Here is a 51,370-nt window from a genome sequence, read left to right as displayed (position 1 = left end):
ACAACAGCAATTGCAATGTGCTATAAGTGTATTAAATTCTATTGCTTGAGAATAGGTGGGAATTTTTACGGGCTTACAATTCACCACGAACACGGTTAGCCAGAAACCCATAATAACGCACCATCTTAACGTTCTTTTTCGGGATGTGCTGTATTAATCTGCGGATGAACTCTTCCGTGGTGCAGTGAGCATCCTGATGCTGGTTGGTTTTATGATTTAAAAAATTAAAGGCAACGTATTGCCAATTATAATGACGCAGCCGGCCGTGGCTAATAGGGGGCCTACAGCAGGTAACGCCCCAAATAATTAATGGCCGCTTTGGGATCTTTTGGTGGCTTTGCTACATGAACTATCCAGAGTTTTCCAGGGCGGCGATTAATCCATGTGCTAAAATGGACCAATGAAGGGCAAAGATTTTTTAAGCTTTCAGGCAAAACTAGCATGCTTTCTCTATAGGCTTTCTTTAATAACTGTACTACCCGATAGCGCCACATCTTCATAAGCACTTTCTTTTTGAAGTAAAAGGGAACAAAGCGAGTTCCTTGCTTATTTAATCCTCCTCGGGTGGTGGAGATGTGAATATGGGGATTGAGCTTTAAATCGCGACCAAAGCTATGAAGGGCTGCAAACATCCCCGGTTTTATTGATAGAGCAAATAACAAGAGGAGTGGGAATTTACGGCCTTATCGGCGAGTGATGCTCTAAACCTGCTCTTTTCCTGCCAACGTTAGTTGGCTCTGAGCGTAGCGCCTTGTATTTGAGTATTTTAATTTCAAATTGGTTTTTATTTGAATATCTCAGGCCTTTAATATAAAATAAATGTACTCATGTTACTCATGCACGCTTAGCCTTAATCGATGTTTAAAACATTTGGTTTTATTAAGAATGCACGTACTAGAATATCATTTTTTTAAAATGAACATTGAATCGTTTATAAGATTTTTACTGGGGAGCTAACGCGATGAGCTTATTTAATTTTGACGACGACTTAAACGCTAAACTCAGTAAAGGGTTGAAACAGAAACTGGGTAAAAGTAGAAAAGCGCTATTTTTTAAAAATATTAATAAGATTAATGATAAGAGCGAGTATCAGTCTCAATTTATCACCAAAGTCCAAGAAAAACTTGGTAATGCGGCAACAGACGAGGTAGCTGCCAATTACATCGGCTCGGATTTCCTAAAAGCAAATATGCAGTTTGTTTCGCGCTACATCAAACCACGAGACAAACCCTGTTTTGATGTGGGCTTTTTGATTATGCATGACAAACAAAACCCGGATAAAATAAAATTAGGGCTATTAGTTGGCACTAAATGGTTTGTATCCTTTGAACCATCTGGGTTAGTGGCTTGTGAACAAGAATGGGATGAGGCGGATATTTATTATGAGTCTATTATCACCCTAAGAGACAATGGTGATATTTTATCTTTTCTAAAACGGCTTACTGGCTATGTCTCTGCGTGTAATGGCTCTATGGACTATGACAAAAAAGAGTTTAATGAGGCTCATTTTGTTATGTATTTTTTGGAATATAGCTTTTGGTGGGAAAAGACCCCCGATTTAATTAAAAATTACTTAAATGAGTTCAGTGTTAATCAAAAACTCCCCAACATCATTGAATTATCTGAAAATTTTGGTAAGAAGGTAATTAATCTAACTCAGTTATGTAGTGAATATGGGGTGGAAAAACAAGAACTACCTAGTGAGAACCCTAAATTAATCGACGAGGGTAAAATCGTCTTGAAAGCCGACGATAGCCAAAAACTAGATGCGTTATTTTGTAGGATAATAGAATTATACCCTGGTATCACAACTAATTTTAGAGGCGTTGCGCGGATGACGGAATTAGTCCAATATATGACCATAACAGAGCATGGGCGCTCTGATATTACGACTCCGCGTGGTTTATTCGGCTTTCCTTCTAAAACAGTTAATTGGCCTGAGGCTATTTCAGGATTAATGGTTATTTCGGAAGAATATAAACCGTTCCAAAAACCTTTGAATAAACAAAACACGGAGCTTACTTCGCTCAACGAGGAACTGGCTAATAAATCAACGTACACGAGCAAATACCAACAAAAAAGCAGTTTTTTTGGGCCGTGGGGCAAAGACGTTTCACCTATCCAGGGGTTACTGAATAATGCGGAGAAAAAAGAAGAGGGTGAATACCTGCAATTGAAATTCTCCAATTTATCTGACCTTGAAAAGTTACAGCAGGAATTATCAAATATTGGACGTTTAGCGGCGGATGCGCAATCTGTTATGCATTTATCAGAAAATGGAAAAGACGTTTTTATTATGAAATTGAGTAAAACGGATTATGATGCGATTATGGGAAAAGACAACAAACAATGCTCTATTCAATAAATAAAGCATACATAGAAATAATCATTCAAACGCATTCGGAGAGCTACTTGCGTTGCCGCAGTAGCTGTCCCATTATTGGTAATGGCATCATGGTAATAGGTCACCCCGGCATGAGTTATTGTCAAATCGGGTGTATGGCATTAGGCGGCCTTCCTGTCTGATTGTTCGGCAACCTGTACTCGATCTTCAAATTTAACGTTATTCACAACCAGTGTTAACAGATTAAATCCTCTAATTTTTATCCAGCGCTTCTGAGCCGATTCCATTGGATTCGTTGTTCGAATATGAATCCAGTGTTCTGCAGGAACATCATAGAACGCCAGTAACTCTTCCTTATCTTTGCTCAGGCACTCCATAGCTTTGGGATATCTGGCACTGAACAACTCCACTGTATTGTCGAAGGCTTTATAAGCCTCTTTGCGAGTAGGGGCCATCCAAATCTCATGCAATGCCGCTTTTACTTTAGGCTGAACCGATTTTGGTAGTTTATTCAGTACATTCGCAGTCTTGTGCACCCAGCAACGTTGGTGGCGTGAATCGGGATATACTTTGCTGAGAGCGTTCCAAAATCCCAGTGCACCATCTCCAGCAGACCATTTTGGTGAATGAGTTAGGCCTCTTTGGCGCAAGCTCGTGAGTAATTCTTCCCAGCTTGCCGATGACTCACGATATCCGTCACTCACAGCAACCAGCTTTTTGTGGCCGTGCTCCGTTACGCTGATAATAACCAGAAAACACAAACGTTCATCCATGCGAACATGGCTATAAATGCCATCAGCCCACCAGTAAACGTACCGTTTTTCACTTAAATCCTGATACTGCCAAGCCTGGTGCTCTTCCAACCACTGACTTTTCAATCGACACACTGTATTTGCAGACAAACCCTTATAATCAGACAACATCGCCCCTAACTCCGCTTCAACCGCTTGCCTAATTAAATCTCGAGCCCCATTCCTTAATAACTCAGTTAATGGATCAGTAACTTTTTCGACTGGTATCGTGACCTCTTTCAGATTACAATCTTTCAGCGATTTGCTTTAGAGTTGATTGAAATGAAAGATTAAAGAACCACAATCTAGTAAAGCGCTTGCAGGCTTATCTTACTAGGTGTATGTTGGATCTTGAGGATTCTAAGAGTGAGGGTATTGAAATGGACTCAATGATCGAACTGATAGGATATGTTGCTTCTTTCTTAGTTTTTGCAACGTTTTATGTTAAGAACATTTTAACATTACGTTTAATTGCAATTAGCTCCAATGTTGCATTTATTCTCTATGCTCTTGGTAGTGATTTGCATCCCATTTTTCTTTTGCATTCATTGTTATTGCCATTAAATTTATACCGTATTTTTGAATTGAAAAGGAATACGAGTAGTTTAAATAGCGCGAATGTAGAAGCAGCAAGTTAATTGTCTCGAACGTAGTGAGGGATCTTCTTGAGAGCCCTCACCAGGTCCAGGATATGAAAACATGAAGGGAACGTAGCTTGGATGGAGCAATGCGTAATCGGGGATTGGACTTGAAGCAAGCTTCGATCCCTGTATTACGCTGCGCTATAATACGGGTGGTCAGGTTAAGGAAAACTTCCTTGGTTTTTCCACCCAGCCTACAACCACTAAGAGTCCTACGTGTTTATCGGGCTTGTCGGATCAAGCTTAAGGCTTTTGCAATAAGTAACTGTTTCACCGGTTTCTGGTGCCATGAATTCTTTTGTGGTAAGCCCATGAGCAATCAGGCGGCGGTTTAGATTAATTACTGGGTCATTGATTTTTTCCATAGACAAACGAAAGGTTTGATGATGCGTTGCGATGCTTAAGCTGCTTTGTAAATCAATGCTGGCTAATATGGCTTCTTCAGGATTCATATGATGATCTTGCATAAACCAGCGTGGTTCATAAGCTCCTATCGGCAATATGCTAATGTCCGGAGCACCTAAACGTTCTTGAATCAATTTAAAGTGAGAACCATAGCCAGAATCACCACAGAAATAAACCTTTAAGGCGTTACATTGAATCCAAAAGCCACCCCAAAGCGCGGTGTTAGTATCTTTAAAGGTGCGCATGGACCAATGTTGTGCAGGAACTAAAGTAATTGCATGCATTTTAGTTAATGTTTGGGTTTGCCACCAATCCAGTTCAACTACCTTAGGAAAATATTTTGTTTTTAAGTACTTACGATTACCCAAAGGGACAATAAATAAGGGTTGAAATTTTTGTTGTAATTTCTTGAGTGTAGGTAAATCCATATGGTCGTAATGATTATGACTAATAAGCACTACATCAATTGTTGGTAATTCATTTAATTCAATACCAGCCTTACGAACCCTTTTGGTGCCTAATAACGACATTGGGCCTGCTCTTTTGGAAAAGACAGGATCCGTCAAAATATTCATATTATGCAATTGAATCAGATGGCTTGCATGATTAACATAAGTAATTGATACTTCATCAATTGTTAATTGCTCTGCAAGCTCAGGGGTTGCCTTATTTTCCACAAAACCAGGCCATGGATTTTTGCCTTTGCGTTCTCTAAGCATTTTCCATACATGTCCCCAACTTTTGGTCGCCTTGAGTCCAGGATTGAAAAAAAGGTTACCATTGCAATGATCCGATTTAGGATAAGGCGAAGAAGGGATATTTAGCTTTGGTTTGGCTAGCATGTCATCAGTGCTTGGAGGCATATCATTACGTCCTTGATATTGTTTTTGAAAATTATAGTCCAGGGTTTATTTATATTTCTACTTTAGTGCCAAAATTGCTTTATTTTGTATGGATGCTACTAAAGCAGTGTGGTGGCTTTATCTCGCCTTGAGCAGGCAAGATAAACTGGGTCATACCGCATTCATCGGTTCGGTATAAAGGAATGTTTAAGCTACTCATACTGATTAAGGTTTTGTTGTGAGGGAAGTGAAAACGGTTATCAAGGCCTAGCGAGGCGATTGCATAACGGGGAGCAATTTCCAATAAAAAACGATAGGAGGATGAGGTTTTACTACCATGATGCGGAACGATTAAGACCTCTGATGCCAGTTGAGAACCATAAGTTGTTACCAAATAATCTTCTGCTTCTTTTTCGACATCCCCTGCTAATAATACACGTCCATTGGCGCTGGCTACTTGCAGGATGCAGGAATTATTATTTTTGTTTTTAAAGGGGGTACTAATAGGTAAAAAGCGAAAACGGACTTGATCCCATTGCCATTCAGGGTAGTTATGACATTTTATTCCATGGCGGTAGTAGCGTGGTTCATTGACCAGGAGTTGCTTGACAGGGATTGCTGCTTCGATTGATTGCAGTCCGCCGCGATGGTCTTTGTCTGGATGGCTGATAACAATGACATCGAGGCTTTTAATGTTTAAGGTATCAAGATAAGGCAAGACGACCATTTTTCCCAGGTCGCTGCCTTGAAAAAATCGATCTCCCGTATCATAGAGTAACACATGATTTTGAGTGCGAATGCTCACAGCAAGTCCTTGACCTACGTCTAAAACATCAACCCATGCCTCACCGGGTTGAATGATGGGACGTGAGGGGAACAGAGGAAGTAGTAACCATAACCACGCAAACCAGCGAAAAGGATTGATGGGTAATAAAACCCACATGAGTAAAGCGCCCATTAACGCTAAGGTGAATTCAATGGAGTGCAATGAGTAGCTGATATTAATTGCTGCTAATTGTTCTGTCCAATGTAAGCCTTGTAATAAAAAACTGATGGACCAAGATAAGGGATGTATAATTAATTCTGCCCATGAAGACGAGCTAGTCAGCATGGTTACCAGGGCAAGGGGAACAATAACAACGCCAACTAAAGGAATGGCAAATAAATTCGCTAAGAACCCATTAATTGATCCGTAAGAATACCAATGCAAGGTGAGTGGCATCAAACCGATTAAACAACTTAATTGGATGGCAAGACTACTTTTATAGCTTTTGAGTCGCCAACGTTGTTGGGTTAAAAATAGACAAGATACGGCGAGAAAGGAAAAATAAAATCCTTGCATAAACACTGCATGCGGTTCGATACAAAGCACCAGGAAGAGAGCATAACGCCATATTTGCCAAGGGGTAAAACGTTTTTTGCCCATACTGCAAAGAGTGTAAAAAAAGCAGCCGATTAACGCGCGTTGTACGGGCGGTTCAAATCCAGCTAAAAAAGCATAAAATAAGGCGATGAGCAAACCACAGCTACTGGCAATATAGGGGGCGGGAATGTAGAGGCAGGCTCTGGAGCTGCGCGACCATAACCAGCGGCTAAGCCAATAAATGAGTCCGGATATGAGGGCAATATGCTCACCTGAGATTCCAAATAAATGAGTGGTCCCCGTTCGTCGGAAGAGTTCCCAGGATTCTTGGCTAATGTGTCGTGTCAGATTTAAGGTTAGTGCTTCGATAATTCCTGCCATAGTCTGATCCGGAGCTAATCGAGTTAATTTATCCCCTAGTGAGGCACGTAATTCAACCCAGTCAAAGCCCGCTGTTTTTTCTTTAATTAATTGCGCACCACGCGCACGAATATAACCGGTCCATATAATGTGACGTTTATTAAGCGATGTCACATAGTCAGCGCTACCTGGATTAAGGAAATTGCGTGGCTTTTTTAGTTTTACTGAAAATTGCCAATGTTGCCCAGCTTGTAATACCGGAGTTTTCGTGTACCAGGCTAATTGCACTAAGCCTTGAGCTGGATGTTGATTGAATTGCTCTAATTCAAAGAGGAATTGTGTTTTATGGCGATTTTGCTGTGGGATTGATGCGATTTTTCCCTGAATGCTGGCATGTTGAATCACAGTACTATTGGGAAGCCCTGAGGGCATAATAAACCATTGATGAACCCAGGCGATGCAAAAACCTAAAAGAAAAAAGAGAATGAGGAGGTATCTGGGGCTAAGGTAAAACAACAGTAAGGTTATTGCGGGCAAATATAAATTAAAGGTATAGGTATAAAGTATGCCGAGGAAAAAGCAAAAAATTTCCATTTAAATTTCAGTGTTGGACTATCCAGTATGCATAGTAGGGAATTCGTAAGTACCTGTAAAGGAAATTTTATTTACGGAAGCCAGCAATCATTTTGTACCATCCCATCAGCATCGGTAGCTATTTTTTTATTGTTTTGATCAATTAAAAACTCAGCGCAATGCCGATCTTTTTTTTGGCTTCCTGTTGCTATTGCCCTAAGCGTATATGTCGTTTTGCTTGGTTTTATTAGGTTAAGCAGATAATAGCCTTGAGATGAGCTATGTGCATCGTGAGGGAAGTGGTCGCAGTCTTTAATGTAGGAGTGGTTTTGTGCATAACAGGCTTCAAGTATCAATTGTTCCTGGCTTAAACTGGTCAAGGCATCTATGCGGTGGGTTTTTAACAGAAAAGAGACATAGGAGGGATAGGCCATTACGGCAAAGCTTGCCAGGATGAATAATACGATTAATAGTTCAATTAAAGTAAAGCCAGATGTTTTATGTGAGTCCAAATTACCCCCTTAGGTCAGGGGAAAAACTACGTCATCCAGAGGCATTTGCGACGTAGGCTCTCCTGAATAGGGTATTATACTATTTCATAAAACTTATACCATATCCAGGAGGGCCGCTGTGTTCGGAGATGACGTATCTAGCTTAATCCAAATAGCGTTTAAATAAATGCGTATGGAGAAGAGGGATTCGCCTCGTCTGTTTCCAATTCACTGGGCTGAGTTAATGGGCTAATAAAGTCTATTCGTCCAAGCTTAGTTTTTTTCCGTGCTGGAGCGGTTTGGACAGACTCTTCAGCCGATTGTGGAACTGATCGCTCTTGTTCAGGAAATTGAGGGGCTCGTGTTTTGGGAGCCAGTCTGGACCCAAATAGTAGTAATGACGAATTTTCTAATGTCGTATATGTCGTCGCTTTCCATATTGGCTGTTCAAATTGACCTGCTATACAGGCCGCCTCAGATGGCTCAGTGCCTTCAAATAGTAGCCTTTTTGGTACTTCATGAGATGCAGTAACATCTTCAAATAGTCGCTTTTTTATTATTTCATAAGATGCAGAATCATCTTCAAATGCTAGCGTTTTTGATATTTTACTTTTTTTAGTTGGAGCAAGGGTTCCTTTACTTCTATCCGCGAAGAGGCTCCTACCCTCACTTGAGTAGGACGCTTCTTTAGTTTCAGAGTTTTGATTTTGCAAACTTAATGTTAGCGCGGTATTTTCTGTAAAAGTTTTTAACCATTTTTTAATATCGGCAATCGGGCATAGAAGAGTGTCTATTACTTTACCATTATAACCTTGCTCTTCAATAATTAGGACTTCAGGTAAGCGAAATGGAAGGTGAGCCTCATTGGCAACAAAGATCGCTAAAATCCATTTAATGGAATTTAATGAAGGGCGGAAATCACCACTTTTATTATTAAGTTTGAGTAAAGTGGAATAGTCATCACTAAAAAATAGATTACCTGCAGTTTTACAATAAGCAGCATTTCGCGGAGAGCCCGTCATTTTATAATGAGCAGGAGCGATTGGACCTTTAGTATGAGATTCTCTAGCAAACCATGCTTCGCCATTGAGACCGACCAGGTAGCGTAAATCAGGAACTTCGCCACCTTTTTTCTTTTCTGCTAATAACTCTCCTAAAGTTGCTAGCGAATGAATAGAATACACGCAGTCTTGGGTTATTTTTTTTGGGTTATTTGAGCGAAATCTATCATTTTCGCTTGGTGGTGTGGAGAAAAGTTGCTCTAACTTCGATTGCATAAAAAACGCCTTTTATCAATAAGATATGTTTAAAAAGGCGCGAATTTTACCACAAAAGCCACTTTTTATCCATTATTTGATCGTATTTTTTCCGAATCGTTTTTTTTCTGCCTTTTTCTTGTTTTCGGGTGAGGGCTTTCTATTTTTCGGAGGGCCTTTCCTCAGTTGAGTTGGCAATGAGGAACTAGGAAGATGATGATTGGGTTCAAAGTCATCAATTTCAATACGATCTAACTTGCGTTTAATTAACTTTTCAATTGCTTGTAATTGTCCAATTTCGTCAGCACAAACTAGAGATACGGCTAAACCAGATGCTCCGGCACGAGCTGTACGACCAATACGATGCACGTAGTCTTCTGCAACCTGAGGCAAATCAAAATTGACAACACAAGGCAGTTGGTCAATATCAATTCCACGAGCAGCAATGTCTGTAGCGACCAAGATATGTAACTCACCTGATTTAAAATCTGCTAAGGCTTTAGTTCGTTGCGATTGAGACTTATTGCCATGAATGGCTGCAGCATAGATATGCTCTTCAGACAATTGTTTTACCAGTTTATTAGCACCGTGCTTGGTTTTGGCAAAAACCAAGGTTTGTCCCCATTTATTTTTATGAATTAAATGGCTCAATAAGGCTGCTTTACGGCTTTTATCGACTGGGTGTACGGTTTGTTGGATTTTAATGGCAGTCGTATTTCGTGGTGATACATCGATTTCTACCGGACTGTTTAGTAATCCTTTCGCTAAGGCACGAATACCATCAGAAAAGGTTGCGGAAAATAATAAATTTTGGCGATTTCTTGGTAGCATGCTAATGATACGTTTGATGTCATGGATAAAGCCCATGTCTAACATACGATCTGCTTCGTCTAACACCAGGGTTTTAATTTCATTGAATTGGATGGCTCGTTGCTGATGTAGATCCAATAAGCGTCCTGGAGTTGCTACTAAAATTTCAACACCGCTGCGTAGTTTTATCATTTGCGGATTAATTTTTACGCCACCAAAAACTACGGTTGAACGCAAAGGTGTATAGCAGCCATATTGTTTCACACTCTCATATACTTGAGCCGCGAGTTCGCGTGTTGGGGTGAGAATTAATACTTTAGCATGATTGCTTTGGGCTCGAGGTTGATCGTGGAGTTTTTGTAAAATAGGTAATACGAAACTTGCTGTTTTACCCGTTCCTGTTTGTGCAGAGGCAAGAAGGTCATGACCGCGTAAAATGGCAGGGATGGATTGCGCTTGAATAGGGGATGGCTCAGTGTATCCTGATTCATTAATGGCGCGCAGCAAAGGTTCGATTAAACCTAAGGATGTAAAACTCATGGTATTTCCTTAAATAAAAATGGAGAGATAGTTCAGATCGTGTCTTAACGGGTCAATGTGAACAAAATATGGATAATTGTACCATAGATAGGGATGTTTAGGGTAATTATATTTTATGTGCATCACCTTCTATTGAGTCGCGTAGTCAGGGCTTTAACGCCGTGCAAACACAGTTTTTGAGAGTTCCGAGGTGGGGCTTTAACAGCCCCCAGCCCACGCTTAGTACTCCTAATCATGGCGCTAATCCCACGCAACAAAGGCATCAATATCCTTAGTATTTTTCCCCAGTTTAGGCTGGGGTTGGGAATGAAGCTGGGGCTTGGAACAGTGCATTGATGACTTAAATGTCTTTAAGGCACTTTCCAGGCTGACAAAAGTATAGCCATTTTCTTTATATAACTTAATGATATCCGGTAACACATAGGCATTAAGCAGATTGGCGTGGATTAATAAAATTTGCGCTTGTTGGCCGTTGTGATTCTCTTCTGCGCGCTGGGTTTGTTGCCAAATAAAATCCAAATAAAATGGCTTTAATTCTTCAAGGTACGCGCGTCGATTTAATTCAGGCACAGCGAGCAATCTTTGGTTGAAGACAAAGTCTTTAGAGTCTACGGTGATTGGCGCGACCTGATAATTCTTTTTCGCGAGAAAACAAAGGATCTCGTCTTTCTTTTGTCCAGAACTCATTGATAAATAAGGATAACGGAAATATTTGGGTTCTGTTAATACAGGGGATAGTATCGCATCAGCCTCGCCTATTTCACGAATCGCCTCTTTCGTTCCAAGTCGACCCAGGTTGGCATGTGTTAAGGTATGATTACCTAAGCCAAAACCTGCATCACGAAACTTGCGGAGAATTTCCCAGTTATCTTTACGTACCTCGCTGGCAATAATAAAGCCTGTTGCGGGAACCCGCTGTTTGTTCATGGTTTCAATCATCATATTTAAATGAAAATTTCGATACTCGCCAACAAAGGGTAAATCATCGATGGTAATTGAAATGAGCTTTTTGGTTAAGTGAGGCGCCTTATAACTGCTTAGTTTTTTAGACTCATCAGCTAAGGCTTGCATTGAAGGCAGTGCAAAACTTACTGTGGGTAGGGCTGAAAAAAGCATTAAAGCGGGAATTATGTTTTTAATTATTAATTTAATTTTCATTAGTGCAAGATACAACAATATTAAAGAAAGCGACATTGTAACAAAATTTAAGAACTTAATCTAAAGGGAAGAAATGAACCATAATGGCAAGCAAAATATGAGTAGCCACCAAAACAGCAACTACTCAGAAAACGAACAGCTTATTCGTTATTGTAAGCTTGTAGAGGGTGCATCTAAAGGCAAGCTATCAGTGTGCGCTGTATCTGGGCTTTCTGCTTTTTTACCACCACCAAATAGGCCGACTTTAGCATATGAACCAATCAATGAACTCCAATAACTCGTGCTTGAACTTGCAGGTTGCTCCACTTTTTCACTTTCTTTCATCGCAATGAACATTTGTTTGCATGCGCTGTCACGACTAGAGCAAATCAGTTCAAAGAACAAATTCAGTACCTCATGTAAATTAAATCCCTCAATCTCGGTAAATGGATGGGCTCGATTAATTGTTTTTTGTTCAGGGTTTTTTCTTTCCAGCGTAACATAGCGAATAAAATTATTTGCTGCCTGTAATAACGCTTCATGATCAAATGAAGATATGTTTGCCGCATCAAGTAGCCCGCCCAATGCTTCATGGACTTTAGAGTTATCAGGAGAACGTATAAAGTGAATGATACTGTCCTCGTAGCTTTTTTGAATTTGTCTACGGACCAAATACATTGATCCTGCAAGGATAGCAGTTTTTTCTGTATCTTTTATGGTCAAATCCTCCAATAAATCCCCAAGTTTTTTTAAGAAATTAAGTTGGGTTGCTCGAGACTCTACCTCATTAATGGTCCCTTTCTTTTTGTCGTTTAACTCTTCAATTATTATGGAGTTAAGATTCTTCTTCAGCTCAGCAAAGGATTTAAATCGTTCTGTAGCCGAGTCAGGCGTCTCCATTTCCGCTGTGACTGTGTATCCTGTGAGTTTAATAACACTTTTTCCTTCGGCAACTAAACCACCAACTACAGCCATACGTGCATTTTTTTCAAATTCATAAGCTTTTGTGAGAATTCTTTCCAGGTCGTCCTTCGGTAAGGCGGAAAGCATATGTTCTTCTTTAAAGCCTTTGCGTGCACCAGTACTGGGAAAGAGGTGGGTGTGCATCACTACATTGAATGATACATAGAACGCTTCGTAGTCATTGGCGTTTGGCTGATTCTCAACAGGAGTAAACTTATCTATACCTATAGCCTCAGCGAGAGCAGAGACGAGTTTTTTGGAGCGGTTACGGCCAATTGCACTAATATCTTGTTGAGCAATTAACATGGCTCCATAGTATGCCATTATGTGGCATTGCACTTTTTCGTTAAACTCACCTTCGGCTCGCTGTTTGGCTTTTTCAGCTTCTTCTTTGAGTTTGGTGGGGGTGTATTTTGGTTTTTCGCTATCTTGTTGCTTTGTTTTTTCAGCTTCTTCTTTGAGTTTGGTGGGGGTGTATTTTGATTTTTCGCCATCTTGTTGCTTTGTTTTTTCAATTTCTACTTTTAGCTTCTCGTCTATTCTAGTGATTTTTACGTCTCTATCTTTAGCTAAAATGTTAATTTGTTCTTCTATCTTTAGTAAAACAGCCTCCAGTAGTTTCATGGACGAACGCATTTTTGGTTCTTCGAGTTTATCAAAAGAAAAAGATGAGATCGACTCGTAAGTTAGTACCTGTTCCTTTGTACTGTTGAAATGACCTTTTAATTCCTTCAAAGTTTTTAACTTAAACGTCATGTTTTTCTCCCAAAATCCATTAAAAGTCATGTAAGTTCATCTTACAGCACCCAGTGTAAACTAAACTAAACCGCTCGTCATGTATTTTCATTATACAAATTATATATTTGCAAAAAGCATAGTGCATACAAAAGGTTATCACTTTAAAAAGAGAGTATTTCTCTACATAAAATAGAAAAAAGTATGAAAAAATTTGTATTAATTTTAATAACGGGTAATATTCCCTTTCATTCTTCAGAGGCTCTTTACTTTTCTTCTGGTTTAAGCTAAAGAAAATGCAAACAGCTTTTTAGGGTAAAATTTTTTTGTAGCTCATTTATTTTGACTACTATGCAATATTGAGTGGGGTCAGTTTTGAACATAGAAAACGATAAACTATTGCAAAGGCAATTTTTTAATCATGCATTATTTGTACTGTCTTTCCTTCTAATCTGTCGTGTTATTTCCATGTACTTTATTCCGCTTAACGATGTTTCCGAGGCTCGTTACGCTGAAATTGCACGTAAAATGCTGGAAACTGGAAATTGGGTCACCTTACTCCATGATTATGGAGTACCATTTTGGGCAAAACCCCCGTTGTCTACCTGGCTCTCCGCATTGTCCATGAAATTGTTTGGCGTGAATGAACTTGCAGTACGTTTGCCAGGTTTGTTGCTATCTATAGGAACACTATGGTTGGTTTGGGATTTGGCTAAAAAACATAGCGGTCATACCGTGGCAACGTTCACTGCTTTAATTCTTGCTGGCACCTTGTATTTCTTTTTGGATGCAGGAACCGTAATGACGGATCCCTCTTTAATTTTTTGCACAACCCTGGTTTTGGTTTCCTTTTGGCGAGCGGTTGTTGATGATCATAAAATCTGGTCTTATGCTTTTTTCGTTGGTGTTGGTTTAGGTTTATTAGCAAAAGGGCCTGTCGCTACAGTGTTAGCTGGGATGCCAATTTTTTGTTGGGTTGTATTGAGAAACCAATGGCGTAATTTATGGAATAGATTGCCTTGGATAAAAGGAACTCTTCTCGCATTAGCAATAGCACTTCCTTGGTATATTTTGGCAGAAATGCGTACCCCAGGATTTTTAAAATACTTTATTGTTGGAGAGCATTTTCACCGATTTGTTACACCTGGATGGACAGGCGATAAATACGGATATGCTCATAAAGAGCATTGGGGTATGATTTGGGTTTTTGCGGCCGTAGGTAGTTTCCCCTGGGGATTGCTTGGTGTTACTTGGTTTGTAAGCTATCGCAAAACCTTGCCTTCTTTATTTCGTGATGAAGATGGGTGGTTAGGTTTTCTATTCTTATGTACAGTTGTCCCGTTATTATTTTTTACTTTTTCTAGCAATATTATTTACACCTATGTATTTCCTTCATTACCCGCATTTGCTTTATTTTTTACCGAGTATTGGGTCCGGGCGGGGGCGATGTTAGGTGCTAAGAAGTTAGTACCAGGTTTAGCCCTGAGCTGTGGAATGTTGTTTTTAGCAGCCACCATTGCGTTTAATACAGCTCCTGATGTCGTTTCTAAAACGCAAAAAGCAGTTGTGGCGGCATGGCAAGCGCAAAAACCTGCATCTGACAGCAAACTTATTTATTGGGATTATAAAACCGAATACTCCGCTCAGTTTTATGCTGCCGGTAAGGTCGCTTTTATTTTTAAGCATAAGCAACTTTGCAAGTTACTTGCGAGCAATCAGGAAAATTATATTGCAGTTAGCTCCAAAAAAATATCGCAAATAAAGCCTGATTTATTTGCTCGTATGCAAGAAGTAGATAAAATTGTTAGTAATGGACAGTCTTTAGTGCTGTTGCGTAGTTCTGGGATACACTGTTCGTAATAGGGCGTTGTGAATGAATGGCACTTAACTTAATGAATGATTAAATCTTTTGTGGCTGAAGACACACAGATTCTACCTCACGCGGACAAGCCGTGGGAGGTGTGTACGATGGGGAGTTTGTTTAAGTCTGTGCCATTCGGGGCAGGGCCTTGAACTTGCGGAGCTTCGCTTTGTTACATTAAAGATACCAATTTGATTTGAATTTTGTTATACTATTGCGCAATTTTTAAGCCATAATGTGAGGAGTATTTGTGTCGCATTCTGTAGCAATGGATTCGAGAACTTTTGTACCTCGTGGTGATCTGATGGCTTGGGTTGTATGCCTTTCCGCCGGACTGTTTTTTTTATACGAGTTTTTTCAGCTCAATATTTTTGACGTAATTAATCAGCCCTTACGTAATGATTTCAATATTGATGCGACGCAATTAAGTTGGATGTCTAGTGCTTATTTATGGGCCGACATTTTATTTCTTCTTCCCGCCGGTGTAATCCTGGATCGTTTCTCTGCTCGCACCGTTATTTTATCCGCTATGTTGGTGTGTATTCTTGGCACGATAGGTTTTGCTTTAACGCATTCATTTATTCTGGCTTCATTCTTCCATTTCCTTTCTGGAATAGGTAACGCTTTTTGCTTTTTATCCTGTGTCGTGTTAGTTGCTCGTTGGTTTCCTCCTCGACGACAAGCCTTGGTTGTTGGTTCTTTAGTTACCATGGCGTTTATTGGTGGCATGATGGCGCACACACCTTTTGCATACCTTAATGAGCTATTTGGCTGGCGCCAAGCCCTACTGATTGATGGTGCTGTAGGTGTTGTTTTATGGCTGTGGATTTACTGGATTGTTCAAGATAGACCTCACGATGCTCCTGTGAAAACGCAGGGTAATGAAGGGAATGTTCGTGCATGCTTTATGAATGCCTTATCCAACTCGCAAAATTGGTTGGCAGGGCTATACACATCCTTTTTGAATTTGCCGATTATGGTGTTGTGTGCCTTATGGGGGGCTAGTTATTTGCAAGTGGTCCATCAGTTGCCTGAAATGGCTGCTAGCAATGTAGTCAGTTTAATTTTTATGGGCAGTGTGATTGGTTGCCCCTTAGCTGGTTGGTTGTCTGATTCACAAGGCCGACGTAAACCTTTGATGATTATTGGTGCATTCGCCACCTTGCTGACGGTACTCCCGCTATTTTTAAATATGGCCCTTTCTCAGCTGACATTAAGTATTATCTTTTTTGCCCTAGGTTTTTTTACCAGCACGCAAGTAATTTCATATCCCTTAATTGCAGAAAGTAATTCTGCAGACAATACCGGCGCCTCAACAGGTATCGCTTCAGTAATCATTATGGGTGGTGGCGGCGTAGGACAAGTATTATTTGGCTCGTTAATGGCTCATCATGCAAATGCAGCAACAACGTATACGGTTGCTGATTTTCAATTTGCTATGTGGATGTTTCCCATAACTGCGGCTGCGGCACTAATAGCCGTATTATTAACCCGTGAGACGTATTGCAAGCGCTAATTCTGGAGGAGTAAAAATGCACATGGTGGATGAATTTCAAGGATATGATGACACAAAATCATCACTCTTACCCTGGATGGTATGTTTTGCTGCCACGTTATTCTTTTTTTATGAGTTTATCCAAGGAAACATGTTTGCTTCCCTCGCGGAAACCATCATGCAAGATTACCAAATTCAAGCTGATAAAATGGCTTGGTTATCCAGCATTTATTATGTCTCTAATGTGCTTTTTCTCTTTGTTGCGGGGATGGTGCTAGACCGATTTTCGATTAAAAATACCTTACTTGTCGCGATGTTTTTGTGTGTTGCGAGTACTTTTTTATTAGCGCATTCTCATTCTTTTGCAATTGCATTACTTTCCCGTTTTATCACCGGTATTGGTAGTGCCTTTTGCTTTTTAGGTCCGGTTCGTTTGGCATCCCACTGGTTTCCTCCCAAGCGCATGGCTTTAGTAACGGGAGCTATTGTGACTATAGCAATGGCTGGCGGTATGCTGGCTCAGTATCCTTTAGCCAAATTGGTCAGTTTGGTTGGATGGCGCCAGGCAGTTCAGGATGTGGGTATTTTAGGATTTGCCATGCTGGTGGTAATGTTTTTCTGGGTTAAAGAAAGACCCCAGAAGGCAGTTAAAAAGGTTGTTCCTGCATTTGATGTAATGACCGCAGCCAAGAAAGCTTATTTTAATCCTCAGTATATCCGTGCCGCATTTTATGCAAGCTTAATGAACATGGCGATTGCTGTCTTTGGGGCGATGATGGGCTCTTTGTACTTGCAGCAACGTTTGGAAATTACTGGAGAACAGGCTTCAATTATTAATACAATGCTCTTTTTAGGTGCGATTATTGGTTCTCCTTTAGCTGGATGGGCCTCCGATAAAATAGGATTGCGTGTTTTGCCTATGAAAGTAGGTGTTTTGGTGTCTTTGCTAACGTTATTAGCTATTCTTTACGCACCGGTATCTTTTGGTGCCATGATTTTCTTATTTTTCTTACTGGGATTATTTACCTCAACTCAAGTGATTAGCTATGCTTTAGTGGCAGAAAGCAGCTCACCGGCAATGACAGCAACTGCAGTGAGTGTGGTTTCCATTCTGACCCAAGGTGGCTACATTGTATATCAAAACATTTTTAGCAATTTATTAATCAATCATAGTGGGATGCACTTGGTTAATGGTGCCCCAGTTTATTCATTTGACGCCTATCAACATGCCGCAATTATTTTACCAATTGGTTTATTAATTGCGTTTCTCATACTATTTGGTTTAAAAGAAACACGTTGTCAACAAAGTGAGGAATAAGCATGACTGGACGAGTTTGTATTTTACTCATGGATTCTTTCGGCATTGGTGCAAGCCTTGATGCCGCACGTTATGGTGATGAAGGTGCGAATACCTTTGTGCATATTCATGAAGTATGCGAGCAGGGGGGGGGGCGATAAAACGGGTTTACGCCAAGGCCCATTAACTTTGCCCAATTTAGCTAAATTAGGCCTTTATCATGCAGCACTTGCCAGTTCTGGATTAAGATTTGTTGAATTATCGGCGTTTGCAGACCCAATTGGTTATTATGGTTATGCCGTTGAGCAAAGCTTAGGTAAAGATACCCCAAGTGGACATTGGGAAATCGCGGGTGTTCCTGTAACCTTTGAGTGGGGTTATTTTCCTGACCAACCCTCTTGTTTCCCTAAAAAATTAATTGATGCCTTCATTCAACGAACAGGTCTTCCTGGCGTTTTGGGCGAGAAGCATGCTTCCGGAACCACAATTCTAGATGAACTCGGTGAAGAGCATGTGCTTACGGGCAAACCTGTTGTATATACTTCTGCGGATAGCGTATTTCAAATTGCAGCGCATGAAGAAAGCTTTGGTTTAGAGCGGTTGTATGAGATTTGCGAAATAGCCCGCGAATTAGTTGATGAGTATCAAATTGGTCGTGTTATTGCGCGCCCGTTTATCGGTACTCCCGGTTCCTTTAAGCGTACTGGTAATCGCAAAGATTACGCAACCTTACCTCCTGCAAAAACTTTGCTTGATCATTTAAAAGACGCGGATCATGAAGTTATTGCCATAGGCAAAATCGCAGATATTTATGCACATCAAGGCATAACGCAAACAATTAAGGCAGATGGCAACATGGCTTTATTTGATGCAACTTTAGACGCGATGAAAACAGCACCTCAAGGCAGTTTAGTTTTTACTAATTTCGTTGATTTTGATTCTTCATATGGACATCGCCGTGATGTGATTGGCTATGCGCATGCCCTTGAAGAGTTTGATGCACGCTTGCCAGAATTAGATGCTTTATTACAGCCCGATGACTTAGTTGTTATTGCCGCTGATCATGGCTGTGATCCAACGCGTCCTGGTTCTGATCATACTCGGGAGCATATTCCGGTTCTGGTTTATGGGCCTAGCTTAAAAGGACGTTCTATTGGTCGCCGGGATACTTTTGCAGATATTGGTCAGAGTATTGCCCAGCATTTAGGATTAGATAGCTTATCTCAGGGTCTATCTTTTTTAATTTGATCCCATTGTTTTTTTCTTTTTCATCCCCACTTATGCCTTAAGTATTCTTGTCATTCCCGCATAAGAGGGGATGACATGCCAACGTATAGTTAACCTAAATTCGAGGATTTTATTTTGGAACAGTTTCGTGGGACAACCATTCTTTCAGTAAGGCGTGGGAACCAGGTCGTTATTGGTGGCGATGGTCAGGTTACTTTGGGTAATACCGTGATGAAAGGGAATGCGCGCAAGGTTCGTCGTCTCTATAAAGATCAGGTGATTGCTGGTTTTGCTGGAGGTACTGCGGATGCATTTACTCTTTTTGAGCGTTTTGAAAGTAAGTTGGAAATGCATCAAGGTCATCTAGTACGTGCTGCGGTTGAATTAGCTAAAGATTGGCGAACCGATAGAATCTTACGCCGTCTGGAAGCCGTGCTTGCAGTCGCTGATAGTAAATCTTCTTTGATTATTACGGGTAATGGTGATGTGATTGAGCCTGAAGAAAGTTTGATTGCGATTGGTTCCGGCGGCCCCTTTGCTCAAGCTGCTGCGCGTGCCTTAATGCAAAATACAGAATTATCTGCCGGAGACATAGTTCGTAAAGCACTAACTATTGCCGGTGAGATTTGTATTTATACCAACAACAATTTAACCATAGAAGAGTTAAACAATGTCAGCAAATAACAGCATGGTAATGACTCCACGAGAAATCGTTCAAGAATTAGATAAACACATTATTGGGCAAGATGATGCCAAAAGAGCGGTAGCTATTGCATTACGTAACCGTTGGCGCCGTATGAAAATTCAGGATGCTGCTTTGCGCAATGAGATCATGCCGAAAAACATTTTGATGATTGGTCCTACTGGGGTAGGAAAAACAGAAATTGCACGCCGTTTAGCTAAATTGGCTCATGCACCTTTTATTAAAGTTGAGGCTACTAAGTTTACTGAGGTTGGCTATGTTGGTCGTGATGTCGATTCAATTTTGCGTGATTTGGCGGACATTGCGATTAAGCAAGAACGTGAATTAGCGATGAAAAAAGTCGAGCACTTGGCTGAGGAGGCCGCTGAAGCGCGCATTCTTGATGTTCTATTGCCTCCTGCTCGTGGAAGTTTAACACCTGGCGAAAAAGACAGCACTGCCCGACAAGTATTTCGTAAGCAATTACGTGAAGGCTTATTGGATGAAAATGAAATTGAAATAGAAATTTCTGCAACACCTGTTGGTATCGAAATTATGGCACCTCCAGGTATGGAAGAAATGACGAGCCAGTTACAGTCTATGTTCCAACAAGTAGGAACTCATCGTACCAAAACACGTAAGATGATGATTGCTAAGGCAATGAAACTTTTACGTGAAGAAGAGGCAACTAAATTAATCAATGAAGATGACATTAAAATCCGCGCTATTGAGAGCGTGGAACAAAATGGTATTGTCTTTATCGATGAATTGGATAAGGTCGCCAAGCGCTCTGAAAGTGGCGGTGGTGATGTTTCACGTGAAGGAGTACAAAGAGATCTCCTGCCTTTAGTAGAGGGAACCACTGTATCTACTAAATACGGAATGATTAAATCCGATCATATTCTCTTTATTGCTTCGGGTGCATTTCACGTAGCTAGGCCTTCTGATTTAATTGCGGAATTGCAGGGGCGTTTACCTATTCGTGTGGAGCTTTCTGCATTATCGGTTGATGATTTTGTGCGTATTCTTACCGAACCAACCGCCTCATTAACCTTACAATATACGGCTCTGATGGCAACCGAAGGGCTAACTTTGAGCTTTGATGAGTCTGGAATTCAACGTATTGCCGAGGTTGCATGGCAGGTTAATGAGCGCACGGAAAATATTGGTGCGCGCCGTTTATATACGGTTATGGAGCGTTTGTTAGAAGTTGTTTCTTTTGACGCTACTGACAAATCAGGCGAATCTGTACACGTGGATAAAGCATACGTTGATAAGAATCTAGGCCAATTAGTCGCTGACGAAGATCTAGCACGTTATATTCTTTAAATCTCAATCAATTCTTGTTCATCGGCATGCAAAACTGCCGTCATTGTGAACGAAGTGAAGTTTAATGTAGGCTGGCTTTTCAGCCCAGCCTACGCTTTGCGCTATAATTTTCTTTCAGTAAGTGCAATTAGTTGCAAGCATCTGACTACAATTCTTTAGTTTACTCATTCCCATTCTAATGTATGATCCACCTCTCTAAAAGAAAATCATGGAGTTATTGATGTCTGAACCTTATATTCTCATATTGTACTATTCACGAACTGGCTCCGTGGCTCAGTTAGCTCAATATATTGCACGAGGAGTAGAACGAGTTTCTGGAATTGAAGCACGTTTAAGAACCGTTCCTCCAGTTTCCACTACCTGCGAAGCCGTTGATAGTCCGGTTCCTGATAGCGGGGCGCCTTATGCAACTTTAGATGATCTACGTCATTGTCAGGGATTAGCCTTAGGTAGTCCCACCCGTTTTGGAAATATGGCCGCTCCCTTGAAATATTTTCTCGATAGCACCTCCTCCTTATGGCTAGCAGGAGATTTAATTGATAAACCTGCTTGTGTTTTTTCTTCATCGGCAAGTATGCACGGTGGTCAGGAAAGCACCTTATTAAGTATGATGCTACCCTTATTACATCAGGGGATGGTTCTATTAGGTGTACCTTATTCTGAACCAGCGTTAAACGATACAACGACTGGTGGAACTCCTTATGGGGTAACCCATGTTTCTGGTGTGGCTAATGATCGTACTCTGAGTGAGGATGAAATCACGTTGGCTAAGAATTTAGGTGAGCGTTTGGCACATGCCGCTCTTAAAATGAGTAAATAAGATGAAAGTAATTTGTTTCAATGCCAATGGTATTCGTGCCGCTGCACGAAATGGGTTTTATGAGTGGTTGGCTGCTCAAGATGCTGATTTCGTCTGCATACAAGAAACTAAGGCTCATCCAGAACAACTAGTTCCAGAGGAATTGTTTTTCCCTCGTGACTATTTCTGTGATTATTATTCAGCGCAAAAAAAAGGCTATAGTGGGGTAGCAATTTATGCACGTCATAAACCCACTCGTATCATCAAAGGGATTGGTTATGATTATTGCGATAACGAAGGACGCTACATTCAATTTGACTATCCTAAATTAAGCGTTATTTCACTTTATTTACCTTCGGGAACCAGTGGTGATGGACGTCAGGAAGTTAAGTACGCCTTTCTAGAACAATTTGCAAAACATTTAATGCAGTTAAAAAATGAAGGGCGCGAATTGATTATTTGTGGGGATTACAATATTGCCCATAAAAAAATTGATTTAAAGAATTGGCGCTCGAACCAGAAAAACTCCGGATTTTTGCCCGAAGAACGCGCCTGGATGGATGAATTATTTGGCCCCATGGGCTTTATTGATGCCTTTCGGATACACAATCAGGAAGAAGAACAATATACGTGGTGGTCTTATCGCAGTAGAGCCTGGGAAAAGAATGTAGGGTGGAGAATCGATTATCAGGTGATTACCCCAGGTTTAACTGAAAGTGTGGTTGATAGCCGCATATTTCGTGACGCTCGTTTGTCCGATCATGCGCCATTCATGATTGAATACAAAGGAGATTGGTATGCTTAAATTAGCCAGTTGGAATGTCAATTCATTAAAAATCAGGCTAGAGCAGGTACTGGCCTGGATGGATTCATCTCAGATGGATATTCTGGCTGTACAGGAAACCAAATTAACTGATGAAAATTTCCCCGAGTCTTCATTTACGGAAATGGGTTATCATGTAGTGTATTCTGGGCAAAAAACTTATAACGGTGTTGCCGTAATTAGTCGTTACCCTATTACTGAAGCAGTAACGGATATCCCTGATTTAGACGATCCGCAACGACGTATTCTGGCTGTGACGGTTGCAGGGATACGTTTAATTAATTTATATGTACCCAATGGTTCCGAACTCACCTCGGATAAATACGAATATAAATTAAATTGGTTACAGAAAGTAACCGCGTTTATCCAACAACAATTGAGTACTTATTCGCAAGTTGCGGTAGTAGGGGATTTTAATATTGCGCCTGAAGATCGAGACGTGCATGATCCTACGGAATGGGAAGGCTGTGTATTGGTAAGTCCACCTGAACGAGAAGCTTTTGCTGGATTGTTACAACTTGGTTTACATGACAGTTTTAGAAATTTTGAACAGCCAGAAAAAACATTTAGCTGGTGGGATTATCGTGCTGCGGGTTTTAGACGCAATAGAGGCTTACGTATTGACCATGTTTTGTTAAATCAGGAGTTGAATACCTTGTGCCGTAGTTCGAGTATAGATGTTGAGCCACGTAAGGCAGAAAGACCTTCGGACCACGCCCCAGCCTGGGTTGAGTTGGATGTGGAGGGGGAGTAAACCAACAATACATTCGCGCGCGAACTATCTATTCAGAGTAGCCTGGTTGTTTTCAACCAGGACTTCTTTTGCGCCAAGCTATGAGATTGGCAAGGAAAATGAGAACACAATCCGCGAGGAGCGCAAACGCTCATGAAGTAATTCACCCCTACAGCAAAAATAAATTTATATGCTATGGTAAACGATTGGGTACAGTTCCCATGCGGGCCAATATTAGAAAAAATTGCTTTACCGAAGTTTTTCTGCTATTGTTTCGGGTCATTTGTATAGAATATGGTGCTTGGCAATAGGGTCTAGGTGGCGATATTCATTTGAACTATAAGAGAGTAGTGTTATGAAAGCAACGATTCATCCAAATTATGAAGTTGTTAAGGTTACTTGTAGCTGTGGCGAGACTTTTGAAACTCGTTCAACTTTATGTAAAGATCTAAACATTGAAGTCTGTTCACAATGCCATCCTTTCTATACCGGAAAGCAAAAATTAGTTGATACTGGTGGTCGAGTTCAGAAGTTCCGTGATCGTTATAGCCAACGTGCTGCTGCGGCTGCATCAAAAGAATAGTTGTGAAGCGCGCATTTTTGCGCGCATTTAATTTAACTTATTGAAAAATTATTATCATCATGGTAGTTTTTTGGTAAGTTGTCAGGGCTTTGACGCTCAAATCTCCTCTCAATTCGTGTTTTCTCCGCGACTTCCTTTCCGGAAATTAGAAGTTTAGTAGCTGGTCTTGCTGCTTTAACTCATCCTTCGGAATAGTCGTGACAGATCGATAAGAGTTGGAGTGTTGAGCAAACCCTGTTTTGTATTGGTTTTTATTTAAGAGAGTAAGTACCTTGGATAATGAAGTTTTAAAACAGTCAGCATTGGATTATCATGAGTTTCCCATTCCAGGAAAACTCAGTGTTCACCTAACTAAGCCAACTAACTCTCAGCATGATTTATCTATGGCCTATACACCGGGCGTAGCAGCTCCTGTGCTGGCCATAGCAGAAAATCCTGAAACTGCTTATCGTTATACTAACAAAGGTAATTTAGTAGCTGTAATGACTAATGGTACCGCGGTACTTGGTTTGGGTGATCTTGGTCCTCTTGCCAGTAAGCCGGTGATGGAAGGCAAGGCGGTTTTATTTAAGCGTTTTGCTGATATCGATGTATTTGATATCGAAATTGATGCCCATGACCCACAAGCATTTATTTCTACCGCAAAAAACATTTCTCCTACCTTTGGTGGTATTAACTTAGAAGATCTTAAAGCGCCAGAGTGCTTTGAAATCGAACAAGCGTTAATTGAGCAATTAAGTATTCCTGTTTTTCATGATGATCAACATGGCACCGCCATTGTTGTTGCTGCAGGCTTGTTAAATGCGTTGGATTTACAAAAGAAAACATTGTCTGATGCAAAAATTGTATGTATTGGAGCAGGGGCTGCAGGTATTGCATCCATGCGTTTACTAGCTGCATTGGGAGCAAATAAAGAGAATATGACGCTTTTGGACACCAAAGGTGTTATTCATTCAGAGCGTACTGATCTTAATCCTTATAAATTTGCTTTTTCCCGTACAACATCATGCCGTACTTTAGCTGATGCATTGGTTGATGCTGATGTGTTCATCGGTGTTGCCAAGCCTAATTTATTAGATGCCGAGTTATTAAATTTAATGGCCCCTAATGCTGTTATTTTTGCGTTATCAAATCCTGATCCGGAAATAAGACCGGAAGTTGCTCATCAAGTTCGTAATGATGTAATCATTGCAACTGGTCGTAGCGACTATCCTAATCAGGTAAATAATGTGTTATGTTTTCCATATATTTTCCGTGGTGCACTGGATGTGCGTGCAACATGCATTAACCAAGCCATGCAAATTGCTGCAGTTGAAGCAATACGCCAATTGGTGCATGAGCCGGTTCCCCAGGTAGTTAAGGATAATTACCCAGGTGTTACAGATTGGGAGTTTGGGCCTAATTACATTATTCCCAAGCCCATTGATCCTCGCTTAAAAGAGCGGGTTCCTGCAGCTGTTGCTAAAGCGGCAATTGCTAGCGGCGTGAGTCAAAATAATCATTATTTAAAATAACGGTAACTTCTTGGTAGTTATCCTGGTTGCAGTATTAGATTTACAGGATGAATCGTTCTGCCTAATCAATGAAGTACTTTGCGGTACCTGGGATAAACCCTTGGAGTTAATATAAAGAAAAGGCGTGGCCGTTTTGGCACACGCTTTTACTTAACCCAATAGTTAAGGAGATGACTTTGCTTTCTGAGAATCGTAAGAATTACACCCTAATGGGGTGGTTTATTTGTGCTCTTGGGGCAATATTCTACAGTTATGAATATTTACTAAGAATTGCGCCTAGCGCGATGGAATCGTCTTTACGTACCCACTTTGATTTATCGGCGACAGGCTTTGGGCATCTCTCTTCTATTTATTATTATGCCTATGTCCCTATGCAATTACCGGTGGGTTTATTGCTTGACCGTTATGGTCCACGTCGTTTGTTAACTCTCGCCTGTGTCATTTGTGTGCTCGGTACCTTTCTGTTCACCGGAACTACAAATTTCTGGGTGGCGGCTTCAGGGCGCTTCTTAGTAGGTCTTGGCTCGGCATTTGCTTTTGTGGGTGTACTAAAGCTTGCAACGATTTGGTTGCCAGAAAATCGCTTAGCGATGGTTTCAGGAATGACTGCAGCATTAGGTACTATAGGTGCGATGCTCGGTGATAACTTCTTAGAAATTTTTGTAGAAAAGTTAGGTTGGGTTAGAACGCTTAATACGACTGCAGCTTTCGGTATTGTTTTAACGTTCATCTTATGGGCTGGTATTCAAGATAAGAAAGGGCGTCATAGACAAAGTGGAACTGTTTCTTCCTTCAAAAAAGGCTTAGTTGATTTAGCAATTATTGCTCGTAACAAGCAAATTTGGGTTAACGGTATGTATGGTTGTTTAGTTTATCTACCAACGACTGTTTTTGCTGAACTATGGGGTATTCCTTATTTAAAACACGCTCACGGTTTATCTGCTCATGCTGCGGGGCTTGCCAACTCATTGCTTTTCCTTGGTTTCACCATCGGTGCTCCATTGATGGGTTATATTTCAGATCGTTTCGAGCGTAGAAAATTCCCCATGCTTATTGGTGCTACTGGTGCCATGATCATGATGTTAATTATTTTGTATGTTCCTGGTTTAACCGAATCTAATGTACAAATCTTAATGTTTTTATTAGGTTTATTGTATAGCGCTCAAGCAATTGTATTTGCCGTAGGTCGCGAATTAAGCCCTGGTGAAGCTGCGGGTACCGCGATGGCTATTACTAATATGATCGTAATGTTCGGCGCGATGCTGTTGCAACCCCTGGTTGGACATTTATTGGATTTTAGTTTTTCAGCGCGAACCGAAGCTACTGGAGCTATTGTAGAAAACGTCCATAAGTTGTACACTGTGGCTGATTATCAGTTCGCACTATCTGTTATACCTTTAGGTATCTTTATTGCGGCCGTATTAACGTTCTTCTTACGAGAAACTTACGCTGTAGTAGATAAATAAATATGAATGCTAAAAAACAATTGATATTTGGTTCGTTGATCTGCTTTGTTGGGGCAGTGTTCTATTGTTATGAGTTTATCCTGCGGATCATTCCAGGGGTGTTGCAGGCTGAGCTCAGTATTGCACTGGGGCATATTTCTGCGACTACATTTGGCCAAATATCGGCACTCTACTATTTTGCATATTCACCAATGCAAATGCCGGTAGGGATGCTTATGGATAGATATGGACCTAGAAGGTTGCTTACCTTTGCATGTATTTGCTGTACGGTAGGCTCATGGATGTTTACCTTAACCTCATCCATGTTTTTAGTTGGGGCCGGCCGCTTTTTAGTAGGGTTTGGCTCTTCCTTTGCTTTCGTTGGGGTTTTATCCTTAGCATTGCATTGGCTACCCAGACGTTATTTTTCCCTCGTTGCCGGTTTAATGACTACCCTGGGAATGTTGGGGCTGGTTTATGGTGAAGTAAAAATCACTGAATGGTCTCAACTTGTTGGTTGGGAACAAGTATTGTTGTTCATTGCCATCATTGGTTCTGGTTTGAGTCTGTTGATGTTGTTAGTGATACGTGATGGACCTACAGGCCATCAATCCAACAAACATCCTTTACCTGAGTTTTTCCATAATGTTCTTAAAGTTCTAATGGCTCCTGAGGTGTGGTTAATCGGTTTTGTGGGTGCGTGTCTTTATACATCTTTATCGGTGTTTGGGGAATTGTGGGGCAAGACTTATTTAGAACAAGCACATCACTTAACTAAGGTTGAGGCAGCTAGAACTGTATCTTCGGTATTCTTGGGTTGGGCTGTTGGTGCCCCAATCGCGGGATACCTTTCTGACCGCACGGGAAGAAGATTGTTGCCCCTGGTAGTGGGTGCAATTCTTTCGTTAATCAGTATTAGTTTAGTATTGTACATGCCTGGATTATCTTATACGTCACTTAATATTCTATTGTTCTTGTATGGTGTATTTAGTGCTACAGAAATCATTGTATTTATTATGGCTAAAGAATGCAGTGGGGCTCAGTTATCAGGTACGGTCTTTGCTGCGACTAATATGATTGTGACTTTAGGGGGCGTTGTTTTCCAACCCTTAGTTGGTAAGTTACTCGATTCTTTTGGCGACAGTGGTATCGTAGGTGGCGAGCATATTTACACCGTTGTGGATTATCAAGTTGCTTTATCGATTTTACCGATTTCTCTTTTATTAGTTACTATTCTTGCATTCTTTATTAAAGATCATCCCGCTAATTAAAAAGTGTAACCTAGTTGCTTGTAACTAGGTTTTCTTTTACATCTTAACTAAAAATAGCTAATAACTCTTTAACCGGACGGCGTAGTTCCGTCCGACAATTGATATACCGAGATACAGGGAAGCTTTTAATATGCGCTTTGCGGTAATGATAGCGGGTAAATTCAGTATCATGATTGGATACGATAACCGGAATGCCTTTTGCCGCGGTTTCTTTGGCCAACTCAGTCAACTCAATCTGATCCTCTGTAGTAAATAGCTTTTGGTTATAAGGCAAGAGCTTTGTTTTTTCTGAAAGCGGTACATAAGGTGGATCACAATAAATTACATCACCGCGCTCAGCTTGTTCGAATGTCTTTCTGAAATCTTGATGAATAAATAGGGTGTTTTGGCATTTTTCATGGAACAGCTGCATTTCTTTGCATGGAAAATATGGTCTGGTATAAAGCCCAAAGGGAACGTTATATATTCCTTGAGAGTTATAGCGACATAGCCCATTATAACCATGGCGATTTAGGTACAGAAATAAGGCTGCTCGCTGGGAGGAATAGGGGATTTGATTAAACTCACTGCGAAAAGGATAATATTTTTCTTTAGAATTAAATTCAGGGGTAAAATAGCTGCGACACTGCTCAATAAATTCATCACCTTCCAGTTGCAGATAGGTAAAAAGATACACTAAATCCAAATTACTTTCTGCTAATACATAAGACGAATAAGCCGTATTCATAAAAATAACCCCTGAGCCGGAAAACGGTTCAATTAAACGCTTACCGGGAGGCAGAAAGGGGATAATTTTATCCAGACAATTATATTTACTACCTGCCCACTTTAGAAAAGGTCTTATTTTGATCATAATTTTATGGGGAATGAATTCAGAAGCAAGTATTGCTCATTTTGGAAAAAAAAAACAGGATTTTTATAGTGAGTCTTCATGTTTTTTTGAGCAGTTTTAAAACTAGTTCAGATGCTTAATGGAGTTAAAGTCTCTATTTGATTCGTTGCATAAAATATATACGTTGCATTAACTGAGGCAGTATTGCTCAGAATATCAGCCTCTTAAAAAGATAAAAAAACAATGAGTTTCTTTGAGGGGCATATAATGTAGAATTTTTATTGAATCTTTGATTTGGAGTTTAACTTGAAATGATAATTAATATTCGCAATTAGATTGAATAATGTTATTTTTGGATTGAAAAATGATATAGTGGCTAATAATTGATTAGTTATGGTTTTAATTTACTAAATTAAGGTGGTAAAATGAGAGTTTGGCACTTATTTAATGCAGTTTTAAATGATGGGATAGGAGATTTCATCCATTTTGTAGATATTTATATAGAACTAAAAAACAATCCGGCGTTTCAGGAAATCAAATTCATCCCAGTTATTTCAGTCATGGGCGAAGATCAAAAAAAAATTGAGCGAATAGAGAATCAATTAAGATCTTTAAACATTACGGAATATTATTGTGCCTTTATGATGGATTTTCTAACATTCACGCCTTCTTTTCTAAAAGGCATGCCTTCTGCATTCGCATTGTCATTACGCGAGTCAGAACAAGCACTATTTATTTCCACGGATTTTCTCTATGAGCCTATATTTCAACGCTTCCTCCCCTCAAAAGCACCGGTAAAAATGATTAATGAGCACGAAATAATACGGTCTCTTTATAAATCTAATAGTCCCCCATACCCTATGGGGCTTGGAGATGAATGTTATGGAATTAAAATTAGGGAATTCCCCAAAAGAACAATAAAGGACGCGAGTGAAATTATCCGAGAACATGATCTCAATTTTTATAATCGCCTACTAATGCAAACAAATACCGATAGCTTTCAAGAGCTTTATGAAAAAAACTTAGTTATTCCGGCTTATTTTAATCATTCCGATGGCTTTGATAAACTTCTTACTTTATTGGCTTTTTGTCCTTCGTCTTCGAAAGGTATCGTTCTCTATTATTCAGGTAGAACCCTATTTAATTTTGAGCTCGAAATATTAGCTGAAAATCTTGGAATCACAATAGAATGTATCAGCGGTGATAAGGTTTCGATTTTCAACCCTAATTATGAACGAGTTTTCAAATTATTTATTGGAAATTATATTACTGACCAATCCTACGATGCTCTTTTTTCTTGTGCAGAAATTGTAGGGGTATCTGGAGATAACACGCTGGAATCTTCTGTTTCCCACCAAGTGCTGCCTTTTTATATGTCTACTAATTTTAGGCTCAAAAAATCGACCCTGGAAATGCTACAAAAAATTTCTCAGCAAACAGACATATCTATAAGTAATGAAGCAAGAGATTCTTTTAATGTTTATTTTGATCCAGATTATTATATGGGAGAGGATTTTGCATTAAAAAGTAAACGTCTTAATCTGAATGCTATGATGAAAGACTGGCCAATAATAGCCTCTTATTTAAAGGAAAATCGAAATTTTTACTCTCGCTTAAAAGAAATTTGTTTTGAGGGTATAAGTAGGGATTTGACGAACACCAATAAATTATCAGGTAACAAAACCTTATTCTTCCCATCACAGCATTCGGAAAAATTAGGTAATGCAAGAGAACCATACGAAGATATAATCAATAGTGATGAATACCAAAATAAAAGATAGTAATGGAATGAATGATCCCTTAAGCATTAATGCACTGCGTGTCAAGGAAGGCATAACTCAGAAAAAAGGTGTCCCACCTTCGACCTAATCAAAAGAGTCAAATTAACTTTTAATGATAGTCTGGACTCCCTTTAATTTCGGACGAGTTTGCTATTACTTTTAACTGCTTTTGGCACCACTCTAATCGTGATAAATTTTCTAACTCGGCAAAAACTTGGGGGTTGCCTAGTAACAAGGGGTTAGAACTCGTTTTTTTATTTGTGATGTATTCAAATTTGATGGTTTCACTACTGGAGGCAAGTTTATAAGATTTTTGTCATGCTTTATTCCATGCGTAAGGAAGTTTCATTTGGTGTCTCTAAATCAAGCTCCTCGAAAAACTTTTGCAACAAAGTTGTTTTTCCAACGGCACGATCGCCAAGGAGCAGGAGCTTAAAAAAACGATTCTGTTCTTGCTTTTGCTGCATAATACATCTCACATCTATTGGTACGGGTTATTAGCGAGTAATAACCGCCGCGGTCATTCGGACAATGCAGGTTTTTTTCCCAGCCTCGTTATAAATAATAACTTCCCAAACTTGAGTCGTTTTGCCGATATGAATGGGGGTGGTTACTGCGGTGACGATGCCTTCTTTGACGGCGCGCAAATGATTGGCATTAATTTCCAGCCCGACGCAGTAGTAGTGTTGTAAGTCAACAACGCCATTAGCAGCAGTGCTGGCAATGGTTTCAGCTAAGGCAACATTTGCTCCGCCATGCAGAAGACCAAGCGGTTGTTTGGTCCGTTCAGTTACCGGCATGGTAGCTTTTAAAAAATTATCGCCTAGTTCAATGAATTGAATACCAAGAAATTCAGACATGGTATTTTTCCCAAACTCATTCAGCCTTTCGAGAGAAACTTCTTTAAACCAAATAGCCATTTTGATCTCCTTTCTTCCTTAAGATAAGATAAACTTTATTATAGACAAAACCAATAAGAATCTTTTATGAATAATCAATCTTGCATGCGTTGTTTTGTTTCAGGTAAGGTGCAAGGGGTTTGGTATCGCGCTTCGACGAAAGAACAAGCAGAACAATTAGGAATTAATGGTTGGGTCCGCAATTTGCCGGATGGTCGAGTAGAGGTTTTTGCTTGTGGATCACAGGATAAATTGGAACAGTTGTATCTTTGGTTACAGAAAGGGCCACGCTTGGCTATTGTGAATGGCTGTTCTCGTGAGGATTTGCCTTGGGACGAGTGTGGGGGGTTTGATACTTTTTAAGTGAATCTGCATCAGGCTACGTCATTTCCAACACTGTAAGGGTTCTCCCGAACGTAGCATCGATGCTATAGATTAGCATGTGCCATATTCAGGAGTTTGTTTATTACCGTAAAGCGATCCCGGCAATATCCACGAAATATACATTTTGGCTGGCTAAGCCGATTTCATGTTTATTGATAATAAACCACAGTGCTTTTTGGGTTTGATAGATATTGCGGATAGAAAAGCCATTATCCCAGCAGGAGTCTGGTTTTTGTTTTAAAGTTAATTTGTTGACACCATTGAACCAAAACTCCAGATCTATTGAGTTCGGGTTCTCTGAGCAATATTCAGAGGGAATACTTTTTACCATGAATTTTTTGGTGCCCCCATTGATAATATCAACCCAACCGGCAACTGAGTCAGAGCGATTATCAGTAATCGCCATATGTGCTTCGGAGATGTATTGGTTTTCTATGTCTATCTCATATTCTTTTAAAACAGCACTGTTCTTTTCTAGCAGGTGGTCGACCAGATCGGCAAGTTCTTTTTCACCACCGTCCATCCGATAAGCACCATCTTGAAATAAGGACTCTTCAACTCCTGCTTTTTTAATAATTAAGCTTGCAAAAGGAGCATGTGAGGAGGGGCCGAAATGGGTTAGCATAAATGCAGCGACTGTGCCTTCTCTGGTGGTGCCAACAAGCGCATAGCGGGCGATTGATGGTGGAGCAGCATAAGCTTGATTAATTAAGAGAAATAAAACTAATAGCAAATAAAATCGTATAACTTGAATCATATATCATCCATAACTGATAATCCGACGTAGCCTAACCTTGAATTTTAGCCATTATCGCCCTGAGGTCAAGAGTGGCGTTTCCTCATACTTGTCTAAAAATGGCGCGGCTGTCTATAATTAATTCATAATTATTGGGATTTTATTTGATAAAGTGGCCCAAGCCACTAAGAATGTGGTTGGATGGAGACATATGCAATCATTAAGAAAAGCCGTTGGCTTCTACTCAGAATGCCAATTGCTTTAGGGGCTGTTATTCCCATGTTCATTATTTCCTTCTATGGGAAAGCACCTTTATTTTTTTAAACACGCGCAGCTTTGTTTCATAAATTACTGGGGGCCATTGTGATTGCCAGCGTGGTGTATATGGTCTATTTTGAAAATACCTCTGTATCATTGACTACTGTTCAGACCGGAATTAAAACGTCTAACGCGTTAATTGATGGCCTATGGCGGCCATATTCGGCACCACCGATTGAGGGAATTACTACTTGGATCAACTCAGCTCCCTTGAAGTTAAATGATTTGCAGGGAAAGGTCGTTTTGGTTGATTTTTGGACTTGCTCTTGCATCAATTGTTTACATACCTTGCCCTACATTAAAGCTTGGTATAACCAATATCATGACAAAGAGCTGGTTATTATTGGGGTACATACGCCTGAATTTGATTTTGAAAAGGATGTGGGAAATGTCCGTGCGGCAGTTCAAAGAGATGATATTCTGTATCCGGTTGCACTTGATAATCAATACGATACCTGGATTAATTTTAAAAACCATTATTGGCCTGCCCACTATTTAATAAATAAAAAAAGAGAGGTGGTTTATGGGCATTTTGGCGAGGGGGGTTATGATGTTACTGAAAATAATATTCGTTATTTATTAGGCATTAACGAATTAACTACCTTGAAAAATGGACCCGTACAAACTACCCATATAACCCAAACATCAGAAACTTATTTAGGATATGAACGCGCAGATCCTAATTTTAGTCCTAAACTAATAAAGGATAAGGTTTTTCAATATCAATTTCCATCGCAATTAGTCGATGATAATTGGGCTTTAGGTGGAGCATGGTAAGTTGATGCAGACAGCATTACTGCCGCGAAAGCATTGGCGGCATTGAAAATACACTTTAATGCCCGTAAGGTATTTTTAGTTATGGGAACGAGTACTGGCAAAGCAATTAAAGTGAATGTAGTGCTTAACCATAATATGGTAAAAAGTGTTTTGGTCGACAAATATTCAATTTATGCAGCATTAAGCCAAGCACGATTTTCTAGCGGTGAGTTGGAAATTATTGCTACAGAACCGGGAATTAAAATATATACGTTACGTTTGATAGTTGATTATTAAGGAAAATGCTTATGCCTCATATGAAAGTTAATGATATTTCAATGTATTATGAAGTTCATGGCCAGGGAGAGCCTATTGTATTTATAGGTGGATTTACCGCAGATCATGTTGTATGGAATGCGACAATAGGTTATTTCACTGATTATCAGGTTATTTTATTTGATAATCGAGGAGCGGGGCAAACGGATGCTCCCGATGGCCCATACAGCATCGAGCAAATGGCTGATGATGTTGCTGCATTATGTGAATCATTGGGAATTTTGCGCGCGCATTTTGTGGGTAATTCCATGGGCGGTTTTATTTTACAAACCTTGATGATGCGTCATCGTGATTTGGTCAAATCAGCGATTATATCTAACTCAGTTCTGAGCCCGCGTGCACCATTTCAAATTTATCTGGAGGCGCTGCGTGAATTACGAAAAAGCAGCGTTTCAGAAGAACTCCTAATCAAAATCGCTTGCAGCTGGTTTTTCTCTTATCAGTTTCTTGCTCAGCCTGGAATGCTGGAAGTATTAACGCAGATGGGAGCGAAAAACCCATATCCGATTACTGAGAAAGGCTTTGAGGCGCAGTATGCAGCTTTAGATAAATTTGATGCAAGTTTTTGGGCCCAGAAAATTAATGTGCCGACTTTGGTATTGGCAGGGGATCAAGATTTAGTCTTTAGGGAGGGGTTGGTAAAACAGCTTGCTGCGTATATTCCTAATGCACGATATTACTGCTTTTCCGATTGTGGTCATTTGCCGCAAATAGAATATCCAGAAAAATTTGCTGAGTTTGTGGATATTTTTATTAAAAGTTTAGATTAAGGAATTACGCGAAGAGAACATATTTTAGCCGAATTCATGTGTCAACGCTTATTAACAGTGACGCATAATCAAATTGATGCGGCAAAATATTTAGAAGCTAGTGATTTTAATCAAAGAAACAGCAAATCACAGAATGCTCTTCATGCTGCGTCTAAAAGCTCTAATGCCAAGATGTTTGAGTTATTATTGCCTTATTTTGATTGAGAAAGTGAATAAAGCTAAAAGTTATATTTGCCCTCCTTGGGCTAAAGCTTGGCTTTTCTGTTCTTGTACCTCTTTTTTAGCAATAAAGATAACTTTAGTTACTTCAGCAACGACTTCACCTGCTTCATTGGTAATCTCGACCAAAAACTCGGGTTGAATTTTTTTCTGTTCTTCTACCTCTTGGCGAATTTGTTCAACCTGCGCTAAGGATAATGAAAATTTGGCATAAATTGGGCCTTTAGCGGGTATTTTATAACGTATGGAAGCTGATTTATCCCAGACAATATATCCTTTACCCAATAACTGCATGAACATTAACATGTAAAACGGATCTGTCATGGAATACATTGAGCCACCGTAGTGAGTGCCTACATAATTTTTATTCCAAAAGCGCATTTTCATCTGCACGACAATGCTGGTGAAGTCTGGGCTAAAACTTCTGACACTGATTCCTGCCCCCAAAAAAGGGGGCCATATCCACATCAGTTTTAATATGGTTGAGAATTTCATAATCTACTCACTCGGTGGTGGTATTTTCTTAAATAATTAATTATAGATTATCACGTAAAGGAATATATTTATAACTTGTATGTTAGGCTTATGGCCAAACATAAGTCATTGTAATGGCAGTGAACGGATTTTTTCTGATTACAAACTATTAATATCGTTATTAAGTTCTTTAATAATCTGCATCACCGAATCATCCATAATCGTTCTTTTCGTGTCACTGTATATGAGATCAAACAAGGGGCAGGAGCTTTCATTAATATGGCCCATTGGTTCTATAGAGCTGATATCCCTTTTGATTTTAGAAAGGATGTTCTTTTTATCAAAGGAGAGATGCTCCAAGCCGATAAGTTTATCAATCGTATTAATTAAGGCGGAGGATTCAAAGGCCATGAAAATGCGTTCTTCTTTGAGTTTTTCTTTGATAAGTTGCAGCATTTCCGGAGAGGCTTCATTTTGAAAAAAGAGATATTTGGAGTACACAATCCCTTCCGTATCTTCTTTGATTTTGCTGGATATTCTTATTGCCTCGGCGGTACTTTGATTTCTTAGAAAATCCCCAATGCGTTTAATTAAGATGCTATTAAACTGATGGTAATTGTTATCTAATTCACTCGTAATTGAGCTAATAGTCAAGAGTTTCGCACGCACATCAATAATACAATAGAAGATAAGAACTACGGCAGCATTAATAAACGTTTCTGAGATGATGGTCAAAAAATTTTCATTCAATGTGAAGAGCGGAAAATTATTTTTAAATAAGCTAAAGGTTAAGCTTGGTTTCGATGTCTCGGTCACAATAAAAATGAAATAAAAAACAACACCTAATATAAAATACTTATGTCGAACTATTTTTTTCCAGAGCATTTCTTAGATATTACTTTCTTAAAAGGTTTAAAATCATAGAGGAGTAAACTCACCCAAAAACATGCTAATTATAAGTTAATGTGGCGCATACATCTATGAAAATAGATCAATATATCGGGTGTAAACTTGAGCAGACCACTAATTTATAGGTCATTCTGATGGGTTTCGGTTATGTAGGTACATCGAGGTTCCTGAATCGTTGATTTGTTGTTCATAAATGAGAACGTAACAAAAGCAATAGTACCAGAACACATAATAAGAGACACATTTTCCTCCGCTCAGACGAATGAGGTCAGGTTCAAAGAGTTGGTTTATCCTCTCAGCCAGATTGCTAATGACACCCCTAATGTACAAATATTATTCTACCATGAATGACGATTAGTGCCAATATGAGGGCCTTAGACATGAATTGCCAGGATTTGCTGGTTAATCCTATTTGCAAGAAAATGGTTTAGCTTGTTAGACTAATGAAACGAATGTTTTTCATCCCGGAGGAACCGATATGATAACGATTGACCTGCTTAAAAATCATCAGCATACTTTGCCTGATTTAGCGAAAATTTGGTATGAGGGGCTAGGACGTAAATGGTTACCAGAAGTACCTTTAGACCAAGTTGTAGAGCGTTTTCGCGATCATGCGAATGTGGATGTGATGCCGTTGACTTATGTGGCTCTGCATGAAGGTAACGCGGTTGGCATGTGTAGTTTACGCGAAAATGATGGTATTCGGCCTGATTTGACGCCGTGGTTAGGTTCGCTTGGGGTTGAGGAAGCTTATCGAGGGCAAGGTATTGCGCGTCAATTGATAGAAGTTATCAAGCAAGAAGCAAAGAAATTTGGTTTTAGTACGCTGTATCTTTTTGCTTTTGATCACACAATTCCTGAGTACTATCAATCTTTAGGATGGGAAATCATAGGAACAGATAAATTCAGAGAGCATCCAGTAACGGTCATGAAAATATCTGCATTTTAATTAGATGATTTTATTCATATTTTGATTTTTTTGTAGTAATTTTTTTGCAATTGGATTAATTGTCTACTAAATTTATTTGCACTAGCGAAAATTATTTCACTAGTTTCAAAATATAATTTAGGAGAAATTCTAATGAATAAGGATATTTTTGAAGGAAGCTGGAAAGAAGTCAGTGGCAAAATGAAACAAATATGGGGTAAGCTGACTGACGATGATCTCAAAAAAATTGAAGGTAATCACGAAGAGATCTATGGTAAATTGCAAAAGCACTACGGTTATACCATGGATGAGGCTAGAAAATTAGTACGTGATTTCCAAAAAAGAAAATTTCATTAATAGTTTAATGAAATAAAGAAAAAGCCCACCGAACTGTGGGCTTTTTTGATTTTAGTATATGAGCGCAATAATAAGCAACCCAGTTGCAATAAATCCGATTAAAGCTAAACTCGAATTTCCGCCAGGGACAAGATGGCCTTCGGCTGCCATCACACAAGTTTTTCGGCCTTTCCACGCCATAATTGCGGGCAAGAGTAATAATAAAATCACACAGCAAACCCCTGCATAGCTTAATGCGTGTAAATAAATTCCAGGATTTAACAACACCACAGCTAAGGGGGGGAGAAAGGTTAAGGCAAGAATGTATTTACCTTGGTTTCCCGATTTTTTCAGTTTTAAGCCATCAGCGAGAAAATCAAATAGTCCCAAAGAAACCCCTAAAAAGGCAGTAAGCATACAGATTGAGGTGAAAAATCCAAAAAATCCACTAATCCATTGGCTTTGTACTGATTGGCTTAATGCTTCTGTTAAGCCACTCGTGGCATGTTCTGAACTCATTAGTGCGATTAATCCATTGTCTCCTTCACGAGAAACCACGCCCATAATTACGGCATCCCAAATAATGTAGCAAACTAGAGGAATTAATGAGCCTAAAAGAATTACGCGTCTTAATGAGCGGATGTCCTCGCCAAAATAATCTCTTAAGCTGGGAATAATTGATGCATAACCAAACGAGGTAATTAAGATCATTAATGTCCCGGTAAATGCTCGTGCGGAACCACCAGTTAGGCCTTCAGATGAGGCATGGGGACTGATAATGACGACTAGTAGGGCATAAACACCTAATTTACCAAACATTAGTCCACGATTGACGTAATCTACTGAGCGAATCCCTTTATATACAATCAAACTAAAAAGGATCGTGAAGAGTATGGAGGTAAGGCTCGTGGGTAAATTAATACCTACTTTATGTAGTAAGTTGTTAAATACATCACTTCCCCCTGAAATGTAGGCAGAAAGTAAAGTGTATAGTAAAAATAGGTAGGTGATCCAGGCAATAATTTGTCCAGGCAAGCCTAAAGTTGATTTCGCCATAGAAATCATATTACTGCCCGCAGGAAGACGTAGATTGACTTCGAGAACCAACAGAGCACCTGCCGTCATGACTAACCAGCAGAAAAATAAGAAAAAAATAGAATTAGTAAATCCTACTTCCGCTGTAGATACCGGCAGGGCAAGCATTCCACCGCCTATCGAGGTACCTACAATGAGTAATATCCCACCGATTAATTTTGAATTGGTCATGTGATATACGCCAAAGATGTTCAAATATAAAGCAATATGCTACTTTATTTTTCAGTTAAAGTCAAGGTTAGCCCTTTGCTGGCCTACTTAACGTCTCCATAATCCCCAGAGTTCGTGTGCTAAAAGTAATATGGAAATGAGGAGCACGGCAACTTGAGTTATTTTACCACCAGGAACAATAAAGGTTGAGCTGTGGTTTTTTCTTCCAAAATAACACATTAATGCCGGTAAAAATAGTAGCAAGATAATGCAGAAAATACCGGCATAACCTAAGGCGTTAATATAAGCTCCGGGATAATAGATTACGATTAATAAAGGAGGAATAAATGTTAATAAAAACAAACCGATACCATGACGGCCATTGGTTCGTAATTTCAAGCCATCAGCAAGGAAGCTGTATAAACATAAAGAGACGCCTAAGAATGCAGTGAGCATGCAGATGGATGTAAAGAAATTAAATAAAGCGCTAATGGTAGGACTTTGCACTCTGTTTGACAGCAATGAGGCTAAGGCACTGGTCGTGTGCGGATTCTGCATTAAGCTCTCAAGGTTTTGACTGCCTTCTGCAGGAATCGCACCCATAATTATCGCATCCCAGGCCAAATAACAAAATAAAGGAATTAAGGAACCAATAAGAATAACCTTCTTTAGCTGTTTGATGTCATCATCAAAATATTCCCTAAGATTGGGGACGATAATTGCAAAGCCAAAAGATGTGATTAAAATCATAATTGTGCCACCAATATAATGTATATTTCCGTGTTGGAAGTTTTGTACGTCAATGTACGGTGCAATAAGAACGATTAATAAAAAGTAAACGGCTAATTTACCAAACATCAGGGCACGATTGGCATAATCGACACAACGAATGCCACCATAAACAATTAACCCAAACAATAAAGTAAACAGACAACTGGCTTGCCAATCGCTAAGGTGTAAACCGATTTTGTCTAGTAAGCTATTTAATACATCAGCGCCGCCAGAAATATAAGCAGAGAGTAGGGTGTACAGTAAAAATAGGTAACTGATCCAGGCTGCGAGCAAACCATAGTTACCTAAGGTGGCTGCTGCCATAGAAACCATATTTTTACCTTTGGGTAGGTACAGATTGGCTTCAAGGATAAAAAATGCACCTAAAGTCATAAAAACCCAGCACACAAATAGAAAAGCAGATGACTGCCAAAAACCAGTAGCCGCATTGGCAACAGGAAGGGCCAGCATGCCACCTCCTATAGAGGTTCCAACAATTAAAAGAACTCCACCTAAGAATCGTGAATGCATGAGTACACCTTAAAACATCGTTGAATTGTAGCCGTATTAGCGCAGCGTAATACGGGGATTTTGCTCTATCCTATCCCGCATTACGCAAGGTGAACAGGGGTAGGTTTTTCTTATTTCATCGCGAAATTTACTTTATTGGGTCTTATAACACAGCATTTTTGCGGTGTTCTGCCAATAAACCATTGAATTTCAATGCGCCGATTAAATGCACTTCCATGGATAAATGCATTATCGCCTACAGAGTTCTTATCGCCATAGCCTTCAGGTTTTAAGCGAGTTGCCTGAACTCCATTGGCCCATAAGAAGGTCATCATGCTTTCTGCCTGGGCTTGAGATAGTCGATTTTTACGGTATTCGGTTCCAACATTATCCGTAAATCCTGCAACGTAAACGGGATTGTCAGGGTAGAGTCTCAACAGGTCAACAATATGGTTAAGGCCAACATAACGTACTTCATTGAGGCGAGGGCTTTCAAACATGAAATACTTATCTGTGGGGATAATCAAGGTCATGGTATCGCCGTATTGCACAAATTGAATGTCGCATTTGCTTAAGCTTCTGATAATACGGTGTCTAGGATTAGTGCCTGAGCCTAAGATTGCCCCTACAGTACCCCCTACAGCAGTACCTGCCAGTGCTCCAGGAACTGTTCCCGTGGCTGCAGCCCCGATCGCCGTTCCCATCGTAGCACCAATAACTGCACCACGGGCAACAAAATTTCGTGGTTTAAAATTATGATAAGGAGGATGTGCACAACTACTTAGTAGACAAGCAATTAGGCCACTGTAAATGAGTTTTGTTTTTGTTAATTTGAGTGGCATGTACACTCCTTAGTTTACGCGATTTTATCATTATTAAACATCTAGTTAAATTTCGCAATGTAGATAGGCTATTTGGAATGCTGAATTATTCAGTGCAGCCATTAAAATGATCTAATGGCTGCAAAAAGGTAAATTAATGACTAACAATGGGCTCTTGTAAGGGAAGCTCGACAGCATGTACTAGCTCTTCTGACAATTTAGGTTGGAAAAATGAAAGCAACGCTCTTTCTGAATCATATTCTGCGCTATGTCGTGCAGTGCCTTTAAATTCACCGAGACACTCGATGCAATTGCTTGCTGTTTTCAAAAATGTTCCGCCAACGGCGATCGATACAGCAAGGCCTAAAGTGAATTGTACAATCAACATAGGTAAGGCAACCAGGAAAATAGAGGCGTACATGGTAATGGCTGCGGAAGCCCAGAATGTAAGTTCGCATACATTATAACAGTTATGGAAGAACGCATTAACTCTTCGCGCATCGTATTCACGACCTATAGCTTCATTTGATGTTTTCAAAAATTCGTCTAGTCGTTCATAGGCCGTGGGTTGTTGCTGTCCGATTTGACAGGCTGAATTTAATAAGCCAATATAGTTTGCGTAACTGTTGATAATTGCATTTTGTGTTTTTTCATTTTTTGCTGTATGTAAAGAAGTATTGTAGTAGTTTTGTATTTCAGAGATGTGCTTTTCTATTTTACTGGTGGTTTCTTTATCGCTTATTAGCTGAGTAAGTGTATTTTTTACTGTTTCTAATTGGTCATGGAAATCATTAATACGCGTTTTAGCATTTATATAATATAAGGGCATGATCGCTCTCTTTTAAAATTAATAAGGTGGTTTTGGTTCAAAATTATTACAATAGTCGGCTAGACGACATCAAGTGGTTTTATAACACAAAGAGAGAAAAAACCAAAGTAAATGGTTTCTTTTTGAACTCATGACGGATTGGCTTGGAAGCGACATAAGCTTTGAAAAGAGCATTGTTGGCAAATTGTTAATTGAACCGGTTGCGGTGCGCAATGGCCTTCTTGAAACTCTTGTGCTAACTGAGTTAATTGATTGTGCCAATGAGTGCGGCAATCGTCCCAGGTTTCTTCCTTCTTTAATGAACTGATACCACTAACCGCTTGTTTTTCTTCACTAAAACCGCTGCAAACAATTTTTCCGGCTTTTATTTGCATCAAGAGCAAAACATTAATTTCTTTATCTAATAATGCATACAGTAATAATTGTGGTTCTTTAGGGCGGTTTTCATACCAGGGCTTGCTGCCAGGCAGGCTGCTTTTATAATCAATAACCCATTTTTTATCTGCAACCTCATCAAGCCTGTCAACACGAACATTGAAGTCCAGGCCCGCCAAATTGATGGTGAATGACTGCTCCAAGGCTGAGATAGTAAATGGGCTACGTTGCTTTTCCCATTCCAGATAACTCAGGGCTAATCGTTTAAGGCGGGTATATTCAACCGTGCGTACCAGTTCGGGAAATGTTTCCGGATGCTGTTGGGTTAGCGGTTCTAAAGCGCTATGAATTGCGGTATCAATATGCTCTTCTAGACTGGCGGTATCTAAGGTAAATAATGCCTGTTGGCTTTGTAATTTTTGCCATAATAACTCCATGACCTTATGGATTATTTGCCCTCTGGTTTTTGCATCCAGCCCATCATTGATTCGTGATGATTCTTTTGCACGTAGCCGATGCTCAGCAAAGGATCTAAATGGGCATTTAGCCTGATTCGCGAGTAGCGCTGTACCACCAGAAATTTGCTCCTCGGCTTTGATGGGCAGCAGATAATGTTCTTCAATATTTATTAACTGTGTTTCTTGCTGGGGATTGGTTTCTTGTTCTAAACGAATAAACTCAGGATGCTCGGTAATTAAAGAGCAGGGTAAATTAGGTGTATCGCCTTGTAATTCGGCATAACTGAATACTACTGAGTCGGCACATTGTTGTAAGCGGTTCAGTGCTTGTTTGGCAAATTGTAATTCGCGAGCAGGAAGACTATGGGGCATATGCCGGTCACGTTGTAGTTGTGGCGGGATAAACGCAGATAAACTTACCTTTTGCGGTAAGCATTGATCGGTAAGGCCTGTCATCCATAGGTGATCAAATTCACAGCCAGAAGCTTCCAATAGACCGGATATTTGGATGATTGAGTCGGTTTTTTGGGCTTGGAAAATAGTGTTTTCTACCAGCTGTTCTATAATTTCTAAGGCTTCTGTCTTCGTTAAATGAGGGCAGAGTATGCTTAACTGCCTTAACTCATCAAAAAGAAGGGAAAAGCGCGAAAAGCACTGATAATTTGCCGAAGTTAACCCATAATCTCCGGGAAAAGCCATGCTGTTTAAGCGTTCTTGAAAAAGCTCTATCCAATCATGCAATGAAGCGTCTTTAGGGTAGGGGCTGATTTGGCCAACTAGTGCAGCAAGCTTCGGTGTGTAGGTTTCCAGATCGTTAATAAACTGGGCGATGGGAATATTTTGATCTTCCAACAGAACACTATTTTGCAGATATTCTGCACGAGCAAGGAATTCTTCTTTTGCACTACCAAGATATGGGGATTGCAGCAGCAATGCGGCTTGGTGAGCACTTACATATTTTGCATCTAGATTTAACCAGCATAGAGCATGAGCAACTAGAGGGAACTCATTTAAAGCCTGGCCTAAGGATACATTAAATACCGCAGGATCAAAATGCTGCGCCAAGAGTCGGCGTATTGCCGATGGTTTTTGTTGTAAATCAGGAATCACTACTCCAATGCGTCGACTCCCTTCCTGGATTTTTAGGTGCAACCAGCTGATCAATTGTTGGTACTCTTCTTTTTCATCGTGGGCTGTGAGTACTTTGACATCAGACGCTCGAGTTGGTAAATCGTATTGGTACTGAGGAAATCCTTGTTGTTCCAGGTGTTGCTGTAGTTGGCTTTGCTGTGGGGTGAAATCATCAAAGCAAGCCCAAATCACCGGCCCTGATAATAATGAGCTCTGAGCATTAATTAAATAAGGCACGAGCTGGCATTCTGCGATTAAGCTTTTTTTATTCAATTTTTTGTTAAATGATTGCCACCATTGTTGAAATTGCCGTGTTTGCGGTGTGTACTGAAAACTTGAGTCATTCGAGGCGATTTGCCATAACTCACAACGCTCCCAGGCGCTGATTACTGCCTGCAATAATCCTTCGCTGTAGGTAATATCCGCACGTGACTTGATTAATTTACGCCATAAATAAAGACATTGATTGCTGTTTAATAGGGTGGGGTAAGCCTCTAGTGGGGCATTAAAATTAAGCTGCGTATAGGCTTTCACCAGGGCAACGCCATATGGAAGACATATCGGTTTGTCTACCGTGTTGCTGTTTTGTCTATGAAAATACTGCCTGGTGATGGCATCACTAAGTCTGTTGTTGGGTGTTATTACCGTTGCGCCTTCGGCTAATAAAGCAAATAGCTGTTCTTTATTGTTTAAAACGTGCATTAATGAGCCATACCCCATATTTTGGGGCGGCCATTTTGCTTCAAGTTAGCAAAATGTAAGTAGCCCCAGGTTTATATTTTTTTATGATGCGTCGCATGTGCTTTATGCAAGGTTTTAGCCCGAGCTTGAGCGGATACGAATCGTGGCAGACGCATGTTTTTTCTTTTATCGGTATGTAAGATATCGTAAACCAGCCACCTACGTAAATACATAGCGGCACCTCCTGCTGCAATAGCAAGTAAGAAGCCGAAGAGTATATAGCTGTATCCGAGAATGACAAGATATGAATAGGCTAAACTTTTAAAGCTATGGACCGAAAATAAGGCAGTACTGCCTTTGTCCATAAAGAACAGCAGACCTAGTGCAAAAAAGGGTAGCGATACGATAACCATTAAAAAACCGATAACAAAGGTTTTTGCCATATAAGGCTTTGGACAGTGAATGATTTGTTCGCCAAATAGTGCGCCCGTTGCGGATGCAACGATCATCCCCACTATAATTGCTTCAAAGAGCGGCACGTAGTCTTCAATGCCAATTAGTGATAGAAACGCATCAATCAAAATAGTTCCTACTACGGATAATAAGCCAAAGTATACTGCGCCCAGCAAACGAGGGTTTGAAAAATACAGTGCTGGATCGTGTGTTTTCATGATCTGCTCCTAAGCAACGCTCATATATGTATAATTTTAGTACACTTTGGGTTCTAGGTTTGACTTTAAAGTGAATAAAAGATAGAGAGGTATCAAAAAGACCTGTAAAAAGTATATAATAGAGTACAAATAATTATAGATAGTTAAATTATGCAAAAATTCGGACACTTCGTTTTAAAATTATTTGGCTGGAAGGTCGTTGGTGAGTTGCCTAAAGATAAAAAATATCTGGTTGTGGTCGCTCCGCATACCAGTAATTGGGATTTTCTGGTTGGATTATTTACCCGTTTCTCGCTTGGCACAAAAATTAATTTTTTAGCAAAAAGCCAGCTCTTCTTTTTTCCTTTAGGTATTATTTTAAGAATATTAGGCGGAGCACCGGTGGACCGCTCTAAAAAGAATAATGCGGTTGATAAAGTGGTGGATTTATTTCTCTCTCAAGATGAATTTAGACTCGCGATTACTCCTGAAGGCACACGTGCATCAGTAACCCGATGGAAAGAAGGTTTTTATCATATTGCGTGTAAAGCAAAGATTCCTTTAGCATTGGTTGCTCTTGATTATGCGTCGAAAGAGGTTCGCATTCGCGAAGTATTTTGGCCTACTGGCGACATAAGTGCGGATTTTCCACAGATATTGGATTACTTCCGCCAGATAAAAGGATGTTATCCTAAGACTGTGCCTGAGTATTTACCTTACAAGAAAGATTAAATTAGAAACAAAATTTGTCGTTGCTGACGCAGCTCCTGAAGGAGCTTGATTTTATTTCTTTTATTTTGAGCGGAAATAAGTAGCCTGTATCCGCATAGCGGAATATGGGTATTTGTGTCCTCAAACTCGTATTAGGACTTTGTCTAATACGAGCTATGGTTTTCAGCAGACTTATCTTTTTAGCGTGGCCTTTCCTCGATAAGGTAGGGAGGATATTTCATTGATTCGCAGTAATTGATTGTATTTGGCTATTCTGTCAGTACGGCACAAGGAGCCGGTCTTAATTTGTCCACAACCCGTTGCAACAGCTAAATCTGCGATAAACGTATCTTCTGTTTCTCCTGAGCGATGCGACATCACACAACGATAGCCATTTGTATGAGCTAATTGAATGGTTTGTCTGGTTTCACTCAATGTACCTATTTGATTTACTTTAATAAGAATTGCATTGGCAATACCTTGCTCAATTCCTTCACGTAGAATTTTAGGGTTAGTAACAAATACATCATCACCAACTAATTGAATTTTTCCGCCAAGTTGACGCGTTAATTCCTTCCAGCCGGCCCAATCTTTTTCATCCAGACCATCTTCAATACTGACAATTGGGTAGTTGGAAACTAGATCAGTATAGTAGTTAATTAATTGTTCTGAGCTAAATTGCTGGTTCTCTGAGGCCATATGATAGCTGCCTTGCTTATAAAGTTCGGAGGCGGCCACATCAAGGGCAAGTACTATTTCATCACCCAATTTAAAACCTGCCTTGTTAATTGCTTCGCTAAGCAGATCTAAGGCTTGGCGATTTGATTTGATATTTGGGGCAAAACCACCTTCATCACCTACAGCAGTATTTAAACCTTGTTGTTTTAATACAGATTTGAGCACATGAAAAATCTCTGTACCCATGCGTAAGGCTGTTGGAAAATCAGGAGCGTCAACAGGCATAATCATAAACTCTTGAATATCCACGTTATTATCCGCATGTGCGCCGCCATTTAACACATTCATCATAGGCACAGGCATGCTCATCAGTTCGCCTTGGTTCAATGCGGCATATAAAGGCTGGTTAAGCGTATTTGCTCGAGCTCTGGCTGCGGCAAGGGAGACGGCTAGGAGTGCATTGGCGCCTAAACGTGATTTATTTTCAGTGCCATCCAACTGACATAAAGCTAGGTCTAAAGCTTCTTGATCTTCAACAGAACTATTTTTTAATGTTTGATTAATTTCGGTATTTACTGAAGCAACAGCGTGTTGTACTCCTTTGCCACAATAACGCTTAGGATCATTATCGCGCAACTCACAGGCTTCACTGCTTCCGGTTGAGGCTCCAGAAGGTACACTTGCTCTTCCCATAAGCCCATTATTTAAAATAACGTCTGCTTCAACTGTAGGATTACCACGTGAATCTAAGATTTCACGGGCATGGATTTTAGTTATTTGCATGTTGTTTCCCGATTATTGTTATTTCTACTGCTTTGGCCAGAATGAAAACAGCTTCCTGCCTACGTTTCTTAAATACGTTACAAACGTACAGCACCTAATTTTCTTAATGCTTGTGTTAATGGAAATAGAGGAAGTCCAAGAATCGTATCCTCATTTCCTTTCACTTCTTGAAATAACCATTTACCTTGATTTTCATAGTGATACGAGCCACAGCTATGATAAGGTTTTTCGCTCAGAAGGTATGCTTCAATGGTTTTTTTACTTAACTGGTGCACGGTTAAATCAGCTATTTCATGATGTTGCCATAGTATTTTGTTATTTTTTGCAATGCAAAGACAGGATATTTGTTGATGAGTTTGTCCGCTTAAGATACTTAGTTGTTCAATTGCTGTTTGATGGTTCAGTGGTTTATTTAGCAAGGTTTCGCCAAGTAAACATAATTGATCTGCGGCAATAATAAAATGTTCCGGATAATGTTGACTTACATTCAATGCTTTGTGAGCGGCAAGTGTATAACCTAATTCGAGCATATTTTGGTTATCCAAAGATTCTTTCAGTACTTCTTCATCGCAATCAGAGGGGATAACCGTAAATTTAAGTCCCAGTGATTGCAGCAATTTACGGCGTATACCGGAACCAGAAGCAAGGATTATCGGCTGCTGCTGTAAGAAGTTAGACATAAATAGCTACCGTAGCCATTAATGAGAATCCAATAATTACAAAACTAAAATCACTCAGATTGCAACAGCGCTCTACCATAACGCAACGTTCTAAACCATGTAGTGTGCCCAAATAAAGGAAGGTTCCTGCTGACGCTGCCATTAAAATAGGATCAAAAATAGAGTTTGTTTCCACTCCATGGCCAAAATACCAACCAAAATAAATCCCTAAAGGAGTCATGAAACTAAACAGAATAAAGAAGATCAGGTTTTGATTCATCGTCATGGAGCTTTTATTCAGTTGCACGGCAATAGCAAAACTCTCTGCCCATTTGTGGGTAATGATTGCCAAAAACAGCATAATAATCACTGAGTTGTAATGAGCTAAACCTAAAGCAGCACCGAGCATGATGGAATGAACCGAAAGCATTCCCCAGGCTAATAAGGCAAAGGCAGGATGTTCTGCATTGTGGTGGTGGTAAAGTTCTTTACCTAAATGTTCAAACCATAGGAAAATTAGAAAGACGGATCCTGCAATAATGAAGGCAAAGGGGTAGTTATAACCCATGGTTTTAAACATGGAATTAGCCTCAGGTAGCATATGCAGTAAGGCTGCGCCTAAAAATACACCTGTCGCTAAAGTTTCCCCTATAGGAAAATCAATATGTTTATCGTCTTTAATGCGCTTTTTAAAGGGATACCAGCCAGCTAGCAAAATCACGACGAAAATGGAACATGCAAAGAGTATTTTTAAACTGGTAGCAGAGAACATGAATCATGCCTATCTTGAAAATCGTAAAGTTTTGGGGACATATTCTACCTAAAAAAAGGCTTAAGGTCACGTAAATATAGAGAGGCAGGCAGGGGCTTATGCCTGCAAAATCTTCTTGATAGTCTGCAACAAATAGGCTTAGGGCAGGGGAGTACATTTTCGTGGGTATTTATTTCCGATGCATGACCTCGTGCAAACTAAACAAGCGAATCTCTTCAATATCTGATTGCAGTTTCAAAGCCAAGATAACTTGTTCGTGCAATTCGCTCCATTGCGTAAAATGCTCTTTGCAAACGATATCAATGCTGATTTTTCCATCCAGATAATGTAGGTTCCAAAAGAGTATCTGTGGGAAATTAAGATGTACCTCAGTGAGCAATTGTTCATAGATTACCTTGCGGCAGGGTAAATGCAGTGAAGGGCTTGAGACTTCGTCATCCTCAGGATCAACATGGACAATAACATCGGTAACACTATCAATTTGGTTAACCAGCGCCCGGTGTACATGCTGTGCGATGTAATGACCTTCGGAGACTGATATTTTTGGAGAAACCAAAATATGTACGTCGATAAGTACATTATCACCCATAAAACGACTGCGCAATTGGTGGATTTTTTCCACTCCAGGCACCTTTTGAATCACTTGTTCAATTTGAGCTAAGAGGCTAGGGCCTACAGCGGTATCGACCAGCTCTTTAATGCTGTGCCAACCATAATCCCAACCCATTTTCGCAATCATTAGAGCCACAATAATGGCAGCTGCCGTGTCGAGATAAGGGTATCCCGCCAAGCTACCTACTAATCCAATCAATACTACTAGTGAAGAGGCTGAGTCGGTGCGATGATGCCAGGCATTGGCGATGATTAATTTAGAACTAATGCGTTTGCCTACGTGTAAGGTGTAATGAAATAAAACTTCGTTTGCCAGAATGGAAATGCATATTACTGGCAAAGACAGCCATTGTGGCATGGTGTAGCTTGCATGCCTGAGTTCGTATACCGAGTCCCAGGCAATGCCAATTCCCGCAAGAATAAGCAATAACGATAATAAGAAGGTTGCTACAGTTTCAATACGCTGATGCCCGTACGGATGGGTGTCATCCGCATCCAGGCTGCCATATTTGGAAGCTAATAACACCATTCCATCGGTAATGAGATCCGCAAAAGAATGTAATCCGTCTGCAATGAGTGCATGAGAATGGAATAAAGTACCACCGATTAATTTAATCACACCTAAGAGCGCATTAGAAATGCCGCTTATAATGGTAACTTTTTTAGCTTGCCAGTATCTGTCTTGGGTCATAGATGGGTCTGTTTTTTTAGTCTGTAGTTATTTAAACATGGTTAGCAATTATTGTGTATTAAAATTTAAAAACCATTATTCTATACAGGTTGTTTTACATCCTATACACAGACTTATCCACAGAATTTGTGGATAAGTATTTTAAGGTTTAAAGGCAAAAAAAGGGTATTCTAGCCAAGTAAAATAAGGGTTTTATGGTGTTTAGGGTAAATGCTGTCTTTTTATTATTTTCTGAGCGTGGAGGAGATATCCACAGAGATATTTGCTTGGTGTGCAAATCTGGGCTGGGTATATTAACAAAGAAAAAAATAAAAAACAGTCTTGACTTGGCATTTTTTGCAAATATATTTGAAATGTAGGCTATTAATTAGCCCTGTAAAAATTGTTCGAAATTACCTAACCAACGCTGGGTAATCATTTTGGCAGTGGCTGGCGCGTTTCGAACTAGATTTTTAGCAATGGGTGGTAAATGTGCTAATAATTCCCGATCACGATTGAGATCGGCCATTTTAAATTGGCGGTATCCTGTTTGTCGGGTGCCTAATACTTCCCCGGCTCCACGCAACTCCATATCCTTTTCCGCAATAATAAATCCATCATTAGTTGCACGCATAATTTTTAAACGTTCGGCTCCTTGAGGGGATAGAGGGGATTGATATAATAAAATACAATGCGATTGAGCGCTTCCTCTACCAACACGTCCACGTAACTGGTGTAATTGCGATAAGCCTAAACGTTCCGCATTGTCAATAATCATTAAACTGGCATTGGGCACATCAACGCCCACTTCAATAACAGTGGTTGCCACCAATAAATTAATTTCGCCAGATTTAAAGGCTGCCATGGTTGCTTCTTTTTCAATAGCCCTCATGCGCCCATGCACCAAGCCAACTCGTGCATTGGGAAGTTGAGCCTGCAGATTTTCAGCGGTTTCGGTCGCAGCCACGCATTGAAGTTTCTCTGACTCCTCAATAAGAGTACAAACCCAATACACTTGACGCCCAT

48 protein-coding genes and 2 pseudogenes are annotated in these 51,370 nt (G+C 39.9%); 23 read left to right on the top strand and 27 right to left on the bottom strand.

Annotation, left to right across the window (positions count from 1 at the left end; genetic code table 11):
* Positions 1-73 precede the first annotated feature (73 nt).
* Together ACQY7T_RS09845 and ACQY7T_RS09840 are read right to left on the bottom strand one after the other, a co-directional pair.
* Positions 74-259, bottom strand: a complete 186-nt coding sequence (locus ACQY7T_RS09845; protein ID WP_428413056.1) for a transposase — start codon at positions 257-259, stop codon at positions 74-76.
* A gap of 22 nt (positions 260-281) precedes the next feature.
* Positions 282-632, bottom strand: coding sequence for a transposase (locus ACQY7T_RS09840; protein WP_428413048.1), 351 nt, complete (start codon positions 630-632; stop codon positions 282-284).
* A 329-nt stretch (positions 633-961) separates the two neighbouring features.
* Here ACQY7T_RS09840 and ACQY7T_RS09835 point away from each other — a divergent pair, with 329 nt between their 5' ends.
* Entirely contained in the window at positions 962-2,365 is a 1,404-nt protein-coding gene (locus tag ACQY7T_RS09835; protein ID WP_428413046.1) for a hypothetical protein, read from the top strand.
* A gap of 140 nt (positions 2,366-2,505) precedes the next feature.
* Here ACQY7T_RS09835 and ACQY7T_RS09830 read toward each other — a convergent pair whose 3' ends face one another.
* A complete protein-coding gene (locus tag ACQY7T_RS09830) occupies positions 2,506-3,393 on the bottom strand; it encodes an IS256 family transposase (protein WP_428413054.1) in 888 nt (295 codons plus the stop codon).
* A 122-nt stretch (positions 3,394-3,515) separates the two neighbouring features.
* Here ACQY7T_RS09830 and ACQY7T_RS09825 point away from each other — a divergent pair, with 122 nt between their 5' ends.
* Positions 3,516-3,773 carry a hypothetical protein gene (locus tag ACQY7T_RS09825; protein ID WP_428413044.1) on the top strand — a complete coding sequence of 86 codons (258 nt, stop codon included), beginning with the start codon at positions 3,516-3,518 and terminating at the stop codon, positions 3,771-3,773.
* 215 nt (positions 3,774-3,988) lie between these two features.
* Here ACQY7T_RS09825 and ACQY7T_RS09820 read toward each other — a convergent pair whose 3' ends face one another.
* The 7 genes from ACQY7T_RS09820 to ACQY7T_RS09790 all read right to left on the bottom strand — a co-directional run bounded on the left by ACQY7T_RS09820 (position 3,989) and on the right by ACQY7T_RS09790 (position 13,272).
* The gene (locus ACQY7T_RS09820; RefSeq protein WP_428413043.1) at positions 3,989-5,044 is read right to left on the bottom strand and encodes an MBL fold metallo-hydrolase; all 1,056 of its coding nucleotides are present in this window, start codon (positions 5,042-5,044) and stop codon (positions 3,989-3,991) included.
* 79 nt (positions 5,045-5,123) lie between these two features.
* Entirely contained in the window at positions 5,124-7,340 is a 2,217-nt protein-coding gene (locus tag ACQY7T_RS09815) for a DNA internalization-related competence protein ComEC/Rec2 (RefSeq protein ID WP_428413042.1), read from the bottom strand.
* A gap of 71 nt (positions 7,341-7,411) precedes the next feature.
* Positions 7,412-7,831, bottom strand: a complete 420-nt coding sequence (locus ACQY7T_RS09810) for a type IV pilin protein (RefSeq protein WP_428413041.1) — start codon at positions 7,829-7,831, stop codon at positions 7,412-7,414.
* Between the two features lie 158 nt (positions 7,832-7,989).
* Positions 7,990-9,087 (bottom strand): hypothetical protein, encoded by a 1,098-nt coding sequence (locus tag ACQY7T_RS09805; RefSeq protein ID WP_428413040.1) that lies wholly within the window; start codon positions 9,085-9,087, stop codon positions 7,990-7,992.
* 72 nt (positions 9,088-9,159) lie between these two features.
* Positions 9,160-10,416, bottom strand: a complete 1,257-nt coding sequence (locus tag ACQY7T_RS09800; protein ID WP_428413038.1) for a DEAD/DEAH box helicase — start codon at positions 10,414-10,416, stop codon at positions 9,160-9,162.
* Positions 10,417-10,656: 240 nt separating this feature from the next.
* Positions 10,657-11,487 (bottom strand): polysaccharide deacetylase family protein, encoded by an 831-nt coding sequence (locus ACQY7T_RS09795; protein ID WP_428413052.1) that lies wholly within the window; start codon positions 11,485-11,487, stop codon positions 10,657-10,659.
* A 234-nt stretch (positions 11,488-11,721) separates the two neighbouring features.
* Entirely contained in the window at positions 11,722-13,272 is a 1,551-nt protein-coding gene (locus tag ACQY7T_RS09790) for a hypothetical protein (protein ID WP_428413036.1), read from the bottom strand.
* A 354-nt stretch (positions 13,273-13,626) separates the two neighbouring features.
* Between ACQY7T_RS09790 and ACQY7T_RS09785 the strand changes: the two genes are divergently transcribed.
* From ACQY7T_RS09785 to ACQY7T_RS09725, 13 genes and pseudogenes are all read left to right on the top strand, one after another.
* The gene (locus tag ACQY7T_RS09785) at positions 13,627-15,111 is read left to right on the top strand and encodes an ArnT family glycosyltransferase (RefSeq protein WP_428413034.1); all 1,485 of its coding nucleotides are present in this window, start codon (positions 13,627-13,629) and stop codon (positions 15,109-15,111) included.
* A gap of 251 nt (positions 15,112-15,362) precedes the next feature.
* On the top strand, positions 15,363-16,628 hold the full coding sequence (locus ACQY7T_RS09780; RefSeq protein ID WP_428413033.1) for an MFS transporter: 1,266 nt from the start codon (positions 15,363-15,365) through the stop codon (positions 16,626-16,628).
* 16 nt (positions 16,629-16,644) lie between these two features.
* A complete protein-coding gene (locus ACQY7T_RS09775; protein ID WP_428413031.1) occupies positions 16,645-17,925 on the top strand; it encodes an MFS transporter in 1,281 nt (426 codons plus the stop codon).
* Positions 17,926-17,927: 2 nt separating this feature from the next.
* Positions 17,928-19,152, top strand: a pseudogene (locus ACQY7T_RS09770) (phosphopentomutase).
* A gap of 114 nt (positions 19,153-19,266) precedes the next feature.
* Positions 19,267-19,815 carry an ATP-dependent protease subunit HslV gene (gene hslV, locus ACQY7T_RS09765; protein WP_428413029.1) on the top strand — a complete coding sequence of 183 codons (549 nt, stop codon included), beginning with the start codon at positions 19,267-19,269 and terminating at the stop codon, positions 19,813-19,815.
* Between the two features lie 4 nt (positions 19,816-19,819).
* A complete protein-coding gene (gene hslU, locus ACQY7T_RS09760) occupies positions 19,820-21,142 on the top strand; it encodes an ATP-dependent protease ATPase subunit HslU (RefSeq protein WP_428413050.1) in 1,323 nt (440 codons plus the stop codon).
* A 220-nt stretch (positions 21,143-21,362) separates the two neighbouring features.
* The gene (wrbA, locus tag ACQY7T_RS09755) at positions 21,363-21,962 is read left to right on the top strand and encodes an NAD(P)H:quinone oxidoreductase (RefSeq protein ID WP_428413027.1); all 600 of its coding nucleotides are present in this window, start codon (positions 21,363-21,365) and stop codon (positions 21,960-21,962) included.
* Between the two features lies 1 nt (position 21,963).
* Positions 21,964-22,746, top strand: a complete 783-nt coding sequence (locus tag ACQY7T_RS09750; RefSeq protein ID WP_428413025.1) for an exodeoxyribonuclease III — start codon at positions 21,964-21,966, stop codon at positions 22,744-22,746.
* A complete protein-coding gene (gene xth / locus ACQY7T_RS09745; protein ID WP_428413023.1) occupies positions 22,739-23,518 on the top strand; it encodes an exodeoxyribonuclease III in 780 nt (259 codons plus the stop codon). Before ACQY7T_RS09750 ends, xth begins: the two co-directional genes overlap by 8 nt.
* A gap of 334 nt (positions 23,519-23,852) precedes the next feature.
* Complete coding sequence (rpmE, locus tag ACQY7T_RS09740) at positions 23,853-24,080, top strand: 50S ribosomal protein L31 (protein WP_133135897.1); 228 nt, start codon at positions 23,853-23,855, stop codon at positions 24,078-24,080.
* 272 nt (positions 24,081-24,352) lie between these two features.
* Entirely contained in the window at positions 24,353-25,594 is a 1,242-nt protein-coding gene (locus ACQY7T_RS09735; RefSeq protein WP_428413021.1) for a malic enzyme-like NAD(P)-binding protein, read from the top strand.
* A 176-nt stretch (positions 25,595-25,770) separates the two neighbouring features.
* Entirely contained in the window at positions 25,771-27,060 is a 1,290-nt protein-coding gene (locus ACQY7T_RS09730) for an MFS transporter (protein ID WP_428413019.1), read from the top strand.
* Positions 27,061-27,062: 2 nt separating this feature from the next.
* Positions 27,063-28,310: an MFS transporter gene (locus tag ACQY7T_RS09725; RefSeq protein ID WP_428413017.1), complete on the top strand. Its 1,248-nt coding sequence runs from the start codon at positions 27,063-27,065 to the stop codon at positions 28,308-28,310.
* Between the two features lie 43 nt (positions 28,311-28,353).
* Here ACQY7T_RS09725 and ACQY7T_RS09720 read toward each other — a convergent pair whose 3' ends face one another.
* The gene (locus ACQY7T_RS09720) at positions 28,354-29,163 is read right to left on the bottom strand and encodes a Dam family site-specific DNA-(adenine-N6)-methyltransferase (RefSeq protein WP_428413015.1); all 810 of its coding nucleotides are present in this window, start codon (positions 29,161-29,163) and stop codon (positions 28,354-28,356) included.
* 404 nt (positions 29,164-29,567) lie between these two features.
* Between ACQY7T_RS09720 and ACQY7T_RS09715 the strand changes: the two genes are divergently transcribed.
* Positions 29,568-30,923, top strand: a complete 1,356-nt coding sequence (locus tag ACQY7T_RS09715; RefSeq protein ID WP_428413013.1) for a hypothetical protein — start codon at positions 29,568-29,570, stop codon at positions 30,921-30,923.
* Between the two features lie 323 nt (positions 30,924-31,246).
* Here the strand turns inward: ACQY7T_RS09715 and ACQY7T_RS09710 are convergent, their stop codons facing one another.
* Positions 31,247-31,390, bottom strand: coding sequence for a hypothetical protein (locus tag ACQY7T_RS09710; RefSeq protein WP_428413011.1), 144 nt, complete (start codon positions 31,388-31,390; stop codon positions 31,247-31,249).
* A 30-nt stretch (positions 31,391-31,420) separates the two neighbouring features.
* On the bottom strand, positions 31,421-31,843 hold the full coding sequence (locus ACQY7T_RS09705; protein WP_428413009.1) for a hotdog fold thioesterase: 423 nt from the start codon (positions 31,841-31,843) through the stop codon (positions 31,421-31,423).
* A gap of 66 nt (positions 31,844-31,909) precedes the next feature.
* Between ACQY7T_RS09705 and ACQY7T_RS09700 the strand changes: the two genes are divergently transcribed.
* Positions 31,910-32,185, top strand: coding sequence for an acylphosphatase (locus ACQY7T_RS09700; protein ID WP_428413008.1), 276 nt, complete (start codon positions 31,910-31,912; stop codon positions 32,183-32,185).
* 103 nt (positions 32,186-32,288) lie between these two features.
* Here the strand turns inward: ACQY7T_RS09700 and ACQY7T_RS09695 are convergent, their stop codons facing one another.
* Positions 32,289-32,939 carry a hypothetical protein gene (locus tag ACQY7T_RS09695; RefSeq protein ID WP_428413006.1) on the bottom strand — a complete coding sequence of 217 codons (651 nt, stop codon included), beginning with the start codon at positions 32,937-32,939 and terminating at the stop codon, positions 32,289-32,291.
* Positions 32,940-33,326: 387 nt separating this feature from the next.
* Between ACQY7T_RS09695 and ACQY7T_RS09690 the strand changes: the two are divergent.
* The 3 genes and pseudogenes from ACQY7T_RS09690 (at position 33,327) to ACQY7T_RS09680 (ending at position 35,326) form a co-directional block, all read left to right on the top strand.
* Positions 33,327-34,313, top strand: a pseudogene (locus tag ACQY7T_RS09690) (redoxin family protein).
* Between the two features lie 11 nt (positions 34,314-34,324).
* Positions 34,325-35,122 (top strand): alpha/beta fold hydrolase, encoded by a 798-nt coding sequence (locus ACQY7T_RS09685; protein WP_428413005.1) that lies wholly within the window; start codon positions 34,325-34,327, stop codon positions 35,120-35,122.
* A gap of 36 nt (positions 35,123-35,158) precedes the next feature.
* Positions 35,159-35,326: a hypothetical protein gene (locus tag ACQY7T_RS09680; RefSeq protein WP_428413003.1), complete on the top strand. Its 168-nt coding sequence runs from the start codon at positions 35,159-35,161 to the stop codon at positions 35,324-35,326.
* Between the two features lie 21 nt (positions 35,327-35,347).
* On the opposite strand, the gene ACQY7T_RS09675 is transcribed toward ACQY7T_RS09680, so the two are convergent.
* Positions 35,348-35,836, bottom strand: a complete 489-nt coding sequence (locus tag ACQY7T_RS09675) for a DUF4442 domain-containing protein (RefSeq protein WP_428413001.1) — start codon at positions 35,834-35,836, stop codon at positions 35,348-35,350.
* Between the two features lie 138 nt (positions 35,837-35,974).
* The gene (locus tag ACQY7T_RS09670; protein ID WP_428412999.1) at positions 35,975-36,550 is read right to left on the bottom strand and encodes a hypothetical protein; all 576 of its coding nucleotides are present in this window, start codon (positions 36,548-36,550) and stop codon (positions 35,975-35,977) included.
* A 652-nt stretch (positions 36,551-37,202) separates the two neighbouring features.
* Between ACQY7T_RS09670 and ACQY7T_RS09665 the strand changes: the two genes are divergently transcribed.
* Both ACQY7T_RS09665 and ACQY7T_RS09660 read left to right on the top strand, forming a co-directional pair.
* Positions 37,203-37,673 carry a GNAT family N-acetyltransferase gene (locus tag ACQY7T_RS09665; protein WP_428412998.1) on the top strand — a complete coding sequence of 157 codons (471 nt, stop codon included), beginning with the start codon at positions 37,203-37,205 and terminating at the stop codon, positions 37,671-37,673.
* Between the two features lie 132 nt (positions 37,674-37,805).
* Entirely contained in the window at positions 37,806-38,009 is a 204-nt protein-coding gene (locus tag ACQY7T_RS09660) for a CsbD family protein (RefSeq protein WP_428412997.1), read from the top strand.
* 51 nt (positions 38,010-38,060) lie between these two features.
* Here the strand turns inward: ACQY7T_RS09660 and ACQY7T_RS09655 are convergent, their stop codons facing one another.
* The 6 genes from ACQY7T_RS09655 to ACQY7T_RS09630 form a co-directional block, all read right to left on the bottom strand.
* Positions 38,061-39,254: an amino acid permease gene (locus tag ACQY7T_RS09655; RefSeq protein WP_428412996.1), complete on the bottom strand. Its 1,194-nt coding sequence runs from the start codon at positions 39,252-39,254 to the stop codon at positions 38,061-38,063.
* 87 nt (positions 39,255-39,341) lie between these two features.
* Entirely contained in the window at positions 39,342-40,535 is a 1,194-nt protein-coding gene (locus tag ACQY7T_RS09650) for an amino acid permease (protein WP_428412995.1), read from the bottom strand.
* Between the two features lie 110 nt (positions 40,536-40,645).
* On the bottom strand, positions 40,646-41,356 hold the full coding sequence (gene cmpA / locus ACQY7T_RS09645; protein WP_428412993.1) for a C-OmpA-like family protein CmpA: 711 nt from the start codon (positions 41,354-41,356) through the stop codon (positions 40,646-40,648).
* A gap of 133 nt (positions 41,357-41,489) precedes the next feature.
* Positions 41,490-42,164 (bottom strand): DUF5638 domain-containing protein, encoded by a 675-nt coding sequence (locus ACQY7T_RS09640; protein WP_428412992.1) that lies wholly within the window; start codon positions 42,162-42,164, stop codon positions 41,490-41,492.
* A 128-nt stretch (positions 42,165-42,292) separates the two neighbouring features.
* The gene (locus tag ACQY7T_RS09635) at positions 42,293-44,830 is read right to left on the bottom strand and encodes a PD-(D/E)XK nuclease family protein (RefSeq protein WP_428412991.1); all 2,538 of its coding nucleotides are present in this window, start codon (positions 44,828-44,830) and stop codon (positions 42,293-42,295) included.
* Positions 44,831-44,901: 71 nt separating this feature from the next.
* Positions 44,902-45,480, bottom strand: coding sequence for a hypothetical protein (locus ACQY7T_RS09630; protein WP_428412990.1), 579 nt, complete (start codon positions 45,478-45,480; stop codon positions 44,902-44,904).
* Positions 45,481-45,630: 150 nt separating this feature from the next.
* Between ACQY7T_RS09630 and ACQY7T_RS09625 the strand changes: the two genes are divergently transcribed.
* A complete protein-coding gene (locus ACQY7T_RS09625) occupies positions 45,631-46,191 on the top strand; it encodes a lysophospholipid acyltransferase family protein (protein WP_428412989.1) in 561 nt (186 codons plus the stop codon).
* Positions 46,192-46,362: 171 nt separating this feature from the next.
* Here ACQY7T_RS09625 and eno read toward each other — a convergent pair whose 3' ends face one another.
* The 5 genes from eno to ACQY7T_RS09600 all read right to left on the bottom strand — a co-directional run.
* Complete coding sequence (gene eno / locus ACQY7T_RS09620) at positions 46,363-47,631, bottom strand: phosphopyruvate hydratase (protein ID WP_428412988.1); 1,269 nt, start codon at positions 47,629-47,631, stop codon at positions 46,363-46,365.
* Between the two features lie 77 nt (positions 47,632-47,708).
* Entirely contained in the window at positions 47,709-48,311 is a 603-nt protein-coding gene (locus tag ACQY7T_RS09615) for a Maf family protein (RefSeq protein ID WP_428412987.1), read from the bottom strand.
* Positions 48,304-49,062: a ZIP family metal transporter gene (locus tag ACQY7T_RS09610; protein ID WP_428412986.1), complete on the bottom strand. Its 759-nt coding sequence runs from the start codon at positions 49,060-49,062 to the stop codon at positions 48,304-48,306. Before ACQY7T_RS09610 ends, ACQY7T_RS09615 begins: the two co-directional genes overlap by 8 nt.
* A gap of 169 nt (positions 49,063-49,231) precedes the next feature.
* Positions 49,232-50,365, bottom strand: a complete 1,134-nt coding sequence (locus ACQY7T_RS09605; RefSeq protein WP_428412985.1) for a cation diffusion facilitator family transporter — start codon at positions 50,363-50,365, stop codon at positions 49,232-49,234.
* Positions 50,366-50,732: 367 nt separating this feature from the next.
* The coding region (locus ACQY7T_RS09600; protein ID WP_428412984.1) for a helicase-related protein at positions 50,733-51,370 on the bottom strand (638 nt) is incomplete at its 5' end.

Origin of the sequence: Legionella sp. (assembly GCF_965140895.1) — a bacterium.
GTDB lineage: Bacteria > Pseudomonadota > Gammaproteobacteria > Legionellales > Legionellaceae > Legionella.
This window is presented reverse-complemented; position numbering and strand designations above follow the sequence as displayed.

Excerpts from the sequence above, each read along its gene's own strand:
- xth (WP_428413023.1), top strand. The coding sequence starts at position 22,739 with ATGCTTAAATTAGCCAGTTGGAATGTCAATTCATTAAAAATCAGGCTA.
- ACQY7T_RS09625 (WP_428412989.1), top strand. The coding sequence starts at position 45,631 with ATGCAAAAATTCGGACACTTCGTTTTAAAATTATTTGGCTGGAAGGTC.
- ACQY7T_RS09640 (WP_428412992.1), bottom strand. The coding sequence starts at position 42,164 with ATGCCCTTATATTATATAAATGCTAAAACGCGTATTAATGATTTCCAT.
- ACQY7T_RS09655 (WP_428412996.1), bottom strand. The coding sequence starts at position 39,254 with ATGACCAATTCAAAATTAATCGGTGGGATATTACTCATTGTAGGTACC.
- ACQY7T_RS09615 (WP_428412987.1), bottom strand. The coding sequence starts at position 48,311 with ATGTCTAACTTCTTACAGCAGCAGCCGATAATCCTTGCTTCTGGTTCC.
- ACQY7T_RS09605 (WP_428412985.1), bottom strand. The coding sequence starts at position 50,365 with ATGACCCAAGACAGATACTGGCAAGCTAAAAAAGTTACCATTATAAGC.
- ACQY7T_RS09665 (WP_428412998.1), top strand. The coding sequence starts at position 37,203 with ATGATAACGATTGACCTGCTTAAAAATCATCAGCATACTTTGCCTGAT.
- ACQY7T_RS09650 (WP_428412995.1), bottom strand. The coding sequence starts at position 40,535 with ATGCATTCACGATTCTTAGGTGGAGTTCTTTTAATTGTTGGAACCTCT.
- ACQY7T_RS09610 (WP_428412986.1), bottom strand. The coding sequence starts at position 49,062 with ATGTTCTCTGCTACCAGTTTAAAAATACTCTTTGCATGTTCCATTTTC.
- ACQY7T_RS09840 (WP_428413048.1), bottom strand. The coding sequence starts at position 632 with ATGTTTGCAGCCCTTCATAGCTTTGGTCGCGATTTAAAGCTCAATCCC.
- ACQY7T_RS09775 (WP_428413031.1), top strand. The coding sequence starts at position 16,645 with ATGCACATGGTGGATGAATTTCAAGGATATGATGACACAAAATCATCA.
- hslU (WP_428413050.1), top strand. The coding sequence starts at position 19,820 with ATGGTAATGACTCCACGAGAAATCGTTCAAGAATTAGATAAACACATT.
- rpmE (WP_133135897.1), top strand. The coding sequence starts at position 23,853 with ATGAAAGCAACGATTCATCCAAATTATGAAGTTGTTAAGGTTACTTGT.
- ACQY7T_RS09660 (WP_428412997.1), top strand. The coding sequence starts at position 37,806 with ATGAATAAGGATATTTTTGAAGGAAGCTGGAAAGAAGTCAGTGGCAAA.
- ACQY7T_RS09675 (WP_428413001.1), bottom strand. The coding sequence starts at position 35,836 with ATGAAATTCTCAACCATATTAAAACTGATGTGGATATGGCCCCCTTTT.
- ACQY7T_RS09720 (WP_428413015.1), bottom strand. The coding sequence starts at position 29,163 with ATGATCAAAATAAGACCTTTTCTAAAGTGGGCAGGTAGTAAATATAAT.
- ACQY7T_RS09820 (WP_428413043.1), bottom strand. The coding sequence starts at position 5,044 with ATGCCTCCAAGCACTGATGACATGCTAGCCAAACCAAAGCTAAATATC.
- ACQY7T_RS09800 (WP_428413038.1), bottom strand. The coding sequence starts at position 10,416 with ATGAGTTTTACATCCTTAGGTTTAATCGAACCTTTGCTGCGCGCCATT.
- eno (WP_428412988.1), bottom strand. The coding sequence starts at position 47,631 with ATGCAAATAACTAAAATCCATGCCCGTGAAATCTTAGATTCACGTGGT.
- ACQY7T_RS09630 (WP_428412990.1), bottom strand. The coding sequence starts at position 45,480 with ATGAAAACACACGATCCAGCACTGTATTTTTCAAACCCTCGTTTGCTG.
- ACQY7T_RS09700 (WP_428413008.1), top strand. The coding sequence starts at position 31,910 with ATGAATAATCAATCTTGCATGCGTTGTTTTGTTTCAGGTAAGGTGCAA.
- ACQY7T_RS09680 (WP_428413003.1), top strand. The coding sequence starts at position 35,159 with ATGTGTCAACGCTTATTAACAGTGACGCATAATCAAATTGATGCGGCA.
- ACQY7T_RS09815 (WP_428413042.1), bottom strand. The coding sequence starts at position 7,340 with ATGGAAATTTTTTGCTTTTTCCTCGGCATACTTTATACCTATACCTTT.
- ACQY7T_RS09805 (WP_428413040.1), bottom strand. The coding sequence starts at position 9,087 with ATGCAATCGAAGTTAGAGCAACTTTTCTCCACACCACCAAGCGAAAAT.
- ACQY7T_RS09795 (WP_428413052.1), bottom strand. The coding sequence starts at position 11,487 with ATGCAAGCCTTAGCTGATGAGTCTAAAAAACTAAGCAGTTATAAGGCG.
- ACQY7T_RS09635 (WP_428412991.1), bottom strand. The coding sequence starts at position 44,830 with ATGCACGTTTTAAACAATAAAGAACAGCTATTTGCTTTATTAGCCGAA.
- wrbA (WP_428413027.1), top strand. The coding sequence starts at position 21,363 with ATGTCTGAACCTTATATTCTCATATTGTACTATTCACGAACTGGCTCC.
- ACQY7T_RS09710 (WP_428413011.1), bottom strand. The coding sequence starts at position 31,390 with ATGCAGCAAAAGCAAGAACAGAATCGTTTTTTTAAGCTCCTGCTCCTT.
- ACQY7T_RS09715 (WP_428413013.1), top strand. The coding sequence starts at position 29,568 with ATGAGAGTTTGGCACTTATTTAATGCAGTTTTAAATGATGGGATAGGA.
- ACQY7T_RS09835 (WP_428413046.1), top strand. The coding sequence starts at position 962 with ATGAGCTTATTTAATTTTGACGACGACTTAAACGCTAAACTCAGTAAA.
- ACQY7T_RS09725 (WP_428413017.1), top strand. The coding sequence starts at position 27,063 with ATGAATGCTAAAAAACAATTGATATTTGGTTCGTTGATCTGCTTTGTT.
- ACQY7T_RS09685 (WP_428413005.1), top strand. The coding sequence starts at position 34,325 with ATGCCTCATATGAAAGTTAATGATATTTCAATGTATTATGAAGTTCAT.
- ACQY7T_RS09750 (WP_428413025.1), top strand. The coding sequence starts at position 21,964 with ATGAAAGTAATTTGTTTCAATGCCAATGGTATTCGTGCCGCTGCACGA.
- ACQY7T_RS09825 (WP_428413044.1), top strand. The coding sequence starts at position 3,516 with ATGGACTCAATGATCGAACTGATAGGATATGTTGCTTCTTTCTTAGTT.
- ACQY7T_RS09790 (WP_428413036.1), bottom strand. The coding sequence starts at position 13,272 with ATGACGTTTAAGTTAAAAACTTTGAAGGAATTAAAAGGTCATTTCAAC.
- ACQY7T_RS09705 (WP_428413009.1), bottom strand. The coding sequence starts at position 31,843 with ATGGCTATTTGGTTTAAAGAAGTTTCTCTCGAAAGGCTGAATGAGTTT.
- cmpA (WP_428412993.1), bottom strand. The coding sequence starts at position 41,356 with ATGCCACTCAAATTAACAAAAACAAAACTCATTTACAGTGGCCTAATT.